Raw genomic sequence first — 56,591 nt, 5'->3', positions numbered from 1 at the left:
GGTGGGTTAGAAAGCCACGATGACGTCTGCGCAGAAATCTGCGCACGCATCGGATATCGGGTGATCTCGGTCGATTACCGCTTGGCCCCCGAGGTTATCTTTCCCGGTTGCTTCAACGACGCCTACGACGCGTTTCTGGCGATTGCCGCCGAATATGCCGGTGGCATTGTGTTGGCCGGGGACAGCGCGGGCGGTAACCTCGCTGCGGCGGTGGCGCATTATGCACGTGGCCGCATTGATGGCCGTATCAAAGGGCAGGTGCTGATCTATCCGGGGCTTGGCGGGGACCCAGAGCAAGGCAGCTATATCCGCCATGCCAACGCGCCCCAGCTGACGGTTGCGGATATGGCGTTCTATCAGCAGGTGCGCTCGGGCGGGGAGCCGCCCAAGTGCGATCCGCGTTATGCGCCGCTGCATGATACGGATTTCTCCGGCCTGCCGCCCAGCGTCATGATCACGGCTGAATGCGATCCGCTATCCAGTGACGGCGAAGCCTATAGCGACGCCATTCTTGCCGCAGGCGGTCAGGCGTTTTGGGTCGAAGAGCTGGGGCTGGTGCATGGATATTTGCGTGCCCGTGTGATGTCGCAAAAAGCTGCCGCTAGCTTTGATCGCATCGTGGCTGCGATTTCGGCGTTGGGGGCAGGCGACTGGCCTGCTGAGCTATCCTAGCTTAGAAACGATTTTGCCAGCATCGTATCGGCGACAGGGGCACCCAGACGCCCCAAAATCGTCGGCGCAAGCTGCAGTTGGTCAATCACGGTATCTTCGGACGGGCCTTTTGCATCGCCAAAGTAATAGAGCGCTGTTTCTTGCTGCAACGCCCCGCGACCGCCGTGGTGGCCGCGTTCATCTTGGCCGTGATCTGCCGTCACGATCACCTCGTAGCCCATGGCGCGCCATTGGGGGATGAAAGGGGCCAGCATCTCGTCCATCACAAAGCAGGCATGGTCCATTTCCTGACTTTCGTGAAAGAAACGGTGGCCCATGCTGTCCAGCGTGCAGGTGTGCAGCATGCCGTAGTTCAGGCCGAACCGGCCCGCCAGATTGGTCAGCGTGCCGAACAGATCGACATCAGACGGCGTCATCTGGTTGGCTTGCCCATAGCCGGTCATGGTGTGAAACCGCCCATGGTTGATCGTGTCGCTGTCCGGTTCATCATATTCGACGTCGCGGACATAGTCGAAGGGATGGCGGTTAAAGAACTGGGACCAGAATGAATGTGCGACAGCGCCAGTGACGCCCCCAGCCGCACGGGTCTGGGCAAAGACGTCCTTGTGCTTGAGCCGGAAAACATTGCCATTGCCGGTGCAGCCATGCTGCGCAGGCGCCACGCCAGTGTGGATCGACGCATAGCACGAGGCCGAGATCGACGGCAGCACGGCGCGCTGCGTCCAGACGCGGGCATCACCGCTGTCGACCCACCCTTCAAGATTTCCAAACAAGCGGCGGAAATTGCGGTAGGGGACACCGTCAAGGATGATCAACAGCAGTTTGTTCTTCATGGTCTTGTCCTAAATCAGCGGGTTGAGACGGAAAATTTCAAATTTTCCGAGCCGGATTTTTTGAAAATATCCGTTCACCTCAATTACCGGCGCTTTCCATGCGGCGGTGTTCAATCGTTTCTTCCAGCCAGCCGATTTTCATTTCCGGAACAGAGCTGAGAAGCAGGTCGGTATAATCATCAAAGGGCGGTGACAGAACTTGGCTTTTCGGGCCGTACCGCACGACTTCACCTTGATACATCACTGCGATGCTATCGGCGATGGCGCGGACCGTTGCCAGATCGTGGGTGATGAACAGATAGGCGACACCTTCGATCTTTTGCAGGTTCAGCAGCAGCTTGAGAATGCCATCGGCCACCAGCGGATCAAGGGCCGAAGTCACCTCGTCGCAGATGATCAGTTTGGGTTTGGCCGCCAGCGCACGCGCGATGCAGACACGTTGTTTCTGGCCGCCCGACAGCTCTGCGGGATAGCGGTCTTGGAAGCCGTCGCCCAGCTCGATTTCGTCCAGCAATTCCTGAATGCGCTTTTGCTTGGCTTTGCCTTTCAGGCCGAAATAAAATTCCAGCGGGCGACCGATGATGGTGCCCACAGTCTGGCGCGGGTTCATCGCCGTGTCGGCCATCTGATAGATCATTTGCATTTCGCGCAGATCTTCGATGGGGCGTGTGGGGAGGTCCGGGCTTAACACGCGCCCGTCAAATGTAATTTGCCCCTCTCCGGGGGGGAGCAGCCCTGTGATAACGCGCGCCAGCGTTGATTTGCCGGATCCGGATTCCCCGACAACCGCCAAGGTCTGACCGGGGTGGATATCGACGTTGATGTTTTTCAACACGTCAAAGTTGGTGCCCTTGTACCGCGCGGTCACGTTTTCGACGCGCAGCACGGGATTATCTGTCGGGGTCTTTTCTTCGTGCTTGATCGACCGGACGGATACCAATGCTTTGGTGTAGTCTTCTTTTGGGTTGTTGATGATCTGGTCGACTTTGCCGTATTCGACCATGTCGCCCTGTTGCAGCACCATGATGTGGTCGCTGACCTGCGCAACAACGGCCAGATCGTGAGTGATGTACAATGCGGCCACACCTGTTGCGGCAATCGCTTCTTTGATGGCTGCCAACACGTCGATCTGCGTCGTCACATCCAGCGCGGTCGTCGGTTCGTCAAAGACGACCAGATCGGGTTCGGGGCAAAGCGCCAGCGCCGTCATGCAGCGTTGCAACTGGCCACCAGACACCTGATGCGGATAGCGGTTGCCGATGTTTTCGGGGTCGGGCAGGCCGAGCTTGGCAAACAGTTCAACCGCGCGGGCTTCGGCCTCGGACTTTGAAAACTTGTTCTGGAATATGGCGGCTTCCGTCACCTGCTCCATGATCTTTTTCGCGGGGTTGAACGATGCCGCTGCAGATTGCGAGACATAGGTCACTTCGGCACCGCGCAAACGGCGCAGGCTGCGCAGGTTTTCCTTGAGGATGTTGCGCCCGTTTACCCATACCTCGCCGCCGGTGATCTCAACACCACCACGGCCATAGGCCATCGCGGCCAAACCGATGGTGGATTTACCAGCACCGGATTCACCGATCAGACCCAGCACTTTGCCGGCCTCAAGATCGAAATCCACGCCATGCACAATCTTGATCGCAACGGGCTTTTCACCGGGGGGATAGGCCGTCGCGCCGATTTTAAGCCCGCGTACCTTCAGCAGTGGTTCGGTCATCCTCGGCCCCCTTTCAGCGATGTGGTGCGGTTCAAAATCCAATCCGCAACAAGGTTGATCGAGATGCACAAGGTGGCAATCGCATAGGCCGGATACAGGGCCGCTTGGATGCCATAGTTGATGCCTTCTTTGTTCTCTTTCACGATGCCGCCCCAGTCAGCCTGTGGCGGTTGAACGCCCAAGCCGAGGAACGACAGGGTCGAGACGAACAGAACAGCAAAGATAAAGCGCAGGCCCATTTCAGCGACCAGCGGTGACAGGGCGTTGGGCAGCGTTTCACGGAAGATGATCCAGCCGATTTTCTCGCCACGCAAGCGGGCGGCTTCGACGTAATCCATTACCGTGATGTCAACGGCTACAGCGCGTGCCAGGCGGAAAACACGGGTGCTGTCCAGCAGACCCATCAGGATAATCAGGATCGGCACCGTGGTCGGCATGACCGACAAAACAACCAGCGCAAAAATCAGCGACGGGATCGACATGATCAGATCAACAAAGCGCGACAGCGCCTGATCGACCCAACCGCCAGACACGGCAGCAAAGAACCCCATGATGGACCCCAACGTAAAGCTAAGGATCGTCGCGGCGGTCGCGATAAAGATCGTTGTGCGCCCGCCATAGATCATCCGGCTGAGCAGATCGCGGCCAATGCTATCTGTACCCAGCAAAAACTCGGAGGAAGACGGCTCCCACACATCACCGACGATTTCAGCCATGCCATAAGGGGCAATCCAAGGGGCGAGGATCGCCATGACGAAATAGATGCCGGTGAAGAAAAGGCCGATCATTGCAGAGATGGGAATATTTCTCATGGGCGAAACCCTTTCGATGACAGGGTTTTAAAGTTCAGTGGCGATGCGGCGACCGGGCGTGTCCCCGCGCTTTTGCTTTGCAAAAATGCTTGGTCGCGCACAGCGCATTCTTTCGGTGAAAAATGTGCTGAACTCATTTGGGATGCCTCAGCCTTGGGTTGGCTAGGATCGACACGATGTCGGCGACCAGGTTCAGCCCGATATAGACGGCCGCAAAGATCAGACCGCAGGCTTGAACAACCGGCACGTCGCGTTTGCTCACGTGGTCCACCAGATATTGGCCCATGCCGGGGTAGGCGAACACCACCTCGACCACGACAACACCGACTACCAGATAGGCAAGGTTCAACATCACAACATTGACGATTGGCGCGATGGCATTCGGGAAGGCGTGCTTGCGAATGATCTTGAGCATGCCCAGACCTTTCAGCTCGGCCGTTTCGATATAGGCCGATTGCATCACGTTCAGGATCGCGGCGCGGGTCATGCGCATCATATGCGCCAGCACCACCAGCGTCAGCACCATCACAGGGATGGCGATGGCGTTCAGCTTGGCCCCAAGGGTCATGCTTTCATTGATGATCGAGACAGACGGAAACATGCGCCATTTGATCGCGACCCAATAGATCAACACGTAACCGATCATAAATTCGGGGATCGAAATGGTCGTCAGCGTCACAGCCGAGATCAGTTTATCCGGCCAGCGGTCTTTGTAGCGTACGGCCAGCAGGCCAAGGAAAATTGCCAACGGGACCGAGATTGCGGCCGCCCAGAAGGCAAGGAAAAGCGTGTTTTTCAGACGTCCACCAAGGCTTTCTGCGATGTCGCGGCCATTGGTTAATGCGGTGCCCAGATCGCCCTGCAACACACCACCAAGCCATGCGAAATAGCGGGTGACGGCGGGGTCATTCAGTCCAAGTTCGCGGCGCAAGTTTGCCAGCGCTTCGGGCGTGGCAGATTGGCCTAATATGGATTGTGCCACGTCGCCGGGCAAAATCGAAGTGCCTACGAAGATCAAAACCGACGCGGCAAGGAGGAGAAGAAGGCCCAACGCTAAGCGTTGGGCGATCAGTTTTAATATCGGGTGCATCTGCGTGTACCCTTAAGCGTCTTTGATCCAGCATTTGATCGGCGCTTTGTTGTTCATCAACTCGGCGTTCGGGTCTGCGGACCAACCGCCAACGTTGTTGGCAACACCGTCCACAAAGTCGTTGAACATCGGCAGGATCAGGCCGCCTTCGTCACGCAGCATGGTGCCCATCTTCGAGTAGATGGCCTTGCGCTTGCCGTCGTCCAGCTCGGCACGTGCCTCAAGCAGCATCGCGTCGAATTCCGGACGTTTCCAGCGGGTGTCGTTCCAGTCTGCGGTCGACAGATATGCTGTCGAATACATCTGGTCCTGTACCGGACGGCCACCCCAATAGGATGCACAGAACGGCTGCTTGTTCCAAACTTCGGACCAGTAACCATCGTTGGGCTCGCGCTTGATTTCCAGCGGGATGCCGGCGGCTTTGGCCGTTTCCAGGAACAGCGATGCTGCATCCACAGCGCCTGCAAACGCGCCATCAGCGACGCGCAGAACGATTGGGCTGCCGTCATGGCCGGATTTTGCGTAATGCTCGCGCGCTTTTTCGATGGAGAATTCGCGCTGTTCGATGGTTTCGTCAAACAACGGATATGCCGCGTTGATCGGCATGTCGTTCCCGATCGAGCCATAGCCGCGCAGGATTTTGTCCACCATTTCTTCGCGGTTGATCGCATATTTCAGCGCCAGACGCAGGTCGTTGTTGTCAAATGGTGTGGTATCGACGTGCGCGATGAACACATAGTGCCCACGACCAGCGACGGACTGTACGCTTAGGTTAGGCGCGCGGTTCAGCAAGGACGCAACCTTGGGATCAACGCGGTTGATCATTTGAACCTGACCGGATTGCAGCGCCGCTGTACGGGCCGTGGCGTCGTTCAGAACCAGCACTTCGTTATAGTCGGTAAAGCCGCGGTTGTCGGCATCCCAATAGTTTTCGTTGCGGGTAAAGCCGTGGCGCACGCCGGGTTCGTCAACTTCAAGCGTGTAGGGGCCGGTACCGATACCTGCACCTGGGTTGTCGATGCCGCCACCGGGCTGGATCATCAAGTGGTAGTCGGCCAACAGATAGGGAAGGTCAGCGTTGCCAACACCCAATTCAACAATCAGATTGTCGCCATCGATTTTCATGTTCTCGATGCCGCGCATGATGCCCAAAGCACCCGATTTGCTGTTCTCGTCCGAGTGACGCTGCATGGTTTTCAGCACGTCATCGGGGGTCATGTCTTTGCCGTTGTGGAACTGAATGCCCTTACGGATTTTGAACGCCCATGTTTTCGCGTCGGCAGAGGCCTCAAAGCTTTCGGCCATGCGAGGAACGATGTCACCTTCGGCGCTGACTTCGACCAGCGATTCATACAGGTGGCGCAGGTTATCGAGTGGCACAGAGGATGCGGTCAGTGCCGGGTCCAGCGTGTTGGTGGATTCACCACCCGAGGAACCGATTTTGATCGAGCCGCCACGAATCGGCGTGCCATGCGATGCCGCTTGGGCGTTGTTTGCCAGCATGGTGTTTGCGACCGCAGCCGTCACACCCAAAGCAGCAGCGCGGCCTACGAATTCGCGGCGCGTCATTGTGCCCTTGGCCACTTGGCCCGTCATATATTCCAGTTGATCATTCATGATCATGTCTCCCTGTTGGTCGTTTATTGGTGATATTATTTATGCGCCGATCTTGCGGCATTTTATTTTTCCCACATTAAAGTTTGCGCATTTTCCTTTATGTCGCAAGGGTTAATACCCCGGCGACCTTGCCGTCTTTATTACATGAAGTGTCGCTTAATGCTATCCGCGACGTCGCGTTCGTAGATCAGGGTTTCGCCTTCGTATGTCTCGATCCGTCCGGTCAGATGGAAATGGGTCTCATCCGACCACATTTTCGAATGGGTTTCGGTGCGCAATTTGATCTCGTCGCGCTCTAGTTCTTCGGTCCAGTGACAAACGCCCCTCGCGCTGAGCGGGTCGTCGGGATTGATGGTCCAGCGCTCGCGGGCAACCGCCCCGCTGATCAGCCCGTGATCGCTATCGCGAAGCTTGCCGAAATCATCTTCGATGACCAAAGATATGTCGCCGGTCACCATGTCGGTTTCTTGACGTCTGATGTGGTTTTCGGCGCGCAAGGTTTCGGTTTGCCATGGCTCGGCGGCGGTGGGCGGGGCGAATGTATATTCATCGCCCCCTTGGGTGGGCCGTTGGGGCAGGGCGATATCGCCTGCTGTCACGGTCAGTGTGGCGGCGTCGGGCGCGGGCCAGATCAGCGGCCAATACGCGGTCGAGATTGACACCCGCAACCTGTGACCGGCGGGCACGCGGTAGGCGATGTGATCCAGATCAAAGACGATATCCTCGGGTTTTCCCGGCACCATTGTCTTCGGGTTTTCGGCGCTTTCGCGATGGCTGAGGTTCAGCACACCATAGGTGATGCGGGCGCTGGCCCCGTCGGGGTGGATATGGTTCAGCCGCACGGCGATTTGCCCCTGCGGTTTGTCGCTGGACAGGCGCAATGTGATGCGCGGCGCGCCGACGATATCCATGTCTTCGCTCAGCGGCCCGCTGTCAAAGATGGTCGATAGCGCATCATCCTGACGCTGATCGCCGGGCATTTCCGGCCCCAACCAGATCGCGCAGTATTCCCCTGCGCTGGCCCCGCAATGGGCGGGCGACGCGACGGTGGCATTTAGGGTGCCAGGTGCGGGGGCAAGCCCGGCATCCGTCAAATACAGCGATTGGATGGGAAGATGCGATGTGGCACCGGTGTCTTCGGCAATCCAGCGGCCGGGGCGTTCCAGAACCCATGTGGCGGGGCGCATGCCGTCCATCAGATAGGCGCGATAATCGGGGTCGTCTTCGACGCCTGTGTCGATGTCTTTCAACCAACGGTCCCACCAGCGCAGCGCCTCTTGCAGGAAACCAATGCGCGGTTCGGGGATCGCGAAATGGGGGTATTTGTGGACCCAAGGCCCGACGATGCCCTTGGCCCCCGGCAGCGCCTCGACCAGTTGGGGAACTGCGTTTTTATAGGCGTCGCCCCAGCCGCCTACGGCCAGAACTTTGGCCTTGATCGCGGTATAATCCTCGATCACCGACCCTTGCTTCCAATAGGCATCACGCGATTGGTGGCGCAGCCATAGGGACGCAAGAAACGGCTCGGCTTCCAGACGTTCCAGCCACATCTCGCGCCAGTCGGGGCGCAGTGCAGGGTCGGGCGCGCGGCTGGAATAGGCCCACATCGTTGCGCCCCAGCCAAGGTTTTCGTTTAGCAGGCAGCCGCCCTTGTAATGAATATCATCGGCAAAGCGGTCCACGGTCGAACATAGGGTGATCACCGCCTTCAGCGGATCAGGCCCATGTGCCGCGACCTGCAAACCGTTAAAGCCACCCCAACTGATCCCCATCATCCCGACGCGGCCATTGCACCAGTCTTGTGCCGCCAGCCAGTCGATCACTTCGATGCAATCGGCCTGTTCTTGCGGGGTGTATTCGTCTTCCATCAGGCCTTGGCTGTCGCCATTGCCGCGCATATCGACCCGCACGCAGGCATAGCCACGTTCGGCAAACCACGGGTGGGTCAGCGCATCGCGCGCCGTGGTGCCATCGCGTTTGCGGTAGGGCAGATATTCCAGGATCACCGGCACGGGGGCGTCGACTGAATTTTCAGGCCGCCAGATCCGCGCAGAAAGCCTGCATCCGTCAGAAAGTGTGATCCCCAGATCAGGGTCTTCGAGTATCGCAAGCGGGGCATTTGGGCTGGATGTCATAGGGGCAACGTTGCGGGGGTGCTGCGGCTTGTCAACAGAATGCTACGGTGCGCGATGCTGTTTGATACACGCGTAAATAGAATCGCCCGTTTTTGAACCTATCGGCGCGTTGATCACAGGCGAAAACATCAGCGTTGGGGGTAAACTGTGGCGCCGATGCATAGGTACAATAAGGCAGCAATGAGGCGATTGCGTTTAGCGTTGAATTTACATTCGTTATAAATGTAGCGTGGCCACTATCACCTTATTCACCTTTAAGGAGAGCCTGAAAAATACTCCACACGGGCCGGTTTAACGACCCGGTGGGCAACAAGAATAACCAAGTGATCCGCGCAGAACGGACACCGAGGTAGAGCGGTAGTATTATGAAGACGATAGAATTCGTCGTTCGCGATCAGGCGGGCGCAGTGCAACGTGGTATGGTGTCCGAAGGCTCCACATCCCACGTTATACGCGCGCAAACCGGTCAAGAGATTTCCCTTAACTTGCGCCAGGCAGATTTCCTGTCGCACCAACGCGATGGCGATGATCTGGTTCTGACGCTGGTCGATGGAACGGTCATCACGATCGATAACTATTTCAATGATTCAGGGGTGCCAAACCGCCTGTTCATTTCGTCCGATGGATACCTGAACGAAATGGGATTTGTCGTGACGGGGAGCAGCGATCTGCACGCGCAATACGGCCCGACAGAGCAATGGGGAAAATGGAGCCCCTCAGACGATCTGATCTATTTCGGTCGCACGGACACGGCCACGATCACCGGCGCGATGATGACTGACGAAAACGAAGTCTCAATGCTTGCGGCCCCCTTGCTGGGGGCGGGCATGATTGGTGGCGGCGGTGCTGTGACCGCTGCGGTGGTTGCTGGCGGCGCGGCGATCCTGGGCGGCAGCGGTTCTGGCGGCGTGGCTGCGGCCACACCTGCCATCGCGGTGACCCTTGCCGAGGGCGGCGGGGACGAGCAGGCCACGATCACTGGCACGGGCGAGGCGGGATCAATTGTTGATGTCACCGTTGAGGGCGTGACCCGGACAGCGACCGTTGAGGCAAATGGCACATGGGCCGTGAGCTATGCGGCAGGCACGTTCAGAACCGGCGAGTACGAGACCGAGGTCAGGGCCACATCGGTCGATCAGGACGGAAACCCCGTCACCGCAACGGATCGTTTGGTTGTCGACACCTTGGTCAATGAATTGGCCTTTCGCAATCAGGCGGGCGGATCAGACGCGACCGTAAACGCTGCCGAGGCCGCCGAAGGTGTTGTGATGACCGGTACGGTCGAGGCGGGTTCGACCGTTTCGGTCGCACTGGGCGATGTGGTGCGCGAAGCGACGGTTGACGCTGATGGCAACTGGTCGGCGGTCTTTGCTGCGGGTGACATTCCCGCGGGCACCTATGCCAGCGCCATGGTGGCGACCGCGACGGATCAAGCAGGCAACACCCGCAGCATCACGCAGTCTGTGTGGATCGATACCGAAGCCGGTAATTTGACCATCAGCGCCGACCCCGTCGAAGGCGACGATGTGGTCAACGCGGTAGAGGCAAGCGACGGCGTGGCCATTTCCGGCACCGCGGATGCAGGTGCGGTGGTGACGGTGACCCTTGCTGGTGCGGTGACCACAACCCGCGCGGATGAGAACGGCCAATGGACATCCCATTACGCGCCCGGGGACGTGGCGCAAGGTGTCTATACTGCCGATATCACCGCGACGATTACGGATGCAGTGGGCAATACCCGCACGGAAACCGATAGCGTGCGGGTTGATACCCGTGTCGATGGTCTGTCCCTGAACACGGTCGAAGGCGACAATATCATTAGCGGGGCAGAACGCCTGACCAATGGCGGCGTGCTGGTCACCGGCACCTCGGAAACCGGCGGGTCCGTATCTGTTACACTTGGCGATAGCTCGGCCAGTGGCGCGGTTGATGCGGGCGGCAACTGGGCCGTGACCTTTGCACCCGATCAGGTGCAAGAGGGGACCACCAACACAACAGCCGTGGTCGAGGCCACGGATGCCGCAGGCAATACGGCCACAACGCGCCAGGCTGTTCTGATCGACACGGTTGTTGATCCCGTAAGCCTGAACGCACCCGGCGGCGGTGACGATGTTATCAGCGCGCGTGAAGCGGCATCGGGTATTGATCTGAATGGTCAGGTCGAGGCCGGATCGAGGGTCGAGGTTAGCTTTGACGGTACGCGTTATAACGCCAACGTGGACGGGGCAGGTAATTGGGATGTGACCATCCCGGCCGACGACATTCGCAGCGGCACCTATGATGCGGATATTTCTGTCAGGGCGACGGACCATGTGGGCAATGTCGATGCAATCAGCGATACGCTGGCAATCGACACCTATGCGCCCGATGGCCCTGTGATCGAATCCTACACCCGTGACGGCGACGGCATTCGGGCAATCTCGGTCGAACAAAGCGAGGATGCTTTGGCCGTGCACCAGATTCAGTCTGACACAACCATCACCGAGGTCGCGGCCAGCACGCTGGAAAACGATGCCCTGAACGAGATGAATTTCTACTTCAGCTCGGATGTACCGGACGGGTCCGATCTGGTCGTGACCGCGACCGATACTGCGGGCAATTCATCAGGCACATATCTTGCGTTGGATGATGAAAGCGCAAACACCATGCCTGAGCTGACCAATCCCAACCTGTCCAACCACAATATCGAAACGATTGACCTTCAATTCGCTGAAGAAGCGCAGCTGAGCATCACCGAAGCGGCGTTGGTCAATCTATCGAGCAACACCAACGCTGTGATTGTGAACGGTCATACCGACGATACCGTTACGATCACCGGCGCGACGCGTACGGGGACCGAGGCGAGAGACGGCCAGACCTACGACATCTATACGCTGGGCACCGAAGGGACGTTGATGATCGATGACGATATCAACGTGGTCGTCTAAGCCATCAAGGCAGGGCGCGGGGGCAACGACCATCCCGCGCCGATACAACAATAAACCGGCACGTTAAGGGCAGGCGCATGGGGCAAAAACGACTAAGGGCAGGAGGCATATGCGCGCTGGCGCTGGCCCTGTCCGGCTGTGCGCCCGGCATGGGGGGGCGCCTTGCCCCGGCTGATATGGTGGCGCGGTTCAAAACACCCGATGCCTCGCAATCCGTCAAACCGACATACGCAGAACAAGTCACCGCAGACAGTCAGATCATCCAAGGGCTGGCCCTGCGGTCTTCGGTATTGCCCAAGGGCAGTGTTGCAGACATGGTCGCGGCGTCGGTTCTGGCGGCGAACAGCCGCACGGCCGAGGCGGAATTGCGCGCAGCGACATTGCGATCAAAGGCCGCCAGCAAGAACTGGTTGCCCCAGATCGGGCCGCAGGTCAGCCTGACGTCCTTGGGCTCGGTCGCCGCCAATCTGGTCGTCGATCAGGTGTTGTTCGACAATGGTCGCCGCAAAGGTGAACGTGAATTCGCGGTCGCTGACGTCGAAGTGGCGGCCGTGTCACTGGCGCAAGATACCAACGAACGCGTGGCCACAGCGCTGACGCTTTATACGACGGCCGCTGAAGCCCGCGAAAATGCGCATCTTGGGCAGGCGACGCTCAAGGATATGTCGCATTTCGAATGGGTCATGCGTGAACGGGTCAAGGGCGGTGTGTCGGACATATCTGACCTGACCATTCTGGGCCAAAAACTATCCGAGATCCGCGCGAGGTACGCCGCGGCGGTCGAGCGTGAGGCAACATCGCTGTCTGAACTCAACGCCATGTCGATCCATCCGCTGACCGATCTGCGCGGCTTGCCCGATATTCCCGTGACCGCCTTTGCAGGCGAACCTTTGATCGTGGTGCGCGCCAAGGCCGAAAAGACCCGCAGCATCGCCGCTGCCAAGGTCGAACGTGCTGGCAAATTGCCGGGGTTATCCGCAGGCGGCACAGTCGGCGAAGGCAGCACATTCGGTCTGAACATCGGCTCTGATCAACTGCTAGGGCTGGGCACCAAAGCGTCGCTGGACGCGACAGCGCTGGCCGGGGAAACTGCGACCCGAAAACTGCGCCAATCGGTCGAAGATTCAAACCGCGACCTGCGCCGCTTGGAAAGGCAGATCAGCGCCAAATCACGCCAAGCCGCCGAGGCCGCCACCCTTGCCGCGCAGGCAAAGCGGAACCTTGATGTCTTTCAGGAACAATATGATGCGGGGCAACGGCAGGTCATGGATGTGGTTGGCGTCTACGAGACCTATGCCCGTCAACAGCAGTCTCAGGTGGCGTTGAAGTATGACGTGATCCGCCTGCGCATCGAGATGGCGCAAATTCAGGGCGTTCTGGCAGACGGGAGCGCGATTTGACCAGCAACCCGCGCTTTACCCTTACGATCACCAACGGCAATCAGGGCGGCCTGAAAGCTGCGGATGCCCCGCAGCCCAAGGCGCAAAACATCAATCGGCCCAAAGATCGCTTGATGGCACGTGCGTCCTTGGCGGCGACCTATGCGGGGGTGCTGGGCGTTGAAATCACTGCACGTGATCTGTTCGAAACCATTGCCGCACATCCCGCCACAGGCGCGCAGGCCGACCGCGAAGCAGATGCCATCGCCAAGGCCCTAAAAAGCGCAGGCTTACTGACCCAAGTCAGCCGTGTTGCGGGGCTGACCAAAAACTTGTGGCCTGCGCTTGCCTATATGACATCCGGTCAGGTGCTGCTGGTGCTGGGCCAATCGCGCGGCGATCTGATTGTGTTTGACACCACCTGCGCCGACAACCGCGCCATGGTCCCAATCAGCGATTTTGAACCGTTCTTTGCAGGGCTGATCGTGCGGGCCGAGGCATCCCTAAAGACCGTCGCGAATACCCATAAAACCGACAGCATCCGCGCGCATTGGTTTTGGGGGCAATTCCCCCGCTATCGCCGTCAATTGATCGAGGTCGCGATGGGGTCGTTTGTAGCCAACCTGCTGGCCGTCGCGGTGGCGCTGTTTTCCTTGCAGGTCTATGACCGCGTGATCCCCCACCAGTCCGAAGCGACCTTGTGGGTGCTGGCGATTGGTGCGGGGCTGGCGCTGCTCATGGAAGCTTTCCTAAAAATGGCGCGGGCGCGGCTGATGGACGGGGCCGGGCGGCAGATTGAATTGGCCGTCCAAGACACCTTGATGAAGCGGCTTTTAGGCATGCGGTCAGACGCGCGCGGCCAAGCGCCGAACCAGCTGTTTTCGGAGATGCGCGAATTCGGATCGGTACGCGAATTCTTTACCGCGGCGACCATCGGCACAATCGCCGACATCCCGTTTATCTTTGTCTTTCTGTTCCTCGTGGCCAGCATTGCGGGCAACGTGGTTTGGGTGCTGGTTCTGGGCGGCATCTTGATGCTGGTGCCGGGGTTCTTTCTGCAAAAGAAAGCGATCCAACTGACGCAGGAAACCCAAGGCGCATCCACAAAATCATCGCGGCTGTTGCACGAGGCGATCTTTGAGCTCGATACCGTCAAAACCCAACGCGCCGAGGACCGCACCTTGCGCCTGTGGACCGAGCTGAACACGTTGACGGCGGTCAAATCATCCGAGCAACGCAAACTGGCTTCTTTTCTGACGTTCTGGAGCCAAGGCATCCAGCAAGCCACCTATGTCGCAGCCGTTATCGTTGGGACCTATCTGGTGTTCGCCGGGCAGTTCACTGTCGGGTCGATCATTGCGGTGGGTATCCTCACGGGGCGCACCTTGGGGCCGCTCACGCAGCTGTCGGGCACGATGGCACGGTGGGGTAATGTCAAAGGGGCGTTGGTCGGGCTGGATGCAATTGTCGCGGCCCCCCAAGACACTGCAGAAGACCGCACGTACCTGCGCCGCGAAAAGCTGCGTGGTCAGTTCGAGCTGCGCGATGTGACATTCCGCTATGACGATGACGGCGCGCCTACGCTTGATATCAAAGGTTTGATGATCCCGGCCGGCCAACATGTCGCTGTGCTGGGGTCCAATGGATCGGGTAAATCGTCGCTGCTGAAAATGCTCAGCGGGCTATACGCCCCGACAGACGGGCGCGTGCTGATTGACGGGACCGAGATGGCCCAGATTGAACCTCGCGACCTGCGCCGTTTGATCGGCTATCTGGGCCAAGACGTGCGCCTGTTTTCAGGCAGCCTGCGCGATAACCTGAACCTGACCCTGTTGGAACGCGACGACGACCGGCTGCTGGCAGCACTTGATTTTGCAGGGCTTGGGCCGTTCGTGAAAAACCATCACAAAGGTCTGGACCTCGAGATTAAAGACGCAGGTGCAGGCCTGTCTGTTGGCCAGCGCCAGTCCATCGGTTGGGCGCGGCTGTGGCTGCAAGACCCTGCAATTTGTCTGCTGGATGAACCCACCGCCGCCTTGGATCAACGGCTTGAGGCGGCACTGGTGTCACGCTTGCAAACGTGGATGGCGGGGCGCACCGCCGTGATCGCCACGCATCGCGCCCCCATATTGGCCCTGACGACCCGTACGCTGGTCTTGCAAGACGGCCGCATGACCGTGGACGGACCCAAGGAAAAAGTCCTCGCCCATCTGGCTGGTAAAACAGGGCATCTTGCATGAGCAGCGGCAGCACCACCAATCTGGGCGCACAGATGAACGATACGCTGCGCGGGCCATCGATGGTGGTTTGGTTGTGTGGGGCCACGGTGCTGATCTTTGTGCTATGGGCTGCCTTTGCCTGGATAGACGAGATCGTGCGCGCCGAAGGGTCGATGATCTCAAGCTCGCGCCCGCAGATCATTCAAAACCTCGAAGGGGGCATCCTGGCCGAGCTGGCCGTGGGTGAGGGCGATATCGTTGAAAAAGGCGATGTTCTAGCGCGGCTGCACGGGACGCAGTTTCAGTCCTCGGTAGATGACCTTGAGGATCAGATCAGCGCCTTTGAAATTCGCCGTCTGCGTCTTGAGGCCGAGATGGCAGGGCTGTCCGAGTTCGAGGTGCCAGATGCATTTGCGCAGCGCACACCGGACATTGTGGCGTCTGAACAGGCATTGCTGAAAGCGCGGCAAGCCGATTTTACCTCACGCTCAGACGGGGCCGGGCGGGTGTTGACCCAAGCCGCCAAAGAACGCGAGCTGCTGGAAAACATGCTGAAGAAAAAGATCGTGTCGCTGATCGAAGTCACCCGCGCCCGCAAGGTGCATGCCGATGCGCGGATCAAGCTGGACGAGATTACAACCGGCACCGAACTGGACCGCGCGCAGGAATATTCGGACGTGCTGAAAGAGCTCGCCACGCTGAAGCAGAACCTGAGGTCCAGCATGGACCAGTTGAACCGGACCATTCTGACCAGCCCCATGCGGGGTATTGTGAACACGCTGAATGTGACAACCATCGGCGGCGTTGTGCGCCCGGGTGAAGAGATTTTGCAGATCATCCCGATAGATGAAGAGCTGTTTGTCGAGGCCCGCGTAAAGCCCGAAAACATAGCCGGGGTGCGCCCGGGCCAAGAGGCCACGATCAAGCTGTCGGCCTATGATTATACGATTTACGGGACGCTGAAGGGCACGGTAACGTTGATTTCGGCAGATACGTTCAAGGATGACCGGTCGCGCAGCCCCGATGGCGACCCGCATTACAAGGTCACCTTGCAGGTGGATACGGAGCATCTGACACCGCGTCAGGCGTCTTTGCAGATACGGCCGGGCATGCAGGCGAGTGTTGAGCTGCATACCGGATCGAAGACGGTTTTGCAGTATTTGTTGAAGCCGCTGTATAAATCCAAAGATGCGTTTCGCGAGCCTTGAGGTCGGACCGGGGGCTGTCTGCCCCCAGGCCCCCGAGGATTTTGGCCCATTTGGAAATTAGGGATGGGCTGTGTCTATCCAGAGGGTGACGGGGCCGTCATTGGTGAGAGCGACCGACATGTCCGCGCCGAATTGTCCGGTTTGAACGGGTATGTCGAGGGCTTTCATACTGGCGATGAAGTGCTCGTAAAGCGCGTTGGCTTGGTCCGGTTTTGCGGCACGTGAAAAACCGGGGCGTGTGCCGCGCGATGTGTCGGCTGCAAGGGTGAACTGGCTGACGATCAACGCGCTGCCGCCTGTTTGTGCAAGGCTTAGGTTCATCTTGCCAGCATCGTCTTTGAACAGGCGCAGCTTGGCGATTTTGGCGGCAAGTGCAGCGGCGGTGGCAGGGGTGTCATCAGGCATGGCGCAGACAAAGATCAGCAGGCCAGCGTCGATTTTCCCGATGATCTGGCCGTCAACAGTGACAGAGGCATCTTTGGCCCGCTGAAGTAAGGCGCGCATATCAGGATTTCCAATCGATGATGTCAGTCGGGTCTGCCCGTTTAGTGCGGAACTGGTTTATGGGGGCGTCTTGGTCGGCATAGCCAAAGGAGATGGCGCAGAGGATCAGCCGGTCATCCGGGATATCGAGGTGATCGCGCACCAGCGGCGCATAGGCGGCAATGGCGGCTTGGGCGATGGTGGCCACGCCAAGGGCGGTTGCGGCCAGTGTAAAGGCGGTTACAAACCCACCGCTGTCCATCGCGCCGTAGGGGCCAAGTTCAGCCGGGGCAGAGATAATCGCCACATGCGGCGCGTCAAACAGGGCATAGTTGCGCAGCATTTGGGCAGCCCCGCCTGCGCGGTCGGATTTGTCGATGCCCACCGCATCATAAAGCTGAAAGCCGCAGGTGCGGCGGCGCTCGGCGTACACACCAGAATACCCCTTGGGCCAGTTTAGATCGGGGTTGGGGGGCGTCCCTTGGCCAGCGGCCTCCGTCAGCGCGGTGCGAAACCTGTCGGTTGCGGCCCCTTTGGTGATGGTGACCTGCCATGGTTGCGCGTTGCACCAGCTGGGGACGTGGCGGGCGGTAGCGATGATCTGAGTGATCACATCATCGGGGACGGGATCGGGTTTGAAGGCGCGGCAGGAATAACGTGCCTGCAGGATGTCGGTGAATGTGTCGATTTGGGTCATTTTTGCAGCGCCATAAAATAGCCAACCACCCCGGCGGCCAAAAGGCCAAGGATCACGGCAAGGGTTATCTTGATTGCGGAATAGGGGCGTTCGCCTTGGACATTGCCAGTGCGGCCATTGACGACGAAGCGGTATGTCGTGCCGCGGTATTTATAGGCGGCCAGCCAGACGGGCAGCAGGATATGTTTGAACGTGACATCGCTCACTTGGGTTTGCACGTTGTGGATGCGCTGCCGGTCGCCGCCGATGTCAAACCGCACGTCGCGTTCGATCATCGCATCCATATACTGCCGCGCCTCGGCATAGCCGTCTTCAAGGGTGACGGAATATGCCTCGGCGCGGAAACCGGCCAGATATTCAGGGGCATAAGGTTCCAGCGCGGACAGGTCCCAAGGTGCCAGTGCATCGGTAAACTTCTTGGATAGGGATTTTGAGGCCAGTACCAGAACGTCGTCAAAGAACCGCGCCACCCGACCCGAGGCTGACCGCCAGCGCACTTTGGGCACCTGCCGCTGTTCGCGTTTGCCATCGCGCATCACGGTGACGGTCACGTAATAGACCGTGCCACGTTCGCCCGTGTAGCTGGATTTTGTATCGGCGTCGTAGGTCCAGTAGGGGACATAGATGCCCTGCATCCGGCGGCCCTTGCGGGCATAGTCCTTTAGACCGTTCGGCGCGAACCACAGGTTGCCCAGCCAGTTTGTCATCGCGTCTTTGGCCACGCTTTCGGTCAGCGCAAAGGGCAAGACGCCGCGTGGTTTGATATGGCGGTTCAGGCCGGTGTCGACCACGACGGGGGTCGCGCAAAAGGGGCATTCGGTGGCGTGTTTATCCTGGTCAAATTCGACTTGTGCCGCGCAATTGGGGCAGGTCGTGACGCGGGTCTGTTCCATCTCGGTGTGGGGCAGGGCATGCGCCAAGGCTGCGCGAAAATCCAACTCAGCAATCGTTTGATGCGACCGCTTGCCCGCTATGGGTTCGGAATTGCCGCAATGGTCACAGACCAGCTTATACTCGGCCGGATCAAACCGAAGGTCCGATCCACATCTGTCACAGGGAAAACGATGTTCTTCCACCGGGGCTGGCGGTGGGGGCGGCGCGGCAAAGGATGGGGTGTCAGACATCACTGCATCCTTTAGGTCTGCCGGGTGCGAAGTTTAAGCGGGGCCATGGTGCGCGGGTCATTTACGGTCAGGTTTGGCGGGCGGCAGATGGGCCACAATGCGACATTCGATCAAGGCTCCGGGGCGGCGCAAATCTGCGACCTCAACCGCTGTCCATGCAGGCAGGGGAAGGCCCAGCATGTCACGCATGACATGGTCGACCTGATCAAAATGATATTTCAACCCGATGTGATAGCTGGTGAGTTCGACAATGCTGTCGGCGGTGCCACCCGCCGCGCCAATGATATGCAGCGCCTTGCCCAAGGCATTTCGCACCTGCGCTGCAATTTCGGGCGGCATCAAGCCTTCCGCATCGCCGCCCGTCGCACCGGTCAGGAACAGGAAATCCCCCGCGCGTACGGCGGGGGAGAACCCAGTTGCCGCAACAAGCTGGGCCAGTTCGGAGGGAGAGACAACCTGCCGCGCCATAACGGGTCCCTTATCCGGCCGGGGGTGGTGGGGGCGGCATGACGGTAAAGAGCTGGGCCAGTTCATCCACATCATCGGCTTTCATCCAGCCGTCTTGGCCCGGTGTCCATACGAATGTTTCGCGGGTCATTGCACCATCTGCGGCCATGCGGCCAAGGGCGGCCTTTGAAAACGGCCCCTTGGTTTGACCATTCTCGGCCAGATGCCAGACCTTGTCGGCAATCGGTGGGGGCGGCGGGGTGTGTGCGGCGGTCGGGCGCGGGCCCCAAGGACCAGCTTGGGCCGCTGCGGCAGCACCAATCTGCATGCCCAATCCGGCACCCAAACCGGCCTGCATCGCCGCACCTGCACCGCCATCACGGCCAAGCGCCTCGGCGGCTTGGAATTGGGTGTATTGGTTCAAATCACCAATCATTCCCATTGACGACCGTTTGTCCAATACCTGCTCAACTGCGGGCGGCAGAGAGACGTTTTCGACATATAGTTCGGGGATCGACAAACCATATTCGCCGACCGTTGCCGATATTTCGGTGCTGATCAGCTTGCCCAGCTCGCGGGTGTTGGCGGCCATATCAAGGATCGGGATTTTCGACATCGCAATGCTGCGCGAGAATTCCTGTACGATGATGTTGCGGATCTGATAGCTGATCTCGTCCATGGTGAATTCGCCGTCGGTGCCTACAATCTCGGTCAGGAAATGTGCGGGGTCAGACACTTTGACCGAATAGGTGCCAAAGGCGCGCAGGCGCACGGGGCCGAATTCCGGATCACGCAGGATGATGGGGTTTTTGGTGCCCCATTTCAGGTCATTGAACCGCGTGGTGTTGACGAAATAAATCTCGGATTTGAAGGGGCTTTTAAAGCCGTGATCCCAATGCTGAAGCGATGTCATGATCGGCATGTTGTTGGTCTCGAGCATATAAAGACCGGGGGTGAACACATCGGCAATCTGCCCCTCGTGAACAAACACGGCCGCCTGACCTTCGCGCACGGTCAGCTTGGCCCCGTATTTGATTTCGTGGCCTTCGCGTTCAAACCGCCAGACCATGGTATCGCGGGTGTCATCGGTCCAATGAATGACGTCGATGAATTGGCCAGATAGGAAATCGAGAATACCCATGGGGTTGGTCCTTTCGGTAAGGTGGCAGCAGTCTAAAGGGGGCCGCCCGTTAATTCGCGGGCGATGGTGCGGACGATTGGCGCGGCTTGTTCGGCGCTCATCCCCGCTTTGAGGCGGGGATCGTATAGGATTTTCAGCAGGTCTTCGTCGTGACGGGTCAGCAATGCAAATTCGTCGTCATCGTTAAAGATCGACGGGCGCGCGGTGGGGCTGTCATTGGCCAGACCTAGGCCTTGGGCCAGCTCTTCGTGAATGCACGATAGGCGCATCAGCGACGGGTTTTCGGCGCGGATCACGGCGACGGCGGCGGTGTAGGTGCTGGGATCAGCCCCACCTGCATAGGCCGCAACGATGCAATAGGTGTCGCGGCGCAGGTTGCGCAACGCGCTTAGGCTGGCGGGGGTGACACCGGGAATGCGCTGGGCTGCTTGAACAAGTGCGGCCTCACGGTCGTCTTCACCAGCAATGATCACCATGAAATTTGGATCACCACGCAGGGTGATCGGATGGCCGGTGATCCCCGACAGCCGCCCGGCATAGGCGCGCACCGCAGCACCGTCGGTCTCGCGAGTGGACGGCGGGACACTGTCGCCAAAAACAACAGCCATGCGCACAGGTTGATCCCAACGGCGCATCAACGTCTTTTCACCGCGCCCTGAAAAGCTGGCGTTATATTCGTTGTAAAACGCAATTTGTTCAAAGTTGCGCGCCAACATTTCGGCGGTATAGGGCGTGTCGGGGCCGCCACCGTCACTGCGCAGCAAACCTTGGCTTAACTGCGCTTGCTGCACCTGATTGAAATAGCTGCGCAGGCGCGCGCTTTCTTGTGATGTGGGCTGGGCCACATCCGGAAGGGGCAGGGCGGCCGCGTCGGGCCGCCCAATGGGTTTCAGGGTCGGGTTCACGCCTGATTGAAAGGCGCAGGCGCTTAGCAGCAATGCTGCTGCGCCTGTCACCATCCAGCGTTTGAACTGACCGCCCTTCAATGCCATCTAAGCGCCCTTGAATTATACCGCAGCTTTGGAGGCCGAGGCCGCGGCGAGTGTATCGCGCAGGTTTGCTTCCATTTCCTGCAGATCCTTTTCGGCAGCGGCCCGTTTGGCTTTGCCTTCATCCGCGATTTGCAGCGATTCCTCGATGGTGCCGATCAGGTCTGCATTGGCCTGTTTGACCGCTTCAATATCGAACACGCCGCGCTCCATCTCGGTGCGGATGATCTTGTTGCTTTCGCGCAGGTTTTTCGCGTTCGACGTCAGCAATTCATTGGTCAGGTCATTGGCTTCGCGCACGGCGACTGCCGCCTCGCGCGACCGCTGGATTGTCACGGCTTGCGCCAGTTGCGTTTCCCACAGCGGCACGGTGTTAACGAGGGTCGAATTGATCTTGGTAACCAGGGATTTGTCGTTTTCCTGAACCAGACGGATCGACGGAAGCGACTGCATGGTCACCTGACGCGTCAGTTTCAGATCATGCACGCGGCGTTCCAGATCATCGCGGGCGGCGCGCATATCGCGCAATTCTTGGGCCTTGATCACCTGATCGTTTTCATCTGCGGCCTCTACCGCGGCTTCCATTGCGGGAATATCCTTGGCGTCCAGTTCGGCCATCTTAGCCTCGCCCGCTGCAATATAAAGCGCCAGTTCATCGTAGAACTGCAATGTCTTTTCGTACAGCAAATCAAGGGATTTGATGTCTTTCAGCAGCGTGTGTTCGTGGCTCAGCAGCTCGTCCGTGACGCGGTCAATCTGGCCTTGGACCTTTTCAAACCGGGCTGTGAATTTGGCGAAGGGTGCTGCGCGGCCCAGCAGGCGTTCCCACCAGCTGCGGTCACGGCGGACGTCCAGTTCGGATACGGAAAAGCCACGGATGGTGGTGACGATGTTGCGCAGGCTGTCACCGGCGGGGCCGACATCCTTGTTGCGCACGTCTTGCAGCATCGCTTGGCTGATTTCTTGCAATTCGGCCTGTGCGGCAGACCCGAACGCGATAATCGACTGGGTCTCGGTCATGTCGATCTCGGCCATGCGGGTTTTGATTTCCTTGCTCACTTTGCCTTTGGCCTTGTCCAGCGGCACAATGGCGTCGGCGGGCGCGGGTTCGGCCAGCACAAGCGCGTTGACCTCTTCGACCAATGCTTCTGTTTGGGCGGCTTTTTCGCGAACGATGTCGGACATGTGGGTATATCTCTCTTTGCTGTGGTCAAGGCGCGTTACTTCAGGCGCACGCCTTCTCGGGAAAGCCGCTCGCGCAGCACATCAATCTCAATGTTCAGGTCTGTCTTGTCTTCCAATAGCGATTTTTGCGTGCGCGCGGCAAAGTTTTTGTCCAGATCATCCAGCAGGGCCAGATAGTCGGCGCGCGCCTGCGCATCGCGGGTATTGGCATAGATATCAGCAAACTTGAGCGTCGCATCGCGCGCACCCTGCAGATAAACCGACAGGTATTTTCGCGCGCCCGTCAAATCACGGGGGTCTTCCTCCACGGTGCGGATCAGAGTGCGGGCGGTTGTCTGGAAATCCGCCAGCCGCTCGGTGGCTTGACGGTCGCCCGCGCGTGCAATGGCAGTGCTCATGGCCGTCAGATGTTTTTCGGCCTCTTCGACCACACGGGCAACGCGGCCTTTTTGAAAGCTGTCGATCCCCTCCATCCCCTTGGACGAAAGTGGATCAATGCCAAAGGCCGACACATGCAGGCCAAGGGCCGCCAGCCCATAAATTACAGCAGCCGCAACGCCGGGGTCATTTTTATACGCGGCCAAACCAACGCCAAAACCGGTCAGAACGCTCGCGATCATCTTGCGGGGCAAGGCTGGGCGTTCCGCGACTTTGCGGGCGATATAAGCCGCCTCGGCCTTGAGCCCCTCGCGCAGCATAAGTGCTGCACCGGTCAGCGATCCGGCCGCGATCAGGCCCAAGGCCAACCCTTGCGCACCATCATTCAGGGACATGAAAACCAGTGGAATCGCGGGGATGAATAAAACATTCGCACGACCGCCGACGGGATCAACCTCGACCCGTCTTGCACCGGAGCGGTGCTGGGTAGGCTGGCCATCTGATTGCGCTGTGTCACCGTCTTGGCTGTATTTACCGCCGTACCGTTTCGCCATTACAGGCCCCCCAGCCAGCCCGTCGCCACGCCGAACAACAACACAATCAACGCAGCATAAGTGATCTTTTGAAACGGTGTGGGTACCATCTGGCCCTCTTTGTTTAGTCCGTAAGGGGATCGCAACATATTCTGCCCTGCACCCAAAACCCGCGCCATAATTGTTAACAGTACGTAGCCAATCACAAGGATTAGCACAAACAGCGCGGCAAATAGAAACAATCGACCCATCTAAATTTCCTTCTGTCCCATATATAGGGGCTCAGGCGGCGGGCCGCTAGGGATTCTGCGGGCACAGGGACCCCAACGTGCCCCCATGTGCAAATTTCAGGGTTTGCGGGTGCTTTTCACACGGGTGCCGAACTTGCGCGGGGCAGGTCCGTCTGATGCGGGGCGCGCGGGCTTGGATTTGCCGTAACCGGGCTTGGGCTTGCCGGGGATGGTTTTGCCTGTCGCGGTCTTTTCGCCCGGTTCTTTGGGCAGGCCGGGGCGACCGGGGCCGGGAACGCCGGGTTTGCGCGGCTTGCGCTTCACAATATGGCTCGGCTTTTTCTTAACGGCGGTGCCGGTGTTGTCCTCGATCTCAAGGCCCAACTGGTCGCGCACGACCTTGCGCTTCAGCTCTTCGACTTCGCCGGGTTTCAATTCACCCAGCTGAAACGGGCCATAGCTGGTGCGGATCAAGCGGTTTACCGACAGATGCACCGCTTCCATGGCGCGGCGAATCTCGCGGTTTTTACCTTCGCGCAGGCCGACGGTCAGCCACGCGTTTGCGCCTTGCTGCCGGTCTAGTGTGACTGTCATCGGTTGGAATTCTTCGCCATCGACTGTGATGCCTTTGCGCAAGGGCTCAAGCACTTCGTCAGAGGGGCGGCCATTCACGCGAACACGGTAGCGGCGCAACCAACCGTTCGAGGGCAGCTCAAGCTTGCGCTTCACCTCGCCGTCATTGGTCAGCAGCAGCAACCCTTCGGAGTTTAAATCGAGCCGTCCCACGCTCATCACGCGGGGCATATCTTCGGGCAGATCATCAAAGATCGTGCCGCGGCCTTTTTCGTCGCGGTTGGTCGTCACAATGCCTGTCGGCTTGTGATACAGCCACATGCGCGGCGGTTCAGGGTCGCCCACAGGTTTGCCATCAACGCTGATTTGATCGGCCGCCGTCACGTTCAACGCGGGCGAATCGATTTGCACGCCGTTGACGCGCACGCGCCCCGCTTCGATCATGCGCTCGGCTTCCCGGCGGCTGGCAAGGCCAGCGCGGGCCAAGACTTTGGCGATACGGTCGCCGGCGGGTGTGCCGGATTGGGGGGGCTGTGTGGGTTTATCTTGGCTCATAATTCAGCGCTTACCTTGTTTCATGCCCTTGCGAAAGGCCTGCATTTGCGGCCAAGTGCGGGGATGGCCTTTACTTCATATATGTCTGCCGCGTTGGAACAAGCCCGCGCCGCCGCCTTGCGCGGCGAGGTACCGGTGGGTGCCGTGGTCGTCGGACCACAAGGGCAGATCGTGGCCGCAGCGGGCAACAGGACGCGTGAGTTGAACGATCCCACCGCCCATGCCGAGATGCTGGCCATCCGCGCGGCCTGCGAAGCCGTCGGATCAGAACGGTTGGGCGGGCACGCGCTTTATGTCACGCTGGAACCCTGCGCGATGTGTGCGGGCGCGATTTCGGCGGCGCGGATTGCACGGCTGTATTACGGAGCCAGCGATCCTAAATCTGGCGGCGTGGCCCAAGGGGCGCGGGTGTTTAGCCATCCGCAATGCCACCATGTACCCGAAGTCTATGACGACATCGCAGGGCAAGAGGCCCAAGCCATGCTGACCGATTTTTTCGCAGGCAAAAGAAAAGGATAGCCCATGGCAAGCCGAGACGAGTTGAGCCTTTTCATCCGCGACGCGCTGGTCGCGGGCAAAAGCCGCGCAGAGATCACTGCCGCGTTGATCCACGCGGGGTGGAGCGAGAGCGAGATCAGCGACGCATTGGCTGCATGGGCCGAAACGGCATTTAGCCCACCGGTGCCACGCCCTGTGCAAACCGTGTCGGCGCGCGATTTCTTTGTTTATGCGCTGACCTTTGGCATATTGCTAGTCGGTGCCGTCAATCTGGTGATCGTGTTGCAGGTGCTTGTTGATTTGCTGTTCGAGGAGGACGGCTATGCAGCGTTCGGGCGGATTCGTTTTGGCGTGTCCGTTCTGATCGTCACGGCCCCGCTGTACCTGTGGCTGACCCTGCGCGAACGTGGCAGGTTGGCCCGTGACCCTGCGCTGCACCGGTCGGCAATCCGCAAATGGCTGACATATATCGCGCTTTTGCTGGCGGCTGGAACGTTGCTGGGGGATCTGGTCGCGACGATCTATGCCCTGCTGACAGGGGATTTCACCGCGCAATTCATGCTAAAGGCGGGGATCGTCGGGCTGGTCGCAGGTGGGATATTTCTGTTCTATTATAACGCGATACGGCAAGAGGACGCCGAATGAACCGCGTGTTGCTTGTCGGGTTTTGCCTGATGGTCGCTGTGGCAATCGGTGCAGGGCTTTGGGTGGTTGGCGGGCCGGGTTATGCCCGCATGGTCGAACAGGACCGCCAACGGGTATCTGACCTTGGCGCGTTGGCGGACCAGATCGCTTGTAAAGGCCAGTCAGAGCGCGAGTTGCCAGAGAGCCTTGCAGATGTGCAACCGTGCCCAGGATATCAGGATATACAACAGCGTGATCCGGTGACCAAGGAACCCTATGGTTATACCCGCCTAGACCCAAACAGCTTTGAGGTCTGCGCGGAACTGGCCATCAACCCTGAAACCGCGCGCAGGACGCTGCCGTATCGAAACGATCTGATCCTGCGCGACGGTAATATGGTCTGTATCAAGCGTCAGCTGCCTGTCGCGGAGTAACGCTAAAGCGTGATCGGTTCCATCACCTCAGGCTCAATCACATTGACGCCGGGCAGTCCTGCGACAAGGACCTCGGCGGATTGTTCAAGCGCGCCGAAGGTGCGGTAGTGGCAGGGGATCACGGTTTTGAAATCAAAGTATCTTTTGGCTGCATAGGCTGCTTGGGCCATGTCCATCGTGTAATCCCCACCCGCAGATAGGATGCCGATGTCGGGTTTGTGGTAATCCCCCATCCAATCCATGTCAGCCAAGATGCCGGTGTCACCCGAGACATAGATGGTGTGGCCTTCGCCTGAAATCATGAAGCCGGTTTCAGCACCCATGTAAATCGGGCCGTTATCGCCATCGACCGAAGACGAATGCGAAGCGGGCACCATGGTCACAGCCACCTTGCCGCATTTAATCGTGCCGCCCTTGTTGAATCCGGTCGTGTTTTCGACCCCTTGCGCGGCAAAATATCCCATCAGTTCAACCATACCCGCAACCGGCGCGCCGGTTTTCTGCGCCACCATCTTGAGGTCTTGGCTGTGGTCAAAATGGCCGTGGGTCACCAAAATCTGCGTGGTGCCCTCAAGAGCCGCGGCGTGGTGTTCATCGCCCAGCATCGGATTTCCGGTAAGCCAAGGATCGATCAAAATCACCTGATCTTCGATTTCGATGCGAAAGCTGCCGTGGCCGAGCCAGATGATATTCATGTGTCTTCCCTTTGGTTGATTCACCCGACTGTAGCGTGTGATGCAGATTTGGGGAGCCTCCGGCGGGAGTTTATTTGGCAAAATGAAGCTGAAGTGCGGGGAATGGGGCAATCACCGCCCGCCCAGACTTGCAGGGGGCTGCGGGGGGCGGTAAACGGCAGACAAAGAGATAAGGAGCGCCCATGTCCATTGACGAGACCACCGCCGCACGGGTGGCCAAGCTGGCCCGTATCAAGGTTGAACCAGACGCGTTGCCCGCGCTGGCACAGGAATTCAATACCATCCTTGGCTTCATCGAACAACTGAACGAGGTTGACGTTGAAGGTGTTGAACCGATGACGTCGGTGACGCCTCAGGTGCTCAAGCAGCGCGATGATGTGGTGCGCGACGGGGGCCAGCAGGCCAAGGTTTTGGCAAATGCGCCAGATGCGCGCGAAGGGTTTTTTGCGGTTCCGAAGGTGGTTGAATAATGGCTGATTTGAACAAACTGGGCCTTGCCGATGCGCGCGATGCGTTGCGCAAAGGCGATGTATCTTCGGTCGAGCTGACCAACGCATGTTTGAGCGCGATTGAAGGCGCGGGCGCCTTGAACGCCTTTGTCCACCACACCGCGGATCTGGCGGCAGATCAAGCCAAAGCGGCGGACGCGCGGATCAAGGCGGGCGACGCGCCTGCCATGTGCGGATTGCCCATCGGGATCAAAGACTTGTTCTGCACCAAGGGCGTGCCGTCGCAAGCCGGGTCACGGATTTTGCAGGGCTTTTTGCCCGAGTATGAAAGCACCGTGTCGCAGAACCTGTTTGATGCGGGTGCTGTGATGCTGGGCAAGCTGAACATGGATGAATTCGCCATGGGATCGTCGAACGAGACATCCGTTTATGGCAATGCTGTGAACCCTTGGCGGCGTGCGGGCGATGATGCGCCGCTGACACCGGGTGGATCGTCGGGCGGGTCTGCGGCGGCGGTTGCTGCGGATTTATGTTTGGCTGCGACCGGTACAGATACCGGCGGGTCGATCCGTCAGCCAGCAGCGTTTACAGGCACAGTGGGCATCAAGCCGACCTATGGCCGCTGTTCGCGTTGGGGCGTGGTGGCGTTTGCGTCCTCGCTTGATCAGGCCGGACCAATGACCAAAACCGTGCGCGATGCAGCGATCATGCTGGGTGCGATGGCGGGCTACGATGCCAAGGACAGCACATCGGCAGACTTGGCTGTGCCCGACTTTGAAGCGGCCTTGACCGGCGACATCCGTGGTAAAAAGATCGGCATCCCGCGTGAATACCGCATGGATGGTATGCCCGAAGAGATTGAAAAACTCTGGCAAGACGGCATTGCGATGATGCGCGATGCAGGGGCCGAGATTGTTGATATTTCACTACCGCACACGAAATACGCGCTTCCGGCCTATTATGTGATTGCTCCGGCCGAGGCGTCATCGAACCTGGCGCGCTATGACGGGGTGCGCTATGGTCACCGTGCCACGCTTGACCAGGGCGATGGCATCACCGAGATGTATGAAAAAACACGCGCACAAGGGTTCGGCCCCGAGGTTCAGCGCCGCGTGATGGTTGGAACGTATGTGCTAAGTGCCGGTTTTTACGACGCTTATTACAACCGTGCGCGCAAGGTTCGGACCCTGATCAAAAAGGATTTCGAGGACGCATTTGCCGCTGGCGTGGACAGCATCCTGACGCCAGCAACCCCGTCGGCCGCGTTTGGCCTGGGCGAAATGACCGATGCCGATCCGGTGGCGATGTATCTGAACGACGTCTTTACCGTGACCGTAAACCTTGCCGGTCTGCCCGGTATTGCCTTGCCCACGGGCACCAGCTCCAAGGGGCTGCCATTGGGCCTGCAGCTGATCGGACGCCCGTGGGAAGAGGCCGATCTGCTGTCTACCGCCTACGCGCTCGAGAAGGCGGCGGGCTTTGTAGCCAAGCCTGATAAATGGTGGTAAAAGACTGCCCATAAAGCAGTAAATGAAAAAGCAGGAAAAATGATTAAACCACTCTCGCTTGTTGCAGTTTTGGGCATGGCCCTATCTGCGTGCCAACCCGCAATCCCCGACAGTGGGCGCGGTGCGGGGTTTGATGATTTTCAGGCGGAGCAAGCCCAGCGTGACGCGGCCCTTGCTGCAAGCACGCAGGGGGCACTTCCGGCACCTTCTGCGGTGACCGCAACTGCGTTATCTGCCCCCGATGACGGCTCAGCCGCTGCGACGGCGGCTGAAACGGCGCGGGTTCTGGATGCAACGCGCCCCGGTGGCCTTGGCAATGACGCGACCACGAACTCCGGTGTTGCGCCGATCAACGCCAGCCCCGCAAACGCGGCCCCCCCGGTTCTGAATTCTGACGGGATTTCGCAGGAAAACAACTTTGACGCAGTTGCGGGCGAACGTACCATCGAAGGCGATGCCGCACGTATCGCGGCAAACCGCGCACAATACCGTGTTGTCGAACCCGAGGCATTGCCGGACCGTATCGATGCTGGCCCAAATATCGTTTCCTATGCTTTGCAAACCAAACATAGCGTGGGGACCACGATCTATACGCGCCGCGGTCTGAATAAGGAGCGCAAATATACGCGCGCCTGTGCAGAATACAGCCACCCCGATCAGGCCCAAATCGCCTTTCTCAGCGCAGGTGGGCCAGAGCGCGACCGCGCGGGCATGGACCCAGACGGCGACGGCTACGCCTGCGATTGGGACCCGTCGCCATATCGCCGGGCCATCAAGGGATAACCACCAAGCGTGGCCAACATGATCAAACACCCGTCACCAAATCAAGGGCCGCGCCGTAACGGGCTGCGGCCCTCGCTCGTTGTGATCCACTATACCGCAATGAAAACCGCCGCGGATGCGCTGGAACGGCTGTGCGACCCCGCAGCCGAGGTGTCAGCCCACTATCTGATCAGCGCCAAGGGCGAGGTCACGCAGATGGTTGAGGAAGACCAACGCGCCTGGCACGCAGGGCAGGGCGAATGGGCGACGCAAGACGACATCAACTCCCGCTCCATCGGGGTCGAGCTGGACAACACGGGCGATCATCCCTTCTCTGAGCCGCAAATGCGCGCGCTTGAGGCCCTTCTGCGGGGCATATTAGATCGGTGGAATATCCAGCCTGATGGCGTCATAGGACACTCTGACATGGCACCGGGCCGCAAATCAGACCCCGGCCCACATTTCGACTGGGCGCGCCTTGCACGACAAGGGCTGGCAGGCCAAGGCACCCCTAACCGCTCCGCCGCCGCCCCATCACCCGAAGCCTTCACCGCACAGGCAAAACAAGCAGGCTTTACCGCCGACGCAGCACTTGAGACGCTTTTGACCACCACACGCCTGCGCTTTGCGCCGTGGCGCACCGGACCGCTCTGCGCAGAGGACATGAACCTCTGCCACGCGCCTGCTTCCAAATGGAAATAAATCCCCGCCGGAGGCATCCCGGCCTCGAAATTCATTGACCCCACATAAAATAAAACGCTAGGCGTGCAGCGCGCGGAAGGCTGGATGGCCGCGGTCTTGGTAACAAGGTCGAGGAAAGTCCGGACTCCCAGGAAAAACGGTGCCGGGTAACGCCCGGGCGGGGTAACCCGACGGACAGCGCCACAGAAAACAAACCGCCACCCCGGCGGGTCGGGCAACCGATACCACCGGGGCGGTCAGGGTGAAACGGTGCGGTAAGAGCGCACCGCGGGGGTGGTAACATCTCCGGCACGGCAAGCCCCACCGGGAGCAATGCCAAATAGGGACCGCGTGCGGCGTCTGGCAACAGACAAAGCGGGGCTTTTTCTGCCCCAGCAGGTCCGGGTTGGCAGCTATAGCCCTGCAGGTAACTGCAGGGTCAGAGGAATGGTCATCCCCTGTCTTCGGGCAGGGACAAAATCCGGCTTATAGGCCTTCCGCGCATCTTTTCAGGCCCGTATCGGAATTTTTCAAAAATTCCGGCCCGGAAAATTCGAATTTTCCGGCTCCTTTCCGCATTGGTGGGGAAATAGCGGTTGACTCGGGGGCTGGCGTGACTAGAACCCAAATCTCAGGATTTCACGAGGCTTGGTCGAAAAGCGGCCTTCTCGTACTTGCAGGAGAACGACTATGGCGAAGCCAACCACGATCAAGATCCGTCTGAACTCGTCCGCGGGCACAGGCCATTTCTACGTCACAAAGAAAAACGCGCGTACCATGACCGAAAAGATGGTCATCAAAAAGTACGACCCCGTTATTCGGAAGCACGTCGAATACAAAGAAGGCAAGATCAAGTAAGATCTGCACTTTGAACGGAATGCAGGACCGCACCCTTGTGTGCGGTCTTTTGCGTTTGTACGACTGTTTATAAAGGTGCACGCGCCGCACCCGCATCCAAAGGCGACCCTATGCCCAAAGAAGGCCACTTCATAAACCGGAGCAACTGGTTGCGTGCGGCTGTGCTGGGGGCCAACGATGGCATCGTGTCCATGTCCAGCCTGCTGGTTGGTGTTACGTCGGCGGGCATGGCGTCTGGCAATGTGATGCTGACAGGCTTTGCCGGGCTGACCGCTGGTGCGCTGTCGATGGCGGCGGGCGAATACGTTTCCGTCTCCGCCCAAGCAGATGTTGAAGCCGCCGATTTGGAACGCGAACGCGTCGCCTTGGAAGAAGACCCCGATTACGAGCTTGAGGAATTGGCTGAAGGCTTGGAAAGCCGCGGTGTCGATGCCGCCTTGGCCGTCAAGGTCGCGGCCCAGATGACCGATCACGACGCCCTGGGTGCCCACGCCCGCGAAGAACTAGGTATGTTTGGCCTTGCAGGTCAGGCGAACCCCTTGCAGGCGGCAGGGGCCTCTGCGCTGGCCTTTGGCATTGGTGGTGCGTTCCCCTTGGCGGCCGCACTCGTGGCCCCGCGAGCCGCAGATATCAGCGCAATTGCAGCGGTCGCTGTACTAGCGCTGGTTTTGCTGGGCGGAGGTGGTGCCAAGCTGGGCGGTGCGCCCATGCGGCCAGCGATCATACGCGCGGTCGTTTGGGGCGTTGTGGCGATGCTGTTCACCGCCGGTGTCGGGCAGTTTTTCAACAGTGTTGTCTAGCGGCTGTTGCGCTTACAGACGGTAGCCCCCGGAAACTGTTAGAACCTCACCGGTAACAAAGCTTGCGTCATCGCTGGCCAGAAACCGCACGGCGCGGGCAATGTCTTGGGGCGTTCCGATCCGGCCCAATGCTGTTTCCTTCACAAACAGCTCTGTCAGTCCTGCAGGGCGCGGATTTTCAGCTATGTTGATGGCCCCGGGGGCGACCGCATTAACGCGGATGCCTTTTGGCCCCAACTCTTTCGCCATGGCGCGGGTCCACAGGTTTAATGCGGCTTTGCTTGCCCCAAAAAGTGCAGCCCCTTTGGGCGGCAGGACTGCATTCACAGCCGATATATTCACGACCGCCGCGCCGCTTTGCAAATGCGGCAGGGCGGCGGCCAACAAATCGGCGGGGGCGAGTACATTCACGGCCAGCAGCGCATGCTGATCGGCAGCGTCAAAACTGTCGAGCGGGGTTGAGCGCACGGCACCAGCATTGTTCACGATCACATCCAGCCGACCAAAATGCGCGATCAGCTTTTCCACGATATCTGCGCAAGCACCCTCTTTGGTCAAGTCCGCTTGGATGGCGAGGGTATCATCGGGCAAGCCCTGCGGTGGGGACCTGTGCCAGACAATCGCCACGTCATGATCTTGGGCCAAGTCATCAGCAATGGCGCGGCCGATGCCAATGGCACCCCCAGTGACAAGAACAGTTCTGGTCATGGGATGTGGACCTTTCATTCAGTTGCAGGGGCCGTTGGTACGTTAGCGCTGTTACCGGTCTTGCGGCGGAATATGCTTGGTCTTGGCGGTTTGTGCGGCGATGTCTTCTAAATCGTATTTCAGGCCGCGCCGCGTGGTCGAGGCGGGGTGATGCGCAAGGCTGACCCCGGCGCGGCGTGCCAGCGTGGGGCGGATCGGGCGCGGCACAAAGCCGCCCGCGCAATTGGGGCAGACGTTGTGCAGCACGTCGTCAACGCAGGCCGCGCAAAAGGTGCACTCGTAACTGCATATCCGCGCCTCTGTGGCGTCCGGCGGCAGGTCTTTGTCACACATCTCGCAATTGGGGCGTAGCTCAAGCATGGTACGGTCCTTTCCGTGCGTGGGGATGGGCCAAACAAACGCGACGGCAGGAGGGAATGCAAGGTTCAGGACATGAAAAAGGCCCGCCAGATTTCTCTGACGGGCCTTTATAGTCTCAAGCGTTTACGTCGCGCTTATTCGCGGTTGCCGAACAGTTGCAGCAACATCATGAACATGTTGATAAAGTTCAGGTACAGGCTCAGCGCGCCCATGATACCCGACTTTGCCAGCCACTCTTGATCGCCATGTTGGGCGTGCGCAAGATAGGTGCTCTTGATGTTTTGCGTGTCATAGGCTGTCAGACCGGCAAAGATCAGCACGCCGATGGCAGAGATCGCAAACACCAGGGCAGGCGAGCCCAGGAAGATATTGACGACAGATGCGACGATCAGACCGATCACACCCATGATCAAGAAGCTGCCCCAGCCAGAAATGTCTTTCTTGGTGGTGTAGCCCCACAGCGACAGGCCGGCAAAGGCGATCGATGTGATCAAGAAGATCTGGATAATCGAATAGCCTGTGAAGACCAGGAAGATCGAGCTGATGGAAATACCCATGACAGCGGCAAACGCGTAAAACAGCGTCTGTGCGGTCGCAGCCGAAATTCTGTTCATGGCAGCGCCAAGGCCAAAGACAAAGGCGAGCGGCGCAAACATGACAACCCACTTAAGCGGCGACATGTACAAAGCTGACCCGAACGAGGTCAGATATTTGTCAGTACCGATCTGCGCCACGGCGGCGGCAGGGTCTGTTGTAACTGCAAGACCGGAAATGGCCCAAGCAGCGGCAAAGGTGATCAGCATGCCAATCGACATGGTGCCGTACACCTTGTTCATATGGGTGCGCAGCCCCTCGTCGATAGCGGCGGCGCGGGATCCGGCAGCGGACCGGATTGTATTCACGTCGGCCATGAAAGTCCTCCAATTGGTAAAAGAGTTGCGGGATTGGTTTTCCGACCCCGGTATTGCATGGAATATCGGGTGACTGGCGCAGTTTTTCAAGGCTTTTCCGCTGATTATCAGTAAGTGGTTACAATAATGATAGCGCACTACCTGTACCGTGCTGGCACCGGTTTTCCAGGGTGGCTGGCACGGTGCCCGATCCTGTGGTGCGTACAGGCGCGAAACCAGTGCAGAACGGGTGATTTTGCGCGGAAAATCTGTCGATCCTCATGCCGTTTGGACAAAAACCTTGCACATTCCATCACAATTTCTAATGATTTGCCTTCCTGCATCACGAAAGTAGATGAATGAGAAACCTTGATATTACCACGCTCCGGTCCTTTGTCGCTGTGGCGGATTCCGGCGGCGTAACCCGTGCCGCGGGTTTCCTGCATCTAACCCAATCGGCTGTATCAATGCAGTTGAAGCGCCTAGAAGAGCTGCTGGGGTTGGAGCTGTTGGACAGATCCGGCCGCACCATTGCGCTGACGGCGAGCGGGGAGCAGGTGGTTGCCTATGCCCGCCGGATGATCGCGTTGAACGACGAAATGATCGGCCGGCTGACCGATCAATCCCACGAAGGGGTGATCAGCTTGGGTGTGCCCCACGACATCGTCTATCCGGCCATCCCCCAAGTGCTCAAGCAGTTCCATTCCGTTTTTCCGCGTGTGCGGGTTCAGTTGGAATCCTCCTATACCCGGACGCTCAAGGAAAGCTTTGCCAAGGGGGCGTGTGATCTGATCATGACCACGGAAAGCGGGCTGGATACGGGCGGTGAAACGCTATGTTCAAAACCGCTGATCTGGATCGGTGCACCGGGTGGTGCGGCGTGGCGTCAAAGGCCGCTGAAACTCGCCCTTGGCCGGTTTTGCACATTCCGCCCCAAGGTGGTCGAAGCGTTGGACCAGCATAAGGTCAAATGGGATTTGATTGTCGAAACGGAAAGCGATCGCACCATCGAGGCGACGGTCAGCGCCGATCTTGCCGTTCATGCGATGATTGACGGAACGGAACCCCCTCATCTTGAGCGGGTGCAGCATCACGGTGCGTTGCCGACACTGCCGTCGCAGAACATCAATCTCTACGGTGCTTTGGCGACGCGCAATATAGTGCATGATTCGTTGGCGGCCATGATCCGCGATATGTTCCGAAATTAGCGGTGCCGACGATATACCTTGGCTACGCGCACCGGTGACAGCTTGAATTGGGCGCGACGACCCTGTGCAGATTTGCCGCATTGTGTCTGCTAGGGCGATGGATCACTGACGCCTGTCAGGGATTTCCTCAATGAAGGCAAGAATATGATCTGATCACCCCGATAATGGGTAAGAGAAGTTTACAGGCGACACATAAATGCCTTTTTTCACATTTAGGTATCGCCGTGGACCCAAATACACGCATAAGGTGTGTGCGCTTTTCTAAAAACGTACCTCTTGAAATGTTCAAGTCCGGAATTGTTCCCCGAAGTTATTGGGGCATTTGCGCAATTGGACTTTATTTGTGTGTGTTTAAAGAGTAAATGAGGCCGTAAGACTGCGGAGACGGCAATTTTTGGCCATTTCCGCTAGATGTAAAACGTACTGCACATGGTTTGGTGCATGCAACTGGAAAGAGTATAGCGATGCCGCACAAAGTAGATGTTCATGTAGGACAGCGTATCCGTCAACGCCGTTGGTTGGCTGGAATGACGCAACAAAAGCTTGCAGAACTGGTGGGAATAAAATTCCAGCAGATCCAAAAATACGAAACGGGTGCGAACCGCGTTAGCGCGTCGCGTTTGTGGGATATTGCGGATGCTTTGGGTGTGGAAGTCGCGCATTTCTTTGAGGGGCTCGAGGCCGAAAAAGGCAAATCTGATGGGTTGTCACAAAGCATTCCTGCCGATTTGATCGGCGACAAGGAAGCGATGGATTTGGTGCGCTCGTACTATTCGATCCCAGAACATCAACGCCGCCGTCTTTTTGAACTGGCCCGCGTTTTGAGTGATGTCGCCTGATTTTAGCTGACTTAGCCTGACGGGCAAGTCCGTCAAGGTTATTGCAACGGTAATAAGTTGGTGTCACTGAAGGGGTCATGAAAATTTTAGATGACCTTGATCCAGACATCCTGCGGGTCGGCCATTTGTTGGCCGACGCCGCGCGCATAGAAACGCTGGCGCATTTTCGCGCGTCTGACCTTTCTGCTGACAATAAGCTCTCTCAGGGATATGACCCCGTCACCATCGCGGACCGCGCAGCGGAACGTGCCATGGTGGACATTCTGGCGCGCGAACGGCCGAATGATGCCGTTCTGGGCGAGGAATATGGCGCAGTTGCGGGCACGTCCGGCCTGACATGGGTTTTGGATCCGATTGACGGCACACGCGGTTTTGTTTCGGGCACCCCAACATGGGGCGTGTTGATTGCCGTGGGTGACAGCGACGGACCGTTTTTCGGGATCATTGACCAGCCCTATATCCGTGAACGTTTCATTGGGGGGCCGGGGCTGGCGACAGTTACGGGGCCAAGTGGCACACATGCGCTGAAAACGCGCCCCGCACGCGATCTGTCCGATGCTACTGTTTTCACCACCTTCCCAGAAGTCGGCAGTATCGCCGAGGGCGCGGCCTTTCAGCAGGTCGCGCAGCGCGCCCAACTGACCCGCTATGGTATGGATTGCTATGCCTATGCGTTGGTCGCTGCGGGTCAGATCGATCTGGTGATTGAATCTTGCTTGAATGCTTATGACATACAGGCCCCCATAGCCGTCATTCAAGCCGCAGGCGGGATCGTTACTGATTGGCAGGGCGGCCCGGCGCACCAAGGGGGGCGGGCAGTGGCGGCGGCGAACGCAGATATCCATGCGCAGGCGCTTGATATCCTGCGGACTTGCCCCGCGTGACGGATATTCTTATCCGTAATGCCGATCACATCCTGACGATGGACGATACGCGCCGGGAATTGGCCGGTGCAGACATCCTGATCCGCGATGGGGCCATTGCGAAAGTCGGGCAGGGGCTGTCTTGCGAAGGGGAGGTCATGGACGCGGCAGGATGTGTCGTGACGCCGGGCCTCGTGAATACGCACCACCATTTGTACCAGACATTGACCCGCGCGGTGCCGGGCGGGCAGGACGCGCTGTTGTTCGGCTGGCTGCGCACGCTCTATCCGATTTGGGCGCGGTTCACGCCGGACCATATGTTCACCTCAGCCCAGATCGGGCTGGCAGAACTGGCCCTGTCGGGCTGCACCCTCAGCTCGGACCACTTGTATCTTTATCCCAACGGATCGCGGCTGGAAGATACCATTCATGCCGCCCGCGAAATTGGTCTGCGTTTTCAGCCGACCCGCGGCGCGATGAGCATTGGCGAAAGTGACGGCGGTTTGCCGCCCGATGCTGTGGTCGAGGATGAGGCCACGATCTTGAACGATTGCATCCGGGTGATTGATGCCTTTCACGATGCCAGCCCGTCGTCGATGTGCCGCGTGGGCGTCGCCCCCTGTTCGCCGTTTTCTGTCAGCCGTGAATTGATGCGCGATGCTGCAATCTTGGCGCGGGACAAAGGCGTGATGCTGCACACGCATCTAGCCGAAAACGAAGAAGACATCGCCTATTCCCTGGAGAAATTCGGCTGTCGGCCCGGGCAATATGCCCAAGATTTAGGCTGGGTCGGGTCTGATGTTTGGCATGCCCATTGCGTCAAGCTGGACCAAAGCGAGATTGAGCTGTTCGCGCAAACCGGTACTGGCGTCGCCCATTGTCCCTGCTCGAACTGTCGTTTGGGATCGGGCATTGCACCGGTACGCCGGTTGCGCGACGCGGGTGTGCGTGTCGGTTTGGGCGTGGATGGATCGGCCAGCAATGATGCCAGCAACATGATCGCCGAAGCGCGCCAGGCGATGTTGTTGCAACGCGTCACACTGGGCGCTGACGCGATGAGCGCACGCGAAGCGTTGGAAATCGCGACCCGTGGCGGCGCTGATGTTTTGGGGCGCCCCGAATGCGGCCGGATCGCCGTGGGGGCACGGGCAGACATCGCCATTTGGGACGTCAGCGGGATCGAAAGCGCCGGCAGCTGGGACCCGGCTGCCTTGCTGATGGCCGGGCCACAGACCGTGCGAGATCTATTGGTCGAAGGCCGTAGGATCGTGGCGGACGGTCAGGTGCAAACCATCGACGTGCAGGCGCAGATCGCGCGTCAAAGAAACTTGGTGCAGGGTTTGCAAGCGCAGTTGTAAAACTGTTGACCGATCAAAAGGCGTGGCTGCGCCACATTACATTTTCGACGCGCGTTGAAACGTGAGCCTACCTGAATGAACGGCGTGGGCGGTGAGACGTCGGATGCTCCGCAGGGAGTTTATTTGGCAAAATGAAATAGCTTGAAATGCAACTTTAGGTCCGTTTTTTGCCGCTGACCCAGACGTCTTGGATTGCGCGATCATCGCCCATCATGATGGTGGCAAAGAGCTTATCCCAGATGGTTTCGGCATTGGCTGCTCTTTGCGCGATGGCAGGGGTAGAGGAGAGGTTGAGCACGGTTATGTCAGCCTCGAGCCCCGGGGACAGGCTGCCGATCTTGTCATGCAGGTGCAAGCTGCGCGCGGAGCCGGCGGTGGCGAGCCAGATCAACTGGGCGGCATGCAGCGGCGTGCCACGCAATTGACCAATCTCGTAAGCCGCAGCCATAGTGCGCAGCATCGAGAAGGACGATCCGCCACCGGTGTCCGTGGCCAGCCCAATGGGGATATGGCGCGCAGCGAGGCCTGCCATGTCAAACAGCCCCGACCCGATAAAGGTGTTTGAGGTGGGGCAATGGACGATCGCGGCCCCGCTATCGGCGATTTGGTCGATCTCGCGCGGTTCAAGGTGGATTGCATGGCCGAAAACGGCGCGGTCGCCGAGCAGGCCATGTTCCTCATACGTATCTAAATAATCGCGGGCATGGGGGACAAGGTCGCGGACCCACGCGATTTCATCGACTTGTTCGCTGAGATGGGTTTGCATCAGGCAATCGGGCCGCTCGGACCAGAGCGCGCCTAAAGCTGCAAGCTGATCCGGGGTTGAGGTCGGGGTGAAGCGCGGGGTGATGGCATAGCTGGCGCGGCCCTTGCCATGCCAGCGGTCGATCAGGGCCTTGCTGTCATCATAGGCCGATTGCGCGGTATCGCGCAGACCCTCTGGCGCGTTGCGGTCCATACAGGTTTTGCCTGCCACGATCCGCTGACCGCGCATTGCGGCCGCGTCAAAGATCGCATCGACGCTGTGCGGGGTGATCGTTGTATAGCTGCTGACCGTTGTGGTGCCATGGGCAAGGGTCAGGTCCAGATAGCGCCCGGCAATCTGGGTGGCGTAGCCAGGATCGGACAGGCGCATTTCCTCGGGGAAAGTATAGCGATTGAGCCAGTCGATCAGTCGCTTGCCCCAACTGGCGATGATCGCTGTCTGTGGGTAATGGACATGGGCGTCGACAAAGCCTGGGCAGATCAACGCATCGCCATAATCGGTGACCTGCGCAGTCGGGTTGGCCTTGCGCAACGCCTCTGCTGGGCCGGCGGCAGCGATATGGCCGTCCTTGATCAGGACCCCGCCGGCAGTGTCGATTGACACCGTGTCCTCCCACGTTTGTGAAAGGGGATTGCCCGAAAAGAGCAGGGTGTGGCCGAGGAGGAGGGTGCGCTGTGTCATTGGCCCATCTTAGGCCTTTGTGAGGGGAGGGACAATTGGCCTGATACGCCTTTCGCACCATTGTATCCCCGCTTGGCGGCGCTTATTGTTAGCGCAAATCATTATGGGGGCGCGCTATGTCTGATGAATCGCAAGAACTGGAACTGGCGCCCGAAGCAGAAGACGAAGCCGAGGCCTATAAGCTGAATAAAAAAGCCGTTGCCTCGATCCTTTATGCGGTCGAGATTGATGATGCCGAGCGCCTGACCGAGCTGATGGAGCCGCTACACGCGGCGGACATCGCTGACCTTTTGGAACAAATCAGCAGTTTCGAGCGGACCAAGCTGATCCGGCTGTATGACCGCGAGTTTGACGGGGAAATCCTGTCGGAGCTTGACGACTCTATCCGCGAGGAAGTCATCGCGATCCTGACGCCGCAGGTTTTGTCCGATGCCGTGCGCGACATGGATAGCGACGATGTCGTTGACCTGATCGAAGACCTTGAGGATGCGCAGGCCGAGACGATTTTGGATGCGTTGGAAGACGTGGATCGGGCCGCGGTCGAGCAGGCGCTGACCTATCCCGAATATTCCGCCGGTCGTTTGATGCAGCGCGAGGTCGTGATGGCCCCCGAACATTGGACGGTGGGCGAGGCGATTGATTTCCTGCGCAAAACCCCCGAAGACGACCTGCCGGACCAGTTTTATCACATCGTGATGGTCGACCCACGGATGCATCCCGTCGGCAACGTGACCTTGGGCAAGCTGATGCGGTCAAAACGTGGCACCATGTTGCGCGATATTCTGGAAGACACGTTTCAAGTCATTCCAGCCACGCGGGACGAGGGCGATGTGGCCTATGCGTTCAACCAGTATCACCTGATTTCGGCGCCAGTTGTCGATGACGAGGGGCGGCTGATCGGGGTAATTACAATTGATGACGCCATGGCCGTTCTGGACGAGGAACACGAGGAAGACATCCTGCGTCTGGCCGGTGTGGGCGAGGGGTCATTGTCGGACCGTGTGATTGAAACGACCAAACAGCGCCTGCCGTGGTTGGCCGTGAACCTGATAACCGCAATCGCAGCATCGATGGTGATTTCCCAGTTTGAGGTCGCGATTGCGCAGATCGTGGCGCTGGCCGTGTTGATGCCGATTGTGGCGTCCATGGGCGGCAATGCAGGAACGCAAAGCCTGACCGTGGCCGTGCGCGCGATTGCGACGCGCGATTTGACCGGATCGAACGTGTGGCGGGTGATCCGGCGCGAATGTTTGGTGGGCTTGGTCAACGGGGTGATCTTTGCGGTGATCATGGGCATCGTGGGGGTGATTTGGTTTGGATCGCCCGCGCTGGGCTATGTGATTGCGACGGCGATGGTGATCAATATGGTCGTGGCCGGGTTGGCGGGCACCGGCATCCCGATTGTGCTGGAACGGATCGGCGTTGATCCGGCGCTTGCATCTGGGGCCTTTGTGACGACGGTAACGGATGTGGTCGGCTTTTTCGCCTTTCTTGGGCTGGCCGCGGCTGTGTTGCTGTGACCGATCTGGCCGCGATCAAAGATGCGGCGCGCAAGGCGGCGTTTGCCCGTCGCAAGCCGCTGTTTGACGCGGCCAACGACGCGCAGGCTGGATACCTAAGCGAGGTTCTAGCGGGCTATCGCGGCGTGCCCCTGTCCGGTTTCATGCCGATCCGGACAGAGATTGACCCGCGACCCGCCATGGCAGAGGCGTCTGCCCATGGGGTGGTGGGCGTGCCCGTAATTGCCGCTGCGGGCGAACCTTTGCGCTTTTCCCGCTGGACGCCCCAGGCGGCGATGACCAAGGGGCCGTTCGGTGCTCAGGTCCCTATGGTCGAGGATTACTTTGATCCGGAAATTCTGATCGTGCCCCTACTGGCCTTTACGCGGGGCGGCGATAGGCTGGGCTATGGTGGCGGGTTTTATGATCGCACCTTGGCGCAGTTGCGCGCGCGGCGCGCGACGCTGGCGATTGGTTTTGCCTTTTCGGGGCAACAGGTCGATGACCTGCCGTTAGAGCCTACAGATGAACCGCTTGACCTGATCGTGACCGAAACGGGTGTGATCGATATAAGGCGATGATGTTGACCGCTGCGATCCTTGGCGCTGTCGTCCTTGCTGCGGCGCTGCTGTGGTCGGGCCCCCTGCGCAGGTCCACCACTTGGGCGGCAATGACCACGCCACTGGCCTCGATCATCGGTAGCGGTTTTCTGGTGCTGGGTCCGATCCTTATGGCGCAATATGGTTGGGCTGCGCCGCTGGTGATGGTCGCCCTTTGCGCGGTCGCCTATCTGTTCGGGGCCGCGATCCGGCACAACATGCGCAGAATTGAAGCGGGGGAAACCCTGCCGCAGGGGCTTGAGGCCGCATCGTCTTGGGCGCTTAGCTTTGCCTATATCGTGTCGGTTGCATATTACCTGAACCTGCTTGGGGCTTTTGGCGTCAGCCTGACCGCGTTTGACAGCGATCTTGGGGCCAATCTGCTGACCACTGCCGCCTATCTGGTGATCTTGGGTGTTGGCTGGACCCGTGGTTTTGCGTCGCTTGAGCGGATGGAATATGTCAGCGTCACCATCAAGCTGGCGATTATCGCAGGGCTTCTGGTTGGGCTGAGCGTGTTCTTTTGGGGCAAGCTGCAAGCAGATGCGCTTAGCCTGCCGCCCGTGCAGCAAACTGGGTGGGCCGCGCTTACACTTGCCTTTGGTCTGATTGTCACGGTCCAAGGGTTTGAGACATCGCGCTATCTGGGGGACAGCTATGATACCGCCACGCGCGTGCGGTCGATGAAAGGGGCGCAGGGGCTGTCGACGGCGATCTACATGATTTATATCCTGCTGCTGGTCTATATCTTTCTGCCCCAAGACTTGGACCTGAGCGAAACAGCGATCATCGATTTGATGGCCGTCGTCGCACCTATTTTGCCGGTTTTGCTGGTTATTGCCGCCTTGGCGGCGCAGTTTAGCGCGGCGGTGGCCGATACCAGCGGGTCTGGTGGGTTGATGTCCGAACTGTCCGGCAGGCGGATCACACCGCGCTTGGGATATGTGCTGCTGACGGCGTTCGGCTTGGTGCTGACATGGGCGGCGGACGTGTTTCAAATCATCAGCTACGCCTCGCGGGCGTTCGCATTTTACTATGCGTTGCAAGCGGCCATTGCAGCGATCAGCGCGGGCAGGCACGGCGCTGGCCCCCGCAGCATCGGGTTTGCGCTTTTGGCGGCACTGGGCTTTGCCATCGCGGTGTTTGGTCACGCCATCGAAGGATAACAACGCCGCGTTTTGCCCCTGCGGCTAAATTTCCAGCGCGCAGCCCCTTGCCCTTGTCCGCGTCGCGGCCTAACGCTTGGGGCATGAAAATACTCTTTCTTGGCGATGTCATGGGCCGTGCTGGCCGCCGTGCAATTAGCGAAAACCTGCCCCGTCTGCGCAAAGACTGGAAGCTGGATTTTGTCGTGGTGAATGGCGAAAACGCCACCTCGGGGATGGGGCTGTCTGGCCTGCATGCGAAAACCCTGCTTGAGGCTGGGGCCGATTGTCTGACCCTCGGCGATCATGCGTTCGACCAAAAAGACATGCTTAGCTTTATCGAGCAGGAACAGCGTATTATCCGGCCTTTGAATTTCTCGAAAAATGCGCCGGGCAAGGGTGCGCGCCTGTTCACGGCACAGAACGGTCGCAAGGTACTGGTCGTTCAGGCGCTTGGTCAGGTGTTTATGAAACGCCCCTTTGATGATCCGTTTTCAGCGTTGGAGCCGGTGCTGAAAACCCACCCCTTGGGCGGCTTAGCCTCGGCCGTGATTGTCGACATGCATTGCGAAGCCACATCCGAGAAAATGGCCATGGGTCATTGGTGCGACGGGCGGGCCAGCCTTGTCGTGGGCACCCATACCCATGTGCCCACATCTGATGCAATGATCCTGCCCGGCGGGACGGCCTATTTGTCCGATGCGGGGATGTGCGGCGATTATCATTCCGTCATCGGGATGGAGAAAACCGAACCCCTGCGCCGCTTTATCACCGGCATGCCCAAAGACCGCTTTACCCCCGCCAATGACGAGGCAACCCTGTCAGGCGTCTACATCGAAACCGATGATCGCACCGGCAAAGCGACCCGTATCGTGCCGGTACGCCAAGGCGGCAAACTGCAACAAAGCGCCCCGTGACACGCGCACAAGTCGCCTTTTACACGGCGTTTTTGGCTGTGCTGGGGGCGGGCTGGGGCTTTACCCAACCAATGACCAAGATTTCGGTCAGCACCGGCTATCAGCATTTCGGGCTGGTGTTCTGGCAGATGGTGATTGGTGCCGTGTTCATGACGGTGATCAACGTCGCGCGCCGCAAACCTCTGCCTTTTGGCCCGCGCTATCTGCGGCTGTATTTGATCATTGCGGTGATCGGCACCGTGCTGCCGAACTCGGCCTCTTATCAGGCGGCGGTCTGGCTGCCGTCGGGGGTGCTGTCTCTGCTGCTTAGCCTCGTGCCGATCTTTGCCTTTCCCATCGCGCTGGCCATGGGGCTGGATCATTTCAGCTATCGCCGCCTTGCCGGTTTGGCATGCGGGTTGGTGGGGGTGCTTTTGCTGGTGCTACCGGGGGCCGATGTATCCATGAACCTGCCGCCATTCTGGATCGCGATCGGGCTGATCGCGGGCCTGTGCTATGCGATCGAGGGGAATATCATCGCCAAATGGGGCACCCTTGATCTGGGTGCCTTTCAGGTGTTGCAGGGGGCCTCTATCGTTGGGGCCGTTTTGACCCTGCCGCTGGCCCTGATGACCGGCCAGTTTATCGATCCGACCCCACCGTGGGACACCGCACAATGGGCGCTTGTGGCGTCATCGCTGGTCCATATGGCAGTCTATGCGGGCTACGTGTGGCTGGTCGCGCGGGCAGGTCCGGTCTTTGCGGTGCAGGTCAGCTATCTGGTAACGGGGTTTGGCTTGATCTGGGCCAAACTCATCCTATCCGAAACCTATGCCCCGACGCTGTGGATCGCGCTTGGCATCATGTTTGCGGGCCTGTATTTGGTGCAGCCACGGCCCAAAGCGGCGCTTGCCCAAACTGCAGCAATCGGCGAAACTGACGGCTAGCTCATACCTCCTTGATAGGCTGGATATACCTCGAATGGACCTTCTGAACCTGTCGCAAAGCACCTCTGCGATGCTCGCGCTCGCGATCGTTGTGGTGATGTTTATCATGTTCCTGCGCGAATCCCTCCCGACCGAGGTTGTCGCGCTGACCGGTGCCGCGCTGATGCTGGCCCTTGGCATTCTACCCTATGACGACGCGCAGGCGGTGCTGCAAAACTCCGCCCCGTGGACGATTGCGGCGATGTTCATCGTGATGGGCGCGCTGGTGCGCACCGGTGCCTTGGACGTGTTGACGCGTCTGGCTGAACGCTATGCCAAAACCAATCCGAAAACGACGGTGGTCGGCGTGATCATTGCCGTCATGGCGGCCTCGGCGATTATGAACAACACGCCTGTTGTCGTGGTGATGATCCCGGTGGTGGTGCAGCTTAGCCAGACCTTGGGCACCAAAGCCTCCAAACTGCTGATCCCGCTTAGCTACGCTGCGATCATGGGCGGCTCGCTGACCCTGATCGGGACCTCGACCAACCTGCTGGTTGACGGCGTGGCCCGCAGTCAGGGGCTTGAACCCTTTGGCATTTTTGAAATCCTTCCCATCGGCCTGGTGGTCTGCGCATGGGGTCTGATCTATATGGCGGTCTTCGCGCCCCGGCTGTTGCCCGCGCGCGATAGCATGGCCAATATGCTGTCGGACCGCTCAAAGATGAAGTTCTTTACCGAGGCCGTGATCCCCCCTGAATCCAACTTGATCGGCCGCGATGTGCTGGACGTGCAATTGTTCAAACGCGAAGGGGTGCGGCTGGTCGATGTGGTGCGCGGCGACCAATCCTTGCGCCGCGATCTTGCCGCGGTCCAGCTTCAGGTCGGCGACCGCGTGGTTTTGCGCACGCAAATTACCGAGCTGCTCAGCCTGCAAGCCAACAAGGAACTCAAGCGCGTCGATCAGGTGTCGGCGGTTGAAACCTCAACGGTGGAGGTGCTGATCACGCCAGGCTGTAAAATGGTCGGCCGCTCGCTGGGCGCGCTGCGCCTGCGCCGCCGCTACGGGGTCTACCCGCTGGCCGTGCACCGCCGGAACCAGAATATCGGGCGTCAACTGGACGAACTGATCGTCAAAGTCGGCGATACCCTCCTGCTCGAAGGGGCGATGGAGGACATCCAGCGCCTCGCCTCCGACATGGATATGGTCGATGTCTCGCAACCCTCTGCCCGGGCCTTTCGCCGCGGGCACGCGCCCATCGCGATTGCGGCCCTTGCTGGCATTGTTATCCTCGCGGCCCTCAACGTGGCCCCGATCCTGCTGCTGGCAGTCATCGCCGTGGCCCTTGTGCTGGTCACCGGCTGCATTGATGCAGACGAGGCATTTACCTTTATCGACGGGCGATTACTTGCGCTGATCTTCTCGATGCTGGCCATCGGGGCAGGGCTACAGAATTCGGGCGCGATCAATCTCATCGTCGATAACATTGCGCCGTTCCTCGGAACGCTGTCGCCCTTCTATGTGATTTTCTCGGTCTTCCTGCTGACAACCATCCTGACCGAGATTGTGTCGAATAACGCCGTTGCCGTCATCATGACCCCCATCGCCATCAGCCTTGGCACCGCCCTTGGCATGGACCCGCGCCCGCTGGTGGTTGCGGTCATGATCGCCGCCTCGTGCGCATTCGCAACACCCATCGGCTACCAAACCAATACGCTGGTCTACGGCCCGGGCGGCTACCGCTTCACGGACTTCATGCGCATCGGCATCCCGCTGAACCTCACGATGTCCCTGCTGGTCTCCTCGGTCATCCCACTCATCTGGTAGGGCGGCCCCCGTTCTCTGGCTCAAAATATCCCGGGGGTCTGGGGGCTGGCCCCCATTTTGTGCTGTGTATGGGGGCTGGCCCCCACTCCTCGCCTTGATCAAATCACAACGGCCAGAACACCAAAATTGCCGGGATAGAAACCGCAACCACGATGATTTCAAGCGGCAAACCCATCCGCCAATAATCCCCAAAGGAATATCCACCCGGCCCCAAGATCAAGGTGTTGTTCTTATGCCCGATCGGGGTGAGGAACGCGCTTGAGGCGGCTACGGCGACTGCCATCAGAAACGGATCAGGCGAGACGCCTAAGGTCTGAGCCATCTGAATGCCAACGGGTGCGGCGACGATGGTGGTTGCCGTGTTATTCAGCACATCTGACAAGGTCATCGTCACAATCATCAACACCGTTAACACGACCCATGCTGGCAACCCCTCGGTCAACCCTATCAAGGCACCGGCGATCAGCTCGGTCCCGCCGGATGTCTCAAGTGCGGCACCCAAGGGGATCATGGACCCCAGCAACACCACGACGGGCCATTCGATATGGGTGTAGAGTTCTGACAGGGGCACGATCTTGGCCAGGACATAGGCCACGACGACCAGCCCAAGGGCGACGGGCAGGTAGATCAGCCCGAAACTGGCCGCTGTGACAGCGCCGCCAAACAACCCGATGGCCAACCAGACCTTGCTATTCTCAGTCACCGCAAGGCCGCGGTCGGCGAGGGGGAGCACGCCGAGCCATTCAACCACATGGGCCGCGGTGTCGCGCGGTACGAGCAACAGCAGGATATCCCCCGCCCGCAAGTCGGTTTTACGCAGCTGCGCGGTGATCTTTTTGCCTTGCCGTGAAATGCCCAGCAGCACCGATCGCTGCCGCCATGCAAGACCGACCGTTTGGGCCGACCGCCCGTTCAGGCGGGAATCGTTGGTGACGACCACCTCGATAATCTCGACCCCTTCGCCGTCTGCGCGCAGCAAGTTATTGCGCGTGCTGTCCGCAACGAGCAAATCCAAGGTGCTGCGAAACTCGTCTAGGGCATCTGGCGTTGCCTCAATCACTAAAGCGTCACCGGCTTGCAGCGCGACGTTGCGTGCTTGGCCATACACGCGGCGGCCATCGCGGATCAGGCCCAGCATTGCCACGTCGGATTTATCCGCGGCCCCTTGCAGTTCTGCCAGACGTTTGCCGATCTGTTTGCTGCCCTTTGGCACTGTCAGCTCGGCGATATATTGGGACAGATCCTCGGGCTTGAGGGCGCTGTCATCGCGCGCGGGGATCATGCGCCAACCGACCAGTGCGACAAAGGCCAGACCGGAAATTGCGGCGATCCCGCCCACGGGGGCGAAATCAAACATGCCAAAGGGCGCGCCCAGCGATTCCTGCCGGATTGATGCGATGATGATGTTGGGCGGCGTGCCAATGAGCGTGACCATCCCGCCCAGAATTGTCGCAAAGCTGAGCGGCATCAGGCTCAGCCCCGGATTGCGCCCCGCCTTGCGCGCGGTTTGTATGTCGACGGGCATCAGCAATGCCAGCGCCGCCACATTGTTCATAAAGGCGGATAAAACCCCACCGATCAGGCCCATCAACGTGATATGCGCGCCCAAGCTGCGCGACGCATCAACCATAGTGCGCGTGATCAGCAGCACGGCCCCCGACCGCACCAGCCCAGCCGAGACGACCAACACAAGCGCCACAATCAGCGTGGCAGGGTGGCCGAACCCGTCAAAGGCATTCTTGCTGTCCACCACCCCCAGCACCACCGCGATCATCAACGCGGAAAAAGCCACCAGATCATAGCGAAAGCGCCCCCAAAGCAGCATGCCAAAGACGGCGGCGAATAGGGTGAACAGGATAATCTGGTCTTGGGTCATGGGGCGGGTCACTTAAATTGAGGTTTTCATCCAAGCCCTAGCAGTCGGAATGGGGGCTGTCTGCCCCCAAACCCCCGAGGATATTTGTAAGCCAGAGAAGTTGAGACGTGCAGATGCGCCGTGGCTTGTTCGTGGGCAAGCGCTGGCCTATAAGGCCACAGTTCCGGAATTACGCAGACGAGGTTACCATGGCAGGCCACTCAAAATGGGCAAACATCCAGCACCGTAAAGGGCGTCAGGATAAGTTGCGCGCGAAGGTGTTTTCGAAGATGTCGAAAGAGATCACCGTTGCCGCCAAAATGGGTGACCCCGACCCCGATAAAAACCCGCGTTTGCGTCTGGCGATCAAAGAAGCCAAATCGGTTTCCGTGCCCAAGGATGTGATCGACCGCGCGATCAAGAAATCCTCGGCGGGCGAGGGCGAAGATTACGAAGAAATCCGCTATGAGGGGTATGGCCCAAATGGTGTGGCTGTCATCGTCGAGGCGATGACCGACAACCGCAACCGCACGGCGTCGACGGTTCGGTCAACCTTTACCAAAAACGGTGGCAATCTGGGCGAAACCGGCAGCGTCGGCTTTATGTTCGACCGCAAGGGCGAGATTACCTATCCGGCGAGCGTGGGCGATGCGGACACTGTGATGATGGCCGCAATCGAGGCCGGTGCCGAGGACGTAGAAAGCACGGAAGAGGGCCATGTGATCTGGTGCCTTGATACCGATCTGAACGATGTGGCCACGGCATTGGAAGCAGAGTTGGGCGAATCCGAGAGCACCAAGCTGGTGTGGCGCCCCACCACCACCACCGAGATGGATCTGGAAGGCATGGAAAAGCTGATGAAGCTGATCGATGCGCTGGAAGATGACGATGACGTGCAACGCGTCACCACAAATTTCGAAGCCTCGGACGAGGTGATGGAGCAGCTTTAAGCCATCTTTCTAGAAGCAGCTTGGCGTTAAGACGTAAAAAAGCCGCCCTCCACTATCGGGGGCGGCTTTTTTGTAACCGGGTAATGAATCTTTAGCGGTTAGCCGAACATCCGCGCCATGCTGAAAAATACACCGGGCTGACGGGATTTTTCCGCTTTTGCTGCGGGCTTTTGCTGCGTGATGTTGGACAGCGCGCGTTTGACATCGTTCAAGCGCGTCAATGCTTTTGCACCGCCGGCGCTTGCCTGAACGCTTAGTATTTTGGCCTGCGTATGAAGCGCCGATTCAATAAGCGCTAATTCGCTTTGGCTGATTTCCAGCTTCTGTTTTTCGTCTGACATGACATCTTTCCTTAAATCCATTTTGGTCAGATAGGTATTGTTGTTGGGTTTCGCCAGAGGATACGCGCGAGATCACGAATTTGTTTCATGCGCATTCGCAAAAATCCGCCGTCAAGGGGTGCGGACCGGCTAAGTCGTGTTTCTGTTTGCGTTTTTCAGCTGCGATGTTAGGGGTATTTCTGTTTCAACGAGGGTCTGATGAACGCATTTTTACCTGGCTTTGCCCTGAGTTTGACTTTGATTTTGGCAATCGGGGCGCAAAACGCCTTTGTTTTGCGGCAAGGTTTACGCAAAAGCCACGTGTTCTGGGTGTGCCTGACCTGTGCCGTATCGGATGCCGCGTTGATCGCTGCGGGCGTTGCGGGGTTCGGGGCGTTGGGGCAGGCGGTGCCATGGTTCGAGCCGGTGATGCGCTATGGCGGGGCGGCGTTTCTGATCTGGTATGGCGCGCAAAATGCGCTTTCTGCCTGGCGCGGAGGAGAGGCGCTTGAGGCCGAAGGTGCAGGCCCGCTGACCTTGCGCCGGACGCTGTTGACGTTGCTGGCGCTGACCTGGCTGAACCCGCATGTGTATCTTGATACGGTGGTCTTGCTGGGGTCGATTTCCGCGCAATATGACAACCGGCTGGCCTTTGGGGTTGGGGCCGTCATGGCCAGCTTCGTGTTCTTCTTTAGTCTGGGGTATGGCGCGCGTTTGCTAAGCCCGCTTTTTGCACGGCCGCGCAGTTGGCAGATCCTTGACGGATTGATCGCGCTGACGATGTGGGCGATTGCGGCCAAGTTGCTGCTGATGTGATCTTGTGATTGCCGCGCGGTTGGGGAATGAAGGACGCATGAGTACCAAACCCCCACAACGCCCCGTCATCGGCATTTTCTGGATGGTTGTCACCGGATTGCTGTTCATCTGCGTCACGGCACTGGTGAAATATGTGGGGCCACGTCTGCCCGCAGCCGAGGCGGCGTTTATCAGATATGGTTTTGGTCTGGTGTTTTTGCTGCCAGCAATCGGTGCCTTGCGGGCCGCGCATTTGACCCGTCGCCAATGGGCGTTGTTCAGTGTGCGGGGCGGATTGCACGGGATCGGCGTGATCTTGTGGTTTTTCGCGATGACCCGCATTTCCATCGCCGAAGTGACCGCCATGAACTATCTTGCACCGATTTACGTGACCATTGGTGCGGCGCTGTTCTTGGGGGAAAAGCTGGCGCTGCGGCGGATGATTGCGGTTGTTCTTGGCTTGGTCGGTGCCGTCATTATCCTGCGCCCCGGGTTTCGCGAGCTTGCGATGGGGCATTACGCGATGTTGATCGCGGCGGTGGTGTTTGGCGGGGCATATCTGTTGGCCAAAGTGTTGGCGGACGAGGTGAAGCCATCGGTCGTGGTGGCGATGATGTCGCTGTTTGTCACGCTGATGCTGGCCCCCTTTGCGCTGCCTGTCTGGATCGCGCCCACATGGCAAGAGCTGGGTATTCTGGCCGCTGTGGCCTGCTTTGCGACGGCGGGACATTACACGATGACCCTAGCCTTTGCTGCTGCACCGCTGACGGTCACCCAACCGGTCACGTTTTTACAGCTGGTCTGGGCCACCGCCCTAGGCGCGTTGGTCTTTGCCGAACCGATTGATATCTGGGTGATCATCGGCGGCTTGGTGATCTTGGGCTCGGTGACCTTTATCACCTGGCGCGAGGCGATGTTGAACCGCCAGATCACCCCGGCCAGCCCCGCGACCAAGCTGTAAGCGACGCGAAAATCAGCGCGTCAGCAGGCCTGTGAAGTCGGTTATTATTGACTAGCGGGTCAATAACCCTACATCTGTTCCAAGCACCGGAATCATACCGACCGGAAACGTTGAGGAACGACAATGCCCAAGCTTGGAATGGAACCGATCCGCCGCGATGCGCTGGTCAAGGCGACGATTGCCGAAATCGGGGCCGCGCAGTCGCTGGATGTAACCGTTGATCAGATCGCGCGACGTGCCGGGATGTCCAAGGCGCTGGCCCACCACTATTTCGGCGGCAAGGATCAGATTTTCCTCGCGGCGATGCGCTATATCCTGTCGGAGTATTCGGCCGAGGTGCGCCGCGAACTGCGCAAGGCCAAAACGCCAGCGGCCCGCGCCGAGGCGATTATCAGGGCCAGTTTCGACGAAAGCTTTTTTGATCCGGCGACGGTCAGCGCGTGGATGACGCTATATGGATCGTCGCGCACCAATGTCGAAACCTATCGTTTGCTGATCGTCTATCAGGCGCGGCTGCGGTCAAACCTGACCCACGCTTTGCGCCCGATTTCAGCGCAGCCCGAACAAGACGCCGAAACCCTCGCCGCGTTGATCGACGGCTTGTATCTGCGCGCGGCCCTTTCTGACACTGGCAGCGCGCCTGCTGCCTGCGCGCAAGCACTGTCCCTTTTGAACATTCTGATCGGAAGCAAACCATGACCAAGCCGAATATCCTGATCCTCATGGTTGACCAGTTGAATGGCACGCTGTTTCCTGATGGTCCGGTCGATTGGCTGCATGCCCCGAACCTCAAAAAACTGGCGGCGCGGTCGACGCGGTTCAAGAACGCGTATACCGCCAGCCCGCTGTGCGCGCCGGGCCGGGCGGCGTTCATGTCAGGCCAATTGCCAAGCGCGACAGGCGTCTATGACAACGCGGCGGAATTCCCGTCGAGCGTGCCGACCTATGCGCACCACCTGCGCCGCGCGGGCTATCAAACTTGTCTTTCGGGCAAGATGCATTTCGTCGGCCCCGATCAGTTGCACGGGTTCGAGGAACGGTTAACCACCGACATTTACCCTGCCGATTTCGGGTGGACGCCGGATTACCGCAAACCCGGCGAACGCATCGATTGGTGGTATCACAACATGGGGTCGGTCACAGGCGCTGGCGTGGCCGAGATCAGCAACCAGATGGAATATGACGATGCCGTCGCGTTCGAGGCGACGCGCAAACTGTATGATCTATCGCGCGGGCTTGATGACCGTCCGTGGTGCATGACGGTCAGCTTTACCCACCCGCATGACCCCTATGTGGCGCGCAAGAAATATTGGGATCTGTACAACGACTGCGAGCACCTGATGCCGCAGGTCGGTGATCTGGGCTATGACGCGCAAGACGCCCATTCCAAACGCATATTTGATGCGAATGACTGGCGCAGCTTTGACATCACCGAGGATAATATCAAACGGTCCCGCCAAGCGTATTTCGCGAATATCAGCTATCTTGACGACAAGATCGGTGAGATTTTGCAAACGCTTAAGGATACCCGCCAAGAGGCGATTATCGTCTTCGTCTCGGACCATGGCGATATGCTGGGCGAACGCGGCCTTTGGTTTAAGATGAGCTTTTATGAAGGCTCGTCCCGCGTGCCGATGATGATAGCGGCCCCGCAGATGGAACCCGGTTTGAACGAAACGCCTGTCAGCAATATCGACGTCTGCCCGACCCTTTGCGATCTTGCGGGTGTGTCGATGGACGAGGTGATGGAATGGACCACGGGCCAGTCGTTGGTGCCCATGGGGCAGGGGGTGGAACGCACCGAACCTGTCGCCATGGAATACGCCGCCGAAGCATCTTATGCCCCGATGGTATCGCTGCGCTATGGCAAGTGGAAATACAACCGCTGCGCGCTGGACCCCGATCAGCTGTTTGATCTGGACGCCGACCCGCACGAGCTGACCAATCTGGCCGAAGTTCCCGCGCACCAAGGCACCCGCCAAACCCTGCGCGCCAAGGCCGACGCCCGCTGGGATCTGGATGCCTTTGACGCCGATGTGCGCAAAAGCCAGGCCCGCCGCTGGGTGGTTTACGAGGCTTTGCGCAAGGGCGGCTATTACCCTTGGGATTACCAGCCCCTGCGCAATGCGTCCGAACAATACATGCGCAACCATATGGACCTAAACGTGCTAGAAGATAACAAACGCTTCCCGCGCGGCGAATAGACTTCCACCGCAATTGAAATCCACCGACCAGACCGGCACCGAAAAGCGAGAACCCTATGCAAACCCAACCAACCGCCAGCCACTTTATCAACGGCGCTTATGTCGAAGACACCAATGGCACGCCCATCGACGTGATCTATCCCGCCACCGGCGAAAAGATCGCAACCGTTTATGCAGCGACGCCCGCGATTATCGAACAGGCGCTTACAGCCGCCCGCGACGCCCAAGCCGCATGGGGTGCCATGACCGGGACAGAGCGGGGCCGCATCCTGCGCCGCGCCGCCGATATCATGCGCGAACGCAATCACGACCTGTCGATCCTTGAAACCTATGACACCGGCAAACCCTATCAGGAAACATCGGTTGCCGATGCCACCAGCGGTGCGGACGCGCTGGAATATTTCGGCGGTATGGCCGCGACGCTGACCGGCGAACACATCCAACTGGGCGAAGACTGGGTCTATACCCGCCGCGAACCGTTGGGCGTCTGTGTCGGTATTGGCGCATGGAACTACCCCACGCAGATCGCCTGTTGGAAGGGTGCCCCCGCGCTGGCTTGCGGCAATTCGATCATCTTTAAACCGTCCGAGACCACGCCGCTATCCGCATTGAAAGTGGCCGAGATTTTGGTCGAGGCGGGTTTGCCCGCGGGTCTTTACAACGTTGTGCAAGGCATGGGCGAAGTAGGTGCCGCATTGGTCACCGACCCGCGCGTCGACAAAGTATCGCTGACCGGATCGGTGCCCACGGGCCGCAAGGTTTATGCCGCTGCGGCCGACGGGATGAAGCATGTCACGATGGAACTGGGCGGCAAGTCCCCGATCATTGTGTTCGAAGACGCCGATATCGAAAACGCCGTGAGCGGTGCGATTGTGGGCAACTTCTACAGCTCCGGTCAGGTCTGTTCCAACGGCACACGTGTGTTCGTACATGCGGATATCAAAGAGGCGTTTCTGAAACGTCTGGCCGAACGTCTGGACAATGCGGTGATCGGCGATCCGATGGACCCCGACACCAGCTTTGGCCCGATGGTGTCAAAGCGCCAGCTGGATATCGTGCTGGGCTATATCGACAAGGGCAAGGCGGAAGGCGCGCGTCTGGTCTATGGTGGCAATGCGATTGACGGCAAAGGGTTCTATATGCAGCCAACCGTCTTTGCCGATGTCACCGACGACATGACAATTGCCCGCGAAGAGATTTTTGGCCCGGTCATGTCCGTGCTGGATTTCACCGACGAAGACGACGTGATGGCCCGTGCCAATGACACCGAATTCGGTTTGGCCGCTGGCGTGTTCACCCGCGATCTGTCCCGTGCACACCGCGTTGCGGCGAACTTTCAGGCGGGCACCTGCTATATCAACACCTATAACGACGCGCCCGTCGAGGCCCCGTTTGGCGGCATGAAAAACTCGGGCGTTGGTCGCGAAAACTCCAAAGCGGCGATCGAACACTATAGCCAGTTGAAATCCGTCTATGTGCGCATGGGCGATATGGAAGCACCCTTCTAATGGTCGGACTGCCAGAACCAGAGGCGCAACACCCGCGCATGAACCGGGTTGATGTCCTGAAATGGGTCGCGACAGTTGTCCAACTGGTTGGCTACGGGCTGACGGGGATGGGGCTGCAACCTTGGAACGTGTTCGCGTTTTTCGCGGGCATTGTTCTGTGGTTTGCGGTTGGTGTGATGTGGAAAGATCGCGCGATTATGGTGGTGCATGTTGGTGCATTCCTGTCGCTGCTGATCGGATATGTGAGCGTGAATTGATGCAAGCTGAATTTATTATTGTTGGCGCAGGCAGCGCCGGATGCGCGATGGCGTACCGTTTGGCCAAGGCCGGGCGCAAGGTATTGGTGATCGAACATGGCGGTACCGATGCAGGCCCGTTCATCCAGATGCCTGCGGCCTTGTCCTATCCGATGAACATGAAAACCTATGACTGGGGTTTTTCATCCGAACCCGAACCGCGTTTGGGCAACCGCCGTCTGGCGACTCCGCGCGGCAAGGTGATTGGCGGATCATCGTCGATCAACGGCATGGTCTATGTGCGTGGCCACGCCGAGGATTATAACCATTGGGCCGAACAAGGGGCCGATGGCTGGGGCTTTGCCGATGTGCTGCCCTATTTCAAACGGATGGAGCATTGGCATGACGGCGGTCATGGCGGCGACACGGAATGGCGCGGCAAAGACGGTCCGCTGCACGTGTCGCGCGGCCCGCGCAAAAACCCGCTGTTCAAGGCCTTTGTCGAGGCTGGCAAACAAGCCGGTTACGAGGCGACCGACGATTACAACGGTGAAAAGCAAGAGGGCTTTGGCCCGATGGAGCAGACCGTGTATGGCGGGCGGCGCTGGTCCGCAGCCAACGCCTATCTGCGCCCCGCGCAAAAGACCGGCAATGTTGAGGTGATCCGCGCACTCGCACAACGTGTGGTGATCGAAGATGGCCGCGCCGTTGGTGTTGAAGTGCTGCGTGGCGGCAAGACCGAGGTGCTGCGCGCCAGTGGCGAGGTGATCCTTGCCGCGTCCTCGATTAACTCGCCCAAGCTGTTGTTGCTGTCTGGCATTGGGCCAGCCGCGCATTTGGCGGAACATGGCATTGAGGTCGTCGCGGATCGCGCCGGTGTGGGCCAAAACCTGCAAGATCATCTTGAACTGTACATCCAGATGGCGGCAAGCCAGCCGATTAC

General features: G+C 59.0%; 55 protein-coding genes and 1 other RNA gene (2 of these 56 cut by a window edge). 33 read left to right on the top strand and 23 right to left on the bottom strand.

Annotated elements, in window-relative coordinates; genetic code table 11:
- On the top strand, positions 1-672 hold the 3' portion of the coding sequence (locus tag WNY39_RS04255) for an alpha/beta hydrolase (RefSeq protein ID WP_342844306.1). Its footprint begins 270 nt before the window's first position; the window shows 672 of its 942 coding nt (coding positions 271-942); its start codon lies off the left edge, out of view; the stop codon is at positions 670-672.
- Here WNY39_RS04255 and WNY39_RS04250 read toward each other — a convergent pair.
- From WNY39_RS04250 to WNY39_RS04225, 6 genes are all read right to left on the bottom strand, one after another.
- Positions 669-1,505, bottom strand: coding sequence for an alkaline phosphatase family protein (locus WNY39_RS04250; RefSeq protein WP_342844305.1), 837 nt, complete (start codon positions 1,503-1,505; stop codon positions 669-671). The genes WNY39_RS04255 and WNY39_RS04250 overlap by 4 nt on opposite strands.
- A 79-nt stretch (positions 1,506-1,584) precedes the next feature.
- Positions 1,585-3,222 carry an ABC transporter ATP-binding protein gene (locus tag WNY39_RS04245; RefSeq protein WP_342844303.1) on the bottom strand — a complete coding sequence of 546 codons (1,638 nt, stop codon included), beginning with the start codon at positions 3,220-3,222 and terminating at the stop codon, positions 1,585-1,587.
- Positions 3,219-4,034 carry an ABC transporter permease gene (locus WNY39_RS04240; protein WP_342844302.1) on the bottom strand — a complete coding sequence of 272 codons (816 nt, stop codon included), beginning with the start codon at positions 4,032-4,034 and terminating at the stop codon, positions 3,219-3,221. Before WNY39_RS04240 ends, WNY39_RS04245 begins: the two co-directional genes overlap by 4 nt.
- Before the next feature lie 133 nt (positions 4,035-4,167).
- Positions 4,168-5,124, bottom strand: coding sequence for an ABC transporter permease (locus WNY39_RS04235; protein WP_341234972.1), 957 nt, complete (start codon positions 5,122-5,124; stop codon positions 4,168-4,170).
- Positions 5,125-5,136: 12 nt separating this feature from the next.
- Positions 5,137-6,741: an ABC transporter substrate-binding protein gene (locus tag WNY39_RS04230; RefSeq protein WP_341234971.1), complete on the bottom strand. Its 1,605-nt coding sequence runs from the start codon at positions 6,739-6,741 to the stop codon at positions 5,137-5,139.
- A 140-nt stretch (positions 6,742-6,881) separates the two neighbouring features.
- A complete protein-coding gene (locus tag WNY39_RS04225; protein WP_342844300.1) occupies positions 6,882-8,876 on the bottom strand; it encodes a CocE/NonD family hydrolase in 1,995 nt (664 codons plus the stop codon).
- A gap of 365 nt (positions 8,877-9,241) precedes the next feature.
- On the opposite strand from WNY39_RS04225, the gene WNY39_RS04220 reads away from it, so the two are divergent.
- The 4 genes from WNY39_RS04220 (at position 9,242) to WNY39_RS04205 (ending at position 16,609) form a co-directional block, all read left to right on the top strand.
- Entirely contained in the window at positions 9,242-11,803 is a 2,562-nt protein-coding gene (locus tag WNY39_RS04220; RefSeq protein WP_342844298.1) for a hypothetical protein, read from the top strand.
- 77 nt (positions 11,804-11,880) lie between these two features.
- Positions 11,881-13,203, top strand: a complete 1,323-nt coding sequence (locus WNY39_RS04215) for a TolC family protein (protein ID WP_342844296.1) — start codon at positions 11,881-11,883, stop codon at positions 13,201-13,203.
- Positions 13,200-15,422: an ATP-binding cassette domain-containing protein gene (locus WNY39_RS04210; RefSeq protein ID WP_342844294.1), complete on the top strand. Its 2,223-nt coding sequence runs from the start codon at positions 13,200-13,202 to the stop codon at positions 15,420-15,422. The genes WNY39_RS04215 and WNY39_RS04210 overlap by 4 nt, the downstream gene beginning before the upstream one ends.
- On the top strand, positions 15,419-16,609 hold the full coding sequence (locus tag WNY39_RS04205) for an HlyD family efflux transporter periplasmic adaptor subunit (protein ID WP_342844292.1): 1,191 nt from the start codon (positions 15,419-15,421) through the stop codon (positions 16,607-16,609). Before WNY39_RS04210 ends, WNY39_RS04205 begins: the two co-directional genes overlap by 4 nt.
- A 57-nt stretch (positions 16,610-16,666) precedes the next feature.
- Here the strand turns inward: WNY39_RS04205 and dtd are convergent, their stop codons facing one another.
- The 10 genes from dtd to WNY39_RS04155 form a co-directional block, all read right to left on the bottom strand.
- Positions 16,667-17,113: a D-aminoacyl-tRNA deacylase gene (dtd, locus tag WNY39_RS04200; protein ID WP_342844290.1), complete on the bottom strand. Its 447-nt coding sequence runs from the start codon at positions 17,111-17,113 to the stop codon at positions 16,667-16,669.
- A gap of 1 nt (position 17,114) precedes the next feature.
- Positions 17,115-17,789 (bottom strand): nitroreductase family protein, encoded by a 675-nt coding sequence (locus WNY39_RS04195; protein WP_342844288.1) that lies wholly within the window; start codon positions 17,787-17,789, stop codon positions 17,115-17,117.
- On the bottom strand, positions 17,786-18,913 hold the full coding sequence (locus WNY39_RS04190) for a primosomal protein N' (replication factor Y) - superfamily II helicase (protein WP_342844286.1): 1,128 nt from the start codon (positions 18,911-18,913) through the stop codon (positions 17,786-17,788). The genes WNY39_RS04195 and WNY39_RS04190 overlap by 4 nt, the downstream gene beginning before the upstream one ends.
- A 57-nt stretch (positions 18,914-18,970) precedes the next feature.
- Positions 18,971-19,381 carry a Rid family hydrolase gene (locus WNY39_RS04185; RefSeq protein ID WP_342844284.1) on the bottom strand — a complete coding sequence of 137 codons (411 nt, stop codon included), beginning with the start codon at positions 19,379-19,381 and terminating at the stop codon, positions 18,971-18,973.
- A gap of 10 nt (positions 19,382-19,391) precedes the next feature.
- Positions 19,392-20,501 (bottom strand): SPFH domain-containing protein, encoded by a 1,110-nt coding sequence (locus tag WNY39_RS04180; RefSeq protein ID WP_342844282.1) that lies wholly within the window; start codon positions 20,499-20,501, stop codon positions 19,392-19,394.
- Between the two features lie 32 nt (positions 20,502-20,533).
- Positions 20,534-21,493 carry a DUF2927 domain-containing protein gene (locus WNY39_RS04175; protein WP_342844280.1) on the bottom strand — a complete coding sequence of 320 codons (960 nt, stop codon included), beginning with the start codon at positions 21,491-21,493 and terminating at the stop codon, positions 20,534-20,536.
- A 15-nt stretch (positions 21,494-21,508) separates the two neighbouring features.
- Complete coding sequence (locus tag WNY39_RS04170) at positions 21,509-22,675, bottom strand: toxic anion resistance protein (RefSeq protein WP_341234959.1); 1,167 nt, start codon at positions 22,673-22,675, stop codon at positions 21,509-21,511.
- A 35-nt stretch (positions 22,676-22,710) separates the two neighbouring features.
- Positions 22,711-23,607, bottom strand: a complete 897-nt coding sequence (locus WNY39_RS04165) for a 5-bromo-4-chloroindolyl phosphate hydrolysis family protein (RefSeq protein ID WP_342844278.1) — start codon at positions 23,605-23,607, stop codon at positions 22,711-22,713.
- Entirely contained in the window at positions 23,607-23,837 is a 231-nt protein-coding gene (locus WNY39_RS04160) for a hypothetical protein (RefSeq protein ID WP_342844276.1), read from the bottom strand. Before WNY39_RS04160 ends, WNY39_RS04165 begins: the two co-directional genes overlap by 1 nt.
- Before the next feature lie 96 nt (positions 23,838-23,933).
- Positions 23,934-24,944 carry a pseudouridine synthase gene (locus WNY39_RS04155; RefSeq protein WP_341234956.1) on the bottom strand — a complete coding sequence of 337 codons (1,011 nt, stop codon included), beginning with the start codon at positions 24,942-24,944 and terminating at the stop codon, positions 23,934-23,936.
- A gap of 63 nt (positions 24,945-25,007) precedes the next feature.
- Between WNY39_RS04155 and WNY39_RS04150 the strand changes: the two genes are divergently transcribed.
- Genes WNY39_RS04150 through WNY39_RS04140 form a run of 3 tightly spaced genes read left to right on the top strand, consistent with a single transcriptional unit; the run spans position 25,008 to position 26,500 of the window.
- Positions 25,008-25,463: a nucleoside deaminase gene (locus WNY39_RS04150; RefSeq protein ID WP_342844273.1), complete on the top strand. Its 456-nt coding sequence runs from the start codon at positions 25,008-25,010 to the stop codon at positions 25,461-25,463.
- Positions 25,464-25,466: 3 nt separating this feature from the next.
- Entirely contained in the window at positions 25,467-26,087 is a 621-nt protein-coding gene (locus WNY39_RS04145; RefSeq protein ID WP_342844271.1) for a DUF5671 domain-containing protein, read from the top strand.
- Positions 26,084-26,500, top strand: a complete 417-nt coding sequence (locus tag WNY39_RS04140; protein ID WP_342844269.1) for a hypothetical protein — start codon at positions 26,084-26,086, stop codon at positions 26,498-26,500. Before WNY39_RS04145 ends, WNY39_RS04140 begins: the two co-directional genes overlap by 4 nt.
- Positions 26,501-26,502: 2 nt before the next feature.
- Here the strand turns inward: WNY39_RS04140 and WNY39_RS04135 are convergent, their stop codons facing one another.
- Positions 26,503-27,195 carry a metal-dependent hydrolase gene (locus WNY39_RS04135; RefSeq protein ID WP_342844267.1) on the bottom strand — a complete coding sequence of 231 codons (693 nt, stop codon included), beginning with the start codon at positions 27,193-27,195 and terminating at the stop codon, positions 26,503-26,505.
- Positions 27,196-27,377: 182 nt separating this feature from the next.
- Between WNY39_RS04135 and gatC the strand changes: the two genes are divergently transcribed.
- From gatC to WNY39_RS04100, 7 genes are all read left to right on the top strand, one after another.
- Complete coding sequence (gene gatC / locus WNY39_RS04130) at positions 27,378-27,665, top strand: Asp-tRNA(Asn)/Glu-tRNA(Gln) amidotransferase subunit GatC (RefSeq protein ID WP_342844265.1); 288 nt, start codon at positions 27,378-27,380, stop codon at positions 27,663-27,665.
- Positions 27,665-29,152, top strand: a complete 1,488-nt coding sequence (gene gatA, locus WNY39_RS04125; RefSeq protein WP_342844263.1) for an Asp-tRNA(Asn)/Glu-tRNA(Gln) amidotransferase subunit GatA — start codon at positions 27,665-27,667, stop codon at positions 29,150-29,152. Before gatC ends, gatA begins: the two co-directional genes overlap by 1 nt.
- 39 nt (positions 29,153-29,191) lie before the next feature.
- The gene (locus WNY39_RS04120; RefSeq protein ID WP_342844261.1) at positions 29,192-29,935 is read left to right on the top strand and encodes a hypothetical protein; all 744 of its coding nucleotides are present in this window, start codon (positions 29,192-29,194) and stop codon (positions 29,933-29,935) included.
- A gap of 18 nt (positions 29,936-29,953) precedes the next feature.
- Positions 29,954-30,616, top strand: coding sequence for an N-acetylmuramoyl-L-alanine amidase (locus WNY39_RS04115; protein ID WP_342844372.1), 663 nt, complete (start codon positions 29,954-29,956; stop codon positions 30,614-30,616).
- Positions 30,617-30,688: 72 nt separating this feature from the next.
- Positions 30,689-31,100: RNase P RNA component class A (gene rnpB / locus WNY39_RS04110), an RNA gene on the top strand.
- A 185-nt stretch (positions 31,101-31,285) separates the two neighbouring features.
- Complete coding sequence (gene rpmG / locus WNY39_RS04105) at positions 31,286-31,453, top strand: 50S ribosomal protein L33 (RefSeq protein ID WP_005852281.1); 168 nt, start codon at positions 31,286-31,288, stop codon at positions 31,451-31,453.
- Positions 31,454-31,563: 110 nt separating this feature from the next.
- Positions 31,564-32,253, top strand: a complete 690-nt coding sequence (locus tag WNY39_RS04100) for a VIT family protein (RefSeq protein ID WP_342844258.1) — start codon at positions 31,564-31,566, stop codon at positions 32,251-32,253.
- Positions 32,254-32,265: 12 nt separating this feature from the next.
- Here the strand turns inward: WNY39_RS04100 and WNY39_RS04095 are convergent, their stop codons facing one another.
- From WNY39_RS04095 to WNY39_RS04085, 3 genes are all read right to left on the bottom strand, one after another.
- On the bottom strand, positions 32,266-32,961 hold the full coding sequence (locus tag WNY39_RS04095) for an SDR family oxidoreductase (RefSeq protein ID WP_342844256.1): 696 nt from the start codon (positions 32,959-32,961) through the stop codon (positions 32,266-32,268).
- A 51-nt stretch (positions 32,962-33,012) separates the two neighbouring features.
- Positions 33,013-33,321 carry a DUF1272 domain-containing protein gene (locus tag WNY39_RS04090; RefSeq protein ID WP_342844254.1) on the bottom strand — a complete coding sequence of 103 codons (309 nt, stop codon included), beginning with the start codon at positions 33,319-33,321 and terminating at the stop codon, positions 33,013-33,015.
- Between the two features lie 134 nt (positions 33,322-33,455).
- Positions 33,456-34,232 carry a Bax inhibitor-1/YccA family protein gene (locus WNY39_RS04085; protein ID WP_341234944.1) on the bottom strand — a complete coding sequence of 259 codons (777 nt, stop codon included), beginning with the start codon at positions 34,230-34,232 and terminating at the stop codon, positions 33,456-33,458.
- Between the two features lie 338 nt (positions 34,233-34,570).
- Here WNY39_RS04085 and WNY39_RS04080 point away from each other — a divergent pair, with 338 nt between their 5' ends.
- From WNY39_RS04080 to WNY39_RS04065, 4 genes are all read left to right on the top strand, one after another.
- Positions 34,571-35,419, top strand: coding sequence for a LysR family transcriptional regulator (locus tag WNY39_RS04080; protein WP_342844251.1), 849 nt, complete (start codon positions 34,571-34,573; stop codon positions 35,417-35,419).
- 464 nt (positions 35,420-35,883) lie between these two features.
- Complete coding sequence (locus tag WNY39_RS04075; protein ID WP_342844370.1) at positions 35,884-36,258, top strand: helix-turn-helix transcriptional regulator; 375 nt, start codon at positions 35,884-35,886, stop codon at positions 36,256-36,258.
- Between the two features lie 77 nt (positions 36,259-36,335).
- Positions 36,336-37,142 (top strand): inositol monophosphatase family protein, encoded by an 807-nt coding sequence (locus tag WNY39_RS04070; protein WP_342844249.1) that lies wholly within the window; start codon positions 36,336-36,338, stop codon positions 37,140-37,142.
- Entirely contained in the window at positions 37,139-38,479 is a 1,341-nt protein-coding gene (locus WNY39_RS04065; protein ID WP_342844247.1) for an 8-oxoguanine deaminase, read from the top strand. The genes WNY39_RS04070 and WNY39_RS04065 overlap by 4 nt, the downstream gene beginning before the upstream one ends.
- Before the next feature lie 154 nt (positions 38,480-38,633).
- On the opposite strand, the gene guaD is transcribed toward WNY39_RS04065, so the two are convergent.
- Positions 38,634-39,926 carry a guanine deaminase gene (guaD, locus tag WNY39_RS04060; RefSeq protein WP_342844245.1) on the bottom strand — a complete coding sequence of 431 codons (1,293 nt, stop codon included), beginning with the start codon at positions 39,924-39,926 and terminating at the stop codon, positions 38,634-38,636.
- Between the two features lie 116 nt (positions 39,927-40,042).
- On the opposite strand from guaD, the gene mgtE reads away from it, so the two are divergent.
- The 6 genes from mgtE to WNY39_RS04030 all read left to right on the top strand — a co-directional run bounded on the left by mgtE (position 40,043) and on the right by WNY39_RS04030 (position 46,819).
- Positions 40,043-41,446 (top strand): magnesium transporter, encoded by a 1,404-nt coding sequence (mgtE, locus tag WNY39_RS04055; protein WP_342844243.1) that lies wholly within the window; start codon positions 40,043-40,045, stop codon positions 41,444-41,446.
- Entirely contained in the window at positions 41,443-42,006 is a 564-nt protein-coding gene (locus WNY39_RS04050) for a 5-formyltetrahydrofolate cyclo-ligase (protein WP_342844241.1), read from the top strand. Before mgtE ends, WNY39_RS04050 begins: the two co-directional genes overlap by 4 nt.
- Complete coding sequence (locus tag WNY39_RS04045; RefSeq protein ID WP_342844368.1) at positions 42,006-43,190, top strand: hypothetical protein; 1,185 nt, start codon at positions 42,006-42,008, stop codon at positions 43,188-43,190. The genes WNY39_RS04050 and WNY39_RS04045 overlap by 1 nt, the downstream gene beginning before the upstream one ends.
- Positions 43,191-43,273: 83 nt before the next feature.
- A complete protein-coding gene (locus tag WNY39_RS04040; RefSeq protein ID WP_093914444.1) occupies positions 43,274-44,086 on the top strand; it encodes a TIGR00282 family metallophosphoesterase in 813 nt (270 codons plus the stop codon).
- Entirely contained in the window at positions 44,083-45,012 is a 930-nt protein-coding gene (locus tag WNY39_RS04035) for a DMT family transporter (RefSeq protein WP_342844238.1), read from the top strand. The genes WNY39_RS04040 and WNY39_RS04035 overlap by 4 nt, the downstream gene beginning before the upstream one ends.
- 34 nt (positions 45,013-45,046) lie before the next feature.
- Positions 45,047-46,819 (top strand): SLC13 family permease, encoded by a 1,773-nt coding sequence (locus WNY39_RS04030; RefSeq protein WP_342844236.1) that lies wholly within the window; start codon positions 45,047-45,049, stop codon positions 46,817-46,819.
- Between the two features lie 103 nt (positions 46,820-46,922).
- Here the strand turns inward: WNY39_RS04030 and WNY39_RS04025 are convergent, their stop codons facing one another.
- The gene (locus WNY39_RS04025) at positions 46,923-48,695 is read right to left on the bottom strand and encodes an SLC13 family permease (RefSeq protein ID WP_342844234.1); all 1,773 of its coding nucleotides are present in this window, start codon (positions 48,693-48,695) and stop codon (positions 46,923-46,925) included.
- Between the two features lie 188 nt (positions 48,696-48,883).
- Here WNY39_RS04025 and WNY39_RS04020 point away from each other — a divergent pair, with 188 nt between their 5' ends.
- Complete coding sequence (locus tag WNY39_RS04020) at positions 48,884-49,624, top strand: YebC/PmpR family DNA-binding transcriptional regulator (protein ID WP_341234918.1); 741 nt, start codon at positions 48,884-48,886, stop codon at positions 49,622-49,624.
- 98 nt (positions 49,625-49,722) lie between these two features.
- Here the strand turns inward: WNY39_RS04020 and WNY39_RS04015 are convergent, their stop codons facing one another.
- A complete protein-coding gene (locus WNY39_RS04015; protein ID WP_341234917.1) occupies positions 49,723-49,965 on the bottom strand; it encodes a hypothetical protein in 243 nt (80 codons plus the stop codon).
- Between the two features lie 198 nt (positions 49,966-50,163).
- Between WNY39_RS04015 and WNY39_RS04010 the strand changes: the two genes are divergently transcribed.
- From WNY39_RS04010 to betA, 7 genes are all read left to right on the top strand, one after another.
- Positions 50,164-50,760, top strand: a complete 597-nt coding sequence (locus tag WNY39_RS04010) for a LysE/ArgO family amino acid transporter (RefSeq protein WP_342844231.1) — start codon at positions 50,164-50,166, stop codon at positions 50,758-50,760.
- A gap of 37 nt (positions 50,761-50,797) precedes the next feature.
- The gene (locus WNY39_RS04005) at positions 50,798-51,700 is read left to right on the top strand and encodes a DMT family transporter (RefSeq protein ID WP_342844229.1); all 903 of its coding nucleotides are present in this window, start codon (positions 50,798-50,800) and stop codon (positions 51,698-51,700) included.
- A gap of 123 nt (positions 51,701-51,823) precedes the next feature.
- A complete protein-coding gene (betI, locus tag WNY39_RS04000) occupies positions 51,824-52,399 on the top strand; it encodes a transcriptional regulator BetI (RefSeq protein ID WP_341234914.1) in 576 nt (191 codons plus the stop codon).
- Positions 52,396-53,904, top strand: a complete 1,509-nt coding sequence (betC, locus tag WNY39_RS03995) for a choline-sulfatase (RefSeq protein ID WP_342844226.1) — start codon at positions 52,396-52,398, stop codon at positions 53,902-53,904. The genes betI and betC overlap by 4 nt, the downstream gene beginning before the upstream one ends.
- 56 nt (positions 53,905-53,960) lie before the next feature.
- Positions 53,961-55,412, top strand: a complete 1,452-nt coding sequence (gene betB, locus WNY39_RS03990; RefSeq protein WP_342844224.1) for a betaine-aldehyde dehydrogenase — start codon at positions 53,961-53,963, stop codon at positions 55,410-55,412.
- A complete protein-coding gene (locus tag WNY39_RS03985; protein ID WP_342844222.1) occupies positions 55,412-55,669 on the top strand; it encodes a DUF6552 family protein in 258 nt (85 codons plus the stop codon). Before betB ends, WNY39_RS03985 begins: the two co-directional genes overlap by 1 nt.
- Positions 55,669-56,591, top strand: the 5' portion of a protein-coding gene (gene betA / locus WNY39_RS03980; protein ID WP_342844220.1) for a choline dehydrogenase. 736 nt of this gene lie beyond the right edge of the window; the window shows 923 of its 1,659 coding nt (coding positions 1-923); it begins with the start codon at positions 55,669-55,671; the stop codon falls past the right edge of the window. The genes WNY39_RS03985 and betA overlap by 1 nt, the downstream gene beginning before the upstream one ends.

The sequence above is a fragment of the Sulfitobacter sp. AS59 genome, assembly GCF_038899995.1.
Classification (GTDB): domain Bacteria; phylum Pseudomonadota; class Alphaproteobacteria; order Rhodobacterales; family Rhodobacteraceae; genus Sulfitobacter.
The sequence above is the reverse complement of the archived record's forward strand: the minus strand, read 5'-3'. Positions and strand labels throughout refer to the sequence as shown.

Excerpts from the sequence above, each read along its gene's own strand:
- WNY39_RS04250 (WP_342844305.1), bottom strand. The coding sequence starts at position 1,505 with ATGAAGAACAAACTGCTGTTGATCATCCTTGACGGTGTCCCCTACCGC.
- WNY39_RS04245 (WP_342844303.1), bottom strand. The coding sequence starts at position 3,222 with ATGACCGAACCACTGCTGAAGGTACGCGGGCTTAAAATCGGCGCGACG.
- WNY39_RS04240 (WP_342844302.1), bottom strand. The coding sequence starts at position 4,034 with ATGAGAAATATTCCCATCTCTGCAATGATCGGCCTTTTCTTCACCGGC.
- WNY39_RS04235 (WP_341234972.1), bottom strand. The coding sequence starts at position 5,124 with ATGCACCCGATATTAAAACTGATCGCCCAACGCTTAGCGTTGGGCCTT.
- WNY39_RS04230 (WP_341234971.1), bottom strand. The coding sequence starts at position 6,741 with ATGAATGATCAACTGGAATATATGACGGGCCAAGTGGCCAAGGGCACA.
- WNY39_RS04225 (WP_342844300.1), bottom strand. The coding sequence starts at position 8,876 with ATGACATCCAGCCCAAATGCCCCGCTTGCGATACTCGAAGACCCTGAT.
- WNY39_RS04220 (WP_342844298.1), top strand. The coding sequence starts at position 9,242 with ATGAAGACGATAGAATTCGTCGTTCGCGATCAGGCGGGCGCAGTGCAA.
- WNY39_RS04215 (WP_342844296.1), top strand. The coding sequence starts at position 11,881 with ATGGGGCAAAAACGACTAAGGGCAGGAGGCATATGCGCGCTGGCGCTG.
- WNY39_RS04205 (WP_342844292.1), top strand. The coding sequence starts at position 15,419 with ATGAGCAGCGGCAGCACCACCAATCTGGGCGCACAGATGAACGATACG.
- dtd (WP_342844290.1), bottom strand. The coding sequence starts at position 17,113 with ATGCGCGCCTTACTTCAGCGGGCCAAAGATGCCTCTGTCACTGTTGAC.
- WNY39_RS04195 (WP_342844288.1), bottom strand. The coding sequence starts at position 17,789 with ATGACCCAAATCGACACATTCACCGACATCCTGCAGGCACGTTATTCC.
- WNY39_RS04190 (WP_342844286.1), bottom strand. The coding sequence starts at position 18,913 with ATGTCTGACACCCCATCCTTTGCCGCGCCGCCCCCACCGCCAGCCCCG.
- WNY39_RS04185 (WP_342844284.1), bottom strand. The coding sequence starts at position 19,381 with ATGGCGCGGCAGGTTGTCTCTCCCTCCGAACTGGCCCAGCTTGTTGCG.
- WNY39_RS04180 (WP_342844282.1), bottom strand. The coding sequence starts at position 20,501 with ATGGGTATTCTCGATTTCCTATCTGGCCAATTCATCGACGTCATTCAT.
- WNY39_RS04175 (WP_342844280.1), bottom strand. The coding sequence starts at position 21,493 with ATGGCATTGAAGGGCGGTCAGTTCAAACGCTGGATGGTGACAGGCGCA.
- WNY39_RS04170 (WP_341234959.1), bottom strand. The coding sequence starts at position 22,675 with ATGTCCGACATCGTTCGCGAAAAAGCCGCCCAAACAGAAGCATTGGTC.
- WNY39_RS04165 (WP_342844278.1), bottom strand. The coding sequence starts at position 23,607 with ATGGCGAAACGGTACGGCGGTAAATACAGCCAAGACGGTGACACAGCG.
- WNY39_RS04160 (WP_342844276.1), bottom strand. The coding sequence starts at position 23,837 with ATGGGTCGATTGTTTCTATTTGCCGCGCTGTTTGTGCTAATCCTTGTG.
- WNY39_RS04155 (WP_341234956.1), bottom strand. The coding sequence starts at position 24,944 with ATGAGCCAAGATAAACCCACACAGCCCCCCCAATCCGGCACACCCGCC.
- WNY39_RS04150 (WP_342844273.1), top strand. The coding sequence starts at position 25,008 with ATGGCCTTTACTTCATATATGTCTGCCGCGTTGGAACAAGCCCGCGCC.
- WNY39_RS04145 (WP_342844271.1), top strand. The coding sequence starts at position 25,467 with ATGGCAAGCCGAGACGAGTTGAGCCTTTTCATCCGCGACGCGCTGGTC.
- WNY39_RS04140 (WP_342844269.1), top strand. The coding sequence starts at position 26,084 with ATGAACCGCGTGTTGCTTGTCGGGTTTTGCCTGATGGTCGCTGTGGCA.
- WNY39_RS04135 (WP_342844267.1), bottom strand. The coding sequence starts at position 27,195 with ATGAATATCATCTGGCTCGGCCACGGCAGCTTTCGCATCGAAATCGAA.
- gatC (WP_342844265.1), top strand. The coding sequence starts at position 27,378 with ATGTCCATTGACGAGACCACCGCCGCACGGGTGGCCAAGCTGGCCCGT.
- gatA (WP_342844263.1), top strand. The coding sequence starts at position 27,665 with ATGGCTGATTTGAACAAACTGGGCCTTGCCGATGCGCGCGATGCGTTG.
- WNY39_RS04120 (WP_342844261.1), top strand. The coding sequence starts at position 29,192 with ATGATTAAACCACTCTCGCTTGTTGCAGTTTTGGGCATGGCCCTATCT.
- WNY39_RS04115 (WP_342844372.1), top strand. The coding sequence starts at position 29,954 with ATGATCAAACACCCGTCACCAAATCAAGGGCCGCGCCGTAACGGGCTG.
- rpmG (WP_005852281.1), top strand. The coding sequence starts at position 31,286 with ATGGCGAAGCCAACCACGATCAAGATCCGTCTGAACTCGTCCGCGGGC.
- WNY39_RS04100 (WP_342844258.1), top strand. The coding sequence starts at position 31,564 with ATGCCCAAAGAAGGCCACTTCATAAACCGGAGCAACTGGTTGCGTGCG.
- WNY39_RS04095 (WP_342844256.1), bottom strand. The coding sequence starts at position 32,961 with ATGACCAGAACTGTTCTTGTCACTGGGGGTGCCATTGGCATCGGCCGC.
- WNY39_RS04090 (WP_342844254.1), bottom strand. The coding sequence starts at position 33,321 with ATGCTTGAGCTACGCCCCAATTGCGAGATGTGTGACAAAGACCTGCCG.
- WNY39_RS04085 (WP_341234944.1), bottom strand. The coding sequence starts at position 34,232 with ATGGCCGACGTGAATACAATCCGGTCCGCTGCCGGATCCCGCGCCGCC.
- WNY39_RS04080 (WP_342844251.1), top strand. The coding sequence starts at position 34,571 with ATGAGAAACCTTGATATTACCACGCTCCGGTCCTTTGTCGCTGTGGCG.
- WNY39_RS04075 (WP_342844370.1), top strand. The coding sequence starts at position 35,884 with ATGCCGCACAAAGTAGATGTTCATGTAGGACAGCGTATCCGTCAACGC.
- WNY39_RS04070 (WP_342844249.1), top strand. The coding sequence starts at position 36,336 with ATGAAAATTTTAGATGACCTTGATCCAGACATCCTGCGGGTCGGCCAT.
- guaD (WP_342844245.1), bottom strand. The coding sequence starts at position 39,926 with ATGACACAGCGCACCCTCCTCCTCGGCCACACCCTGCTCTTTTCGGGC.
- mgtE (WP_342844243.1), top strand. The coding sequence starts at position 40,043 with ATGTCTGATGAATCGCAAGAACTGGAACTGGCGCCCGAAGCAGAAGAC.
- WNY39_RS04045 (WP_342844368.1), top strand. The coding sequence starts at position 42,006 with ATGTTGACCGCTGCGATCCTTGGCGCTGTCGTCCTTGCTGCGGCGCTG.
- WNY39_RS04040 (WP_093914444.1), top strand. The coding sequence starts at position 43,274 with ATGAAAATACTCTTTCTTGGCGATGTCATGGGCCGTGCTGGCCGCCGT.
- WNY39_RS04030 (WP_342844236.1), top strand. The coding sequence starts at position 45,047 with ATGGACCTTCTGAACCTGTCGCAAAGCACCTCTGCGATGCTCGCGCTC.
- WNY39_RS04025 (WP_342844234.1), bottom strand. The coding sequence starts at position 48,695 with ATGACCCAAGACCAGATTATCCTGTTCACCCTATTCGCCGCCGTCTTT.
- WNY39_RS04020 (WP_341234918.1), top strand. The coding sequence starts at position 48,884 with ATGGCAGGCCACTCAAAATGGGCAAACATCCAGCACCGTAAAGGGCGT.
- WNY39_RS04015 (WP_341234917.1), bottom strand. The coding sequence starts at position 49,965 with ATGTCAGACGAAAAACAGAAGCTGGAAATCAGCCAAAGCGAATTAGCG.
- WNY39_RS04010 (WP_342844231.1), top strand. The coding sequence starts at position 50,164 with ATGAACGCATTTTTACCTGGCTTTGCCCTGAGTTTGACTTTGATTTTG.
- WNY39_RS04005 (WP_342844229.1), top strand. The coding sequence starts at position 50,798 with ATGAGTACCAAACCCCCACAACGCCCCGTCATCGGCATTTTCTGGATG.
- betI (WP_341234914.1), top strand. The coding sequence starts at position 51,824 with ATGCCCAAGCTTGGAATGGAACCGATCCGCCGCGATGCGCTGGTCAAG.
- betC (WP_342844226.1), top strand. The coding sequence starts at position 52,396 with ATGACCAAGCCGAATATCCTGATCCTCATGGTTGACCAGTTGAATGGC.
- betB (WP_342844224.1), top strand. The coding sequence starts at position 53,961 with ATGCAAACCCAACCAACCGCCAGCCACTTTATCAACGGCGCTTATGTC.
- WNY39_RS03985 (WP_342844222.1), top strand. The coding sequence starts at position 55,412 with ATGGTCGGACTGCCAGAACCAGAGGCGCAACACCCGCGCATGAACCGG.